This is a genomic window from Methylomonas montana, from assembly GCF_030490285.1.
Lineage (GTDB): Bacteria > Pseudomonadota > Gammaproteobacteria > Methylococcales > Methylomonadaceae > Methylomonas > Methylomonas montana.
The window spans coordinates 57672-113258 of sequence record NZ_CP129884.1 but is presented as its reverse complement, the minus strand read 5'-3'; the positions used below and the strand labels follow the sequence as shown (position 1 = coordinate 113258).

The window sequence follows — 55587 nt, the reverse complement described above, 5'->3', positions numbered from 1 at the left end:
GAGGATTTTGATGGCTCGTTTTCGAGCTGTTGCTTGCCGTTGTAATATTCACAATTAACAGTCAGGGTGAGCAAAGCTTGCCATCAAAGCCTTAAACCGCCAACAATAAAATAGCTATCTTGTATTACGACAGTTTGACAACATGCGATCTTTAATTAACACGGCTTAGTCTTCTGGCCAAACTTAGGACTTCAAAATTTGGTCCGGTTTGATAGGAATATGCAATAAGGCAAATTGCGGAATTTAGCGGATACCAGTGATGTCAAAGTTACTATTAAACCAGCTTTATTCTTTCAAAATATTTATGCAAATCAATCCTGATCGGCATGAAGTAGATATTTAAATTATTAGCCGCGGCAGAGGCAATCAAGTTGTTGGCAAACTCGACATTCCAGTCATAATCCGGACGAAAACTCACCGGAAACTTGACCTTATTTTTGACTTCCCAATAATTTTTAGACGCCATCGTCGTGATGGGGCTGATGCCGATATAGGTATCCAAGCCTTGCATATGCTCGGCATAAATATCGACCAAACGATGATCGTAAAAAGGCTGCGAGAAAAAACCAGTCGCGCCGGCCTCGGCTTTGCGTTGAGTGTAGTCACATTCATCCTGTAAGCCCTGCCGATGTGGATCGAAACCCGCGTAGATGTTCAAACCGGGAAAACGCTGACGCACGGCTCGGATCAGATCCACCACGTCAGTGTTGTAAAAAGCCCGCTTCAAGCCTTCCGGCGGATCCCCCGTCACCAGTAACACGCTATCGAGTTCATAGTTTTCGATGATTCGGTATAGCTCTCCGCTTTCGATTTTGAAATCGATGGCTCGAAAGTGCGGAATAAAACGGTACTTACTACGATCGATACGAATCGCCAATTCCCAACTGCGCGTATCGAAGCGCTGGATGTCCGGTACATTGATGATATTGATGCCGTCATCCAGCTTTTGTACAAAGGCATATTGCTCGTCGAAAGCTTCCAGGCTACGCGGCACTATTTCAAACGAAATATTCATATCGATCGACTTACTCCACCGTCACCGATTTGGCTAAATTGCGCGGTTGATCGACATCGGTACCTTTCAACACCGCGACGTAATACGACAATAGCTGCAGCGGGATGGTGTAGACGATGGGCGAAATGATATTGGCGACGCTAGGCATTTTGACGATCTGCACGTTTTCATCGCCGCTTTCCGCCAGCTCCTCGTCCATGAACACGATCAATTGGCCGCCACGGGCGCTAACTTCCTGAATATTGGATTTCAGTTTTTCCAGCAAGTTGTTGTTGGGCGCCACGGTGATCACCGGCATTTCCGCATCGATCAATGCCAGAGGGCCATGTTTCAGTTCTCCGGCGGGGTAGGCTTCGGCGTGGATGTAGGAAATTTCCTTGAGTTTCAATGCACCTTCCATCGCGATCGGGTAATGGGTGCCGCGACCTAAGAACAGCGCGTTGTGTTTGTCGGCAAAACGCTGCGACAGCAACTCGATGGTGTTATCCAGCTTCAATACTTTTTCGATGTTGCCGGGCAAGCTGAACAACTCGGAAACGATAGTTTCTTCGAGTTCCTTGGTCAATGCAAAGCGGCGGCCGACGGCAATGATCAACATCAACAAGGCTACCAACTGAGTCGTGAAGGCCTTGGTCGAGGCGACACCGATTTCCGGGCCGGCACGGGTCATCAACACCAGTTCGGATTCGCGCACCAGCGAACTTTCCGGCGCGTTACAAATCACCAAAGAATGCTTGACGCCGAGGCGTTTGGCTTCCTGCAGCGCCGCCAGCGTGTCGGCGGTTTCTCCGGATTGGGAAATAGTGACGACCAGGGTGTCGGCCGAAATGACCGGATTGCGGTATCTGAATTCGCTGGCCACTTCGATCGCGCACGGCACTCTGGCCAGTTTTTCGAACCAGTAGCGCGCAACCAAACCGGCGTGATAGCTGGTACCGCAAGCCAAAATCTGTACCGATTTAATTTGATCGAAGACTTCGGCGGCATTGTGACCGAACGCGGAATCCAGCAAACGGTTATTGATAAAACGGCCTTCCAGGGTTTCCGACGTCGCCCAGGCTTGCTCGTAGATTTCCTTGAGCATGTAGTGGCGGTATTTACCTTTGTCTACCGAATCCGCCTTGAGCTGGCTTTCGACAACCGGCCGTTCGACACGGTGGTCGTTCTCATCGTAAATCACCAGGCTATCGATTTTTAGTTCGGCTATATCGCCATCTTCCAGGAAGATAAATCGCTGGGTCACGGGCAGCAAAGCGGCGATATCCGATGCTATAAAATATTCGCCGATACCGATGCCAATCACCAATGGACTGCCCTTGCGGCAAGCGATCAAAGTATCCGGCCTGTCGATATACACCACACCCAGCGCATAGGCACCTTGCAAGGTAGCGACGGTGGCTTTTACCGCGTCCAACAGGCTGTCAGTGGCTTGCAAGTCTTCGACAATTTTATGAACGATGACTTCGGTGTCGGTTTCCGAAGTGAATTCAAAACCGTTCTGTTTCAATGCAGCCCGTAGGTGATCGTGGTTCTCGATGATACCGTTATGCACCACCGCCACCTTGTCGCGGCTCACGTGCGGGTGAGCGTTGCGAGTACTGGGTTTGCCGTGGGTAGCCCAACGGGTATGAGCAATGCCGATATTACCGTCGATGGGATCGGCCGCAATCAAGGCCTCCAGGCCCTTGACCTTACCCAATTCGCGCTTTCTGAAGATCTCACCGTTCTTGATAACCGCCAATCCGGCCGAATCATAACCACGATATTCCAGACGCTTCAGCCCTTCGATCAAGATCGGCACCACGTTGCGTTGGGCCACGCCTGCGACTATGCCACACATATCATTTCTCCGACTTACAGGGATGTTGGGTGTGCAGAAGATTGTCTGGAACAATCTCTGCCTTTTTAACCGGTCTTTGCCAAGTCGGCACGCTAAGCTGTTTGGTTCGGCTAAGGGTCAACTGATCCGCAGGCGTATCCTTAGTGATCGTCGATCCTGCGCCTATCGTAGCATTTTTGCCGACCGTAACCGGCGCCACCAACTGGGTATCGGAGCCAATAAACGCACCGTCCTCGATAACGGTCTTGAATTTATTGACGCCATCGTAATTGCAGGTAATGGTACCGGCGCCGATATTAACCTTGCTACCCACTTCGCTGTCGCCGATATAACTTAAATGGTTAATCTTGCTACCGGTCGCGACGCTGGATTTTTTAATTTCGACGAAATTGCCGATGTGAACATGATCCGCCAGTTCGGTCTGTGGCCGCAGTCGGGCGAATGGCCCTATCCTACTAGCTGCGCCGACTACGGCATCCTCGATCACGCTATTGGCTAGAATTTCGACGCCATTTGCGATGCTGGCGTTCTTAATCAGGCAGTTGGGACCGATTTTGACGTTGGAACCGATGCGATTCACGCCTTCGAATATCACGTTGACGTCCACGTCGATATCCTGGCCTAATTCGGCGAAACTGCCTCGGACATCAACCCTACTAGGATCCCGTAAAGTCACGCCTTTTTCCATTAGCGATTGAGCTTGTTCGAGTTGATACACGCGCTCCAGATGTGCCAGCTGGCTACGATTATTGACCCCCAGCACTTCGTCCTGACTTCCGGCTTGAGTGGTTTCAATGCTCAAACCATCTTCCACCGCCATTTCAATAATGTCGGTCAAATAATATTCGTTTTGCGCATTATTGTTACTCAGCCTGGACAACCATTGTTTCAATTGACTGCCTTTGCACGCCAAGATGCCGGTGTTGCCTTCCCTAATTTGCGCCTCGACTTCGTTTGCGTCTTTCTGCTCGACAATTTTGAGCACCGCATGGTCTTTGTCGCGAACGATACGCCCATAACCGGTCGGGTCGTCGAGGTTGACGGTCAGCAAGGCCAAAGACGACAGACTGACTTTATGCAGCAGCGTTTGTATGGTCCGAGCCTTCAATAAAGGCACGTCGCCGTACAGAATCAATACCGTATCCGGATCGTCTACGTGATGAATAGCTTGCTGCACCGCATGTCCGGTACCGAGTTGCTGCTTTTGTTCGATCCAGGTCGCGTCGAACTCATTCAAGGCTTGCTTGACCGTCTCGCCACCGTGACCGTAGATGATGAATATCTGATTGTTTTCCAGCGAAAAACTAGTTTCGTAGACATGTTGCAACAAAGCCTTATTGGCAATTTCATGCAGCACTTTCGGCCGGGACGAACGCATCCGAGTGCCTTGTCCCGCTGCCAGGATTATGGTTTTAATCGACATCGCTATTCCTTAAACAAAAAAAGCCCGATGACGCAGGCGTTCATCGGGCTTATATTTTTACGCAATTAGTGGATTATGCGCCACGCTTTCTTAATTTTTCCAGGGTTCTCAATTGATTCACGGCTTGTGCCAATTCGGCTTGAGCCATTGCATAGTCGTATTTGCCGGATTTATCGCTCAACATTTCTTCCGCTCTGGCTTTGGCTTGCAATGCCGCCGCTTCGTCTATGTCTTTCGCTCTAATCGCGGTATCCGCCAAAACGGTGACCAAGTGCGGCTGAACTTCCAAAAAACCACCGGAGACGTAAAACGCCTGCGATTCCTTATCGCTCAATTTGACTCGTACTTCGCCCGGTTTAAGCTTGGTAATCAAAGGCGCATGTCGCGGCGCGATACCGACATCGCCCATTTCGGCCGGTGCGAATACCATTTCAGCCAAGCCGGAAAAAATTTCCTGCTCCGCGCTGACGATGTCCACATGAATTGTCATTGCCATGATAAAACTCTCCTATGAGGTGGTTTACATGCCTTTGGCTTTTTCAATGGCTTCGTCGATTGTACCAACCATGTAGAAAGCTTGCTCGGGAAGACTGTCGTATTCGCCGCTGATGATGCCTTTAAAGCCGGCAATAGTGTCTTTCAAAGATACATATTTGCCTGGCGAACCGGTAAATACTTCTGCCACGAAGAACGGTTGCGACAAGAAGCGTTGGATTTTACGCGCTCTGGATACGGTCAGCTTGTCTTCTTCCGACAACTCGTCCATACCCAAGATAGCGATAATATCGCGCAGTTCTTTATAACGCTGCAAAATACCTTGCACGGAACGAGCCGTTTCGTAATGTTCCTGACCGATCACCAAGGGATCGAGCTGACGGCTACTGGAATCCAGCGGATCGATGGCCGGATAAATACCCAGCTCGGCGATCTGACGAGACAATACTACGGTCGCATCCAAGTGAGCGAAGGTGGTGGCAGGCGAAGGGTCGGTCAAGTCGTCAGCAGGTACGTATACCGCTTGGATAGAAGTAATAGAACCGGTTTTAGTCGAGGTAATCCGTTCCTGCAACACGCCCATCTCTTCAGCCAGTGTAGGCTGATAACCTACCGCGGAAGGCATACGACCCAGCAGCGCCGATACTTCGGTACCAGCCAAGGTATAACGATAAATGTTGTCGACGAAAAACAGTACGTCGCGGCCTTCGTCGCGGAAAAACTCCGCCATGGTCAGACCGGTCAATGCCACGCGCAAACGGTTTCCTGGCGGCTCGTTCATCTGACCGTACACCAACGATACTTTGTCGATAACGTTGGAATCTGTCATCTCGTGATAGAAGTCGTTACCTTCGCGGGTACGTTCGCCCACACCGGCGAATACCGAGAAACCGCTGTGTTCGATCGCGATGTTACGGATCAGCTCCATCATGTTGACGGTTTTGCCGACACCGGCACCGCCGAACAGACCGACTTTACCGCCTTTCGCGAACGGGCAAACCAGGTCGATAACCTTGATGCCGGTTTCCAGCAATTCGTTGGCAGGTGCTTGCTCATCATAAGATGGCGCATCGCGGTGGATGGTCCACTTTTCTTTCTCGCCGATGGGGCCTTTTTCGTCGATGGCTTCGCCAAGGACGTTCATGATGCGTCCCAATGTCGCTTGTCCGACGGGTACTTTGATCGCTTCGCCGGTATTGCTGACTTCAATGCCACGGCTCAAGCCGTCAGTGGAGCCCATCGCAATGGTACGGACTACGCCGTCGCCCAATTGCTGCTGAACTTCCAACACCAGACCGCCCTTAACATTCAACGCATCATATACTTTCGGCAAGTTATCGCGTGGAAACTCCACGTCAACGACCGCTCCAATTATTTGAACGATTTTACCCAAACTCATTATGTCGTCCTCTTTTAAAATCTATCTAAACTTGTCTTGAATGCGCTATACAGCCGCAGCACCGGCAACGATCTCGGAAATTTCCTGGGTAATTGCCGCCTGTCTGGCTTTGTTATAAATCAACTGCAATTCCTTGATGATGTTTCCGGCATTGTCGGATGCACTCTTCATAGCTACCATGCGGGCAGCCTGTTCGCAGGCATTGTTTTCCACCAAACCTTGGAAAACCACGGATTCCACGTAACGGATCAACAAACTATCCAGCACGTCCTTGGCGTTCGGCTCGTACAGATAATCCCAACGGCTGGACATACCTTGCTCCAGCTCACCGACAGCTACCGGCAACAATTTTTCCACGACCGGTTTTTGGGTCATGGTATTGACAAACTCGTTGCTGATCAAAAACAGCTGATCGATCCGGCCGCTGGTAAATGCATCCAGCATAATCTTGATAGTGCCGATAATATCGCTCTGATGCGGCGTATCGCCCAATTTGGAGACTTGGCCGACCAGATTGGCATTGATCATACTGAAAAAGCTGGCGGCTTTACTGCCGATGGCGCAAATATCCGCTTCGATATTGTCGCCGTGCCATTGCTGTAATTCGGCCAAGGTCTTTCTGAACAAGTTGGCATTCAACCCGCCGCACAAGCCTCTATCGGAGCTGACCACGATAATACCCACCCGTTTGACGGGCCGCTCATTCAAGAACGGATGCTTATACTCAGGATTAGCTTGGGCCAGATGTTTGATGATCTGGCTTATCTTTTTAGAATACGGACGGGTCGCCTGCATTCTGTCCTTGGTTTTACGCATCTTGCTCGCCGCCACCATTTCCATGGCCCGAGTAATCTTCTGAGTATTTTTAATACTCGCGATCTTGGTACGTATTTCTTTGCCAACAGCCATGTGCGGACCCTTTACCAGCTACCGTTCTTAACGAAACGTTCGATGGCACTGTGAATGCCTTTTTGAATGTCGTCGTTGTAGTCGCCTTTCTCGTTGATTTTGGCAATCAGCTCGGCTTCTTCGGAATTCATATAATCAAGTAGTGCAGCCTCGAAAGCGCGGACTTGTTTGACTTCCAGGCTATCCAGGAATCCGGCATTAGCGGCATACAAGGAAACACTCATTTCCGCGACCGACATCGGCGCATATTGATTTTGCTTCATCAGTTCGGTCACGCGTTGACCGCGTTCGATTTGCTTACGGGTGCTTTCGTCCAAATCGGACGCAAACTGAGCAAACGCAGCCAGTTCGCGGAACTGAGCCAAATCAAGACGAATACCGCCGCCCAGTTTTTTGATGATCTTGGTTTGCGCCGCACCACCGACCCGCGATACCGACAGACCGGCGTTAACCGCAGGACGAATACCGGAGTTGAACAGACCGGTTTCCAGGAAGATCTGGCCATCGGTGATCGAAATCACGTTGGTCGGAACGAACGCGGAAACGTCGCCGCCTTGGGTTTCGATAATCGGCAACGCGGTCAATGAACCGGTTTTGCCTTTTACCTTGCCATTGGTCAACTTCTCGACTTCGGCCGCATTGATGCGAGCCGCGCGCTCCAGCAAGCGCGAGTGGATGTAGAACACGTCGCCTGGGTAGGCTTCACGACCTGGCGGACGACGCAGCAACAAGGATATTTGGCGATACGCCCAAGCTTGCTTGGTCAAATCGTCATAAATGATCAGAGCATCTTCGCCGATGTCGCGGAAATATTCGCCCATTGAGCAACCGGTGTACGGTGCAATAAATTGCAACGCCGCTGATTCGGATGCCGAAGCTACCACGATGATAGTGTGCTCCATCGCGCCGTGCTCTTCCAATTTGCGAACCACGTTGGCAATTGAAGAACGTTTTTGGCCGATAGCAACATAAATACATTTGATGCCGGTGCCTTTTTGATTGATGATCGCATCGACAGCAATGGCCGTTTTACCGGTCTGTCTGTCGCCGATGATCAACTCACGTTGGCCACGACCAACAGGGATCATCGAATCGATCGCTTTCAAACCGATTTGCACGGGCTGATCGACCGATTGTCTGGCGATAACACCAGGAGCAATTTTTTCGATAGGCGAGCTCAGATTGGTTTCGATGGCACCTTTACCGTCGATGGGGTTACCCAATGCATCGACCACGCGGCCCAGCAGTGCTTCACCTACCGGCACTTCCAGAATGCGACCGGTACATTTAACGGTATCGCCTTCGGTAATGTGCTGATAAGCACCCAGCATTACCACACCAACCGAGTCTCTTTCCAGGTTCAAAGCCATGCCGTAAGAGCCGCCAGGAAATTCCAGCATTTCGCCCTGCATGGCTTCCGACAGACCGTGAACCCGAACGATACCGTCGGTGACGCTGACTACGGTGCCCTCGGTATGTGCCTCGATATGGGCGTCGAAATTCTCGATCTTCTTTTTAATCAGATCACTTATTTCTGATGGATTTAATTGCATTTTATTTTCCCGCTCTAACTCTTAAAGTCTTTTAGCTAATTGATGAAGCTGGCCTTTGATAGAACCGTCAATGACTTTGTCGCCGGCTTTGGCGAGGATGCCCCCAATTAACGATTTGTCGACAGAAACGGTTGCATTGACCTTTTTATGCAAAAGCTTTTCCAGCATGGCAACGTATTTGCCTTGCTCGGCTTTTGTTAGCGAGTATGCACTGTACAAATCAACATTGACGTAACCTTCGTCGTCCGCCTTTAACTGCTCGAACATCACCGAAATTTCCGGCAACAACGGCAGCTTGTCATTTTCTATCAACACTTTGAGAAGATTCTTGGCTTCGTCGTGTATCTGATCCTGGCAAATATCAAGGACCAGTTGTGCTGTATTCTGTTTGCCAACCCTGGGATTTTTGACAATGGTCGCCAATGCCTCATCCTGGATTACCAAAGACAAAAACGCTAATGAATCGGACCATTGTTTAGATGCACCTGTTTCCTTGGCCCGTTTAAAAGCTGCTTCCGCGTAAGGTCTTGCTAATGTCGATAATTCAGCCATCGCTTAACCCAATTGATCCGCTGCTCTGCTGAGAATATCCTGGTGCTTGGCTTTATCGATTTCTTCTTTCAAAATCTGTTCGGCGGCACGCAAGGCCAGTGAAGACACCTCTTTGCGCAAGCTTTCTCTAGCTTGCAGCATTTCCTGTTCTATCTGGGCTTTTGCTGCTTCGAGCAAACGCTCGCCTTCTTTCTTAGCCTGATCTTTCGATTCTTCAACCACCTGATTGGCGCGTTTTTGCGCGGCGCTAACGATCTCGACCGACTGCTCTTTCGCTTCCTTCAATAGGGTCTTGGCTTTCTTCTCAGCCAGCTTAATCTCTTCCTGGCCTTTCTCGGCCGCCGCCAAACCTTGGGCGATTTTGGTTTTGCGCTCTTCCAGAGCGGCAATGATCGGCGGCCAGACATACTTCATGGTAAACCAAACCAGAAGTGTGAAAGTTATCATCTGCCCGATCAGAGTAGCATTGATGCTCATTGATGCTTTCCTCGTAATGCCGTTGTTATTCTAATCTGCCCGCTGGCGCAAGATTGCGGCACGCGGCGAAGGCGTTAACCTTCCGCGACAGATCGATGTGGGTAATTAACCTGCAACAGATTGAACGGCTGAAAGGAATGGGTTTGCGAAAGTCAGCATCAGAGCCAAACCAACACCGATCATGGTGACCGCGTCAAGCAAACCGGCGATGATGAACATTTTGACCTGCAACATAGGAACCAACTCAGGTTGGCGAGCTGCGCCTTCCAGGAATTTGCCACCCAGCAAACCGAAGCCGATAGCAGTACCGATAGCACCCAAGCCCAAAATGATGCCAACTGCGATGACGGTGAAGCCTTGTACGTTGGCAATTAATGATGCGAGTTCCATAGTGTCTCCTAAGTATTGATATGAAAGTTAAAAATAAAACTGTTAATGATCTTCGTGCGCCAAGCTCAAATAAACGATGGTCAACACCATGAATATGAAAGCCTGCAAGGTAATGACCAGAATGTGAAATACTGCCCAGGGAAAGCCCAGCAAGGGCTGAACAATAGGCGGCAGCAAAGCGATCAGGATGAATACCAGCTCGCCGGCATACAGGTTACCGAATAACCGCAGACCCAGCGAGATGGGCTTTGCTAGCTCTTCAACCGTTTTCAGCAACAGATTGAAGGGCATCATCTTAGGCCCAAAAGGCGTGCAAGTCATTTCGTGGGCAAAACCCGCCAGACCTTTTACTTTAATGCTGTAAAAGAAAATCAGGAAAAACACACTGATAGACAATGCAAACGTGCCGTTCAGATCGGTACTCGGCACCACGCGCATGTATTCCATGCCCATTAAGCTGCCTATCATCGGCAACAAATCTACCGGCAGCAAGTCCATTGCATTCCACAGAAACACCCAGCAGAAGATCGTCAAAGACAACGGCGCTATCAAGGGACTGCGGCCGTGAAAACTATCCTTGACCTGGGTATCGACAAACTCCACCAGCGTTTCCGCAATGTTTTGCGCCAGCCCCGGCACGCCGGACGTCGCTCTTTCCGCCACGGTTTTGAAAAACAAGATGAACAATCCGCCCAACAACACGGAAAAAAACAAGGTATCCAGATGCAATGTCCAAAAGCCTTCACCCACCGACAGCGGTGTCAAGTGATGGACTATATAACCTGTTGCGCCACCTTCAGTACTCATTTGTCCTCGCAAAAAACTAATCGCGCCACCAAAACAGCGCGAACCAAAAAACCGACAACACTGCGATATAACCTACCAACAGCGTTAAGAAATCAACAGAAGGAATCTGTAAAACGATGACAAACAGCGCCACCGTCAAAATCAACTTTACCGTTTCGCCCGCATAAAATGCATTAACGATACCCTGCGCGCCCGAATCCTTGGCCAGATAGACCTTATAGGCAAAATACAGATTAGGCAGCAATGCCACCACCCCCCCCAACATGGGAGATACCGCATTTTTCCAACCGCCTATCAATAAAAATCCCGACGCCACCAATGCAGCCATCAGGACTTGTCCAAAAACTACTTTTCTGACAGTAGAAAAATCATTTCTAGCTGCCATTCACTTCCCCTTTCGTCTTGAGCTGGGCGATTATATCCAGCCAGCACATCTAAAGCAAGGTAACCGCCCCCACCGGCTCGAGGGCAATCACATCGCCCATCATTAAATGAATGACTGAACTTGACTCTCGACACCCGCCAGAACCGGGGCGAACATAAACCATAGACTTTACCCGTGATTTACGACTCCAGCAGATATAGCAAACCTCATGCCAACAGATAAGCCTTTGATTTATTGTATTGCGGCATTTTTGCAGCTGTAGCAAAGTCAACAAATTGCAACCTTTCTGACGGCAACGCGACATTGACACTGCCAACGGCCGACAATCCAGCATTCAGCAGCCTCGGCGTTAATTGATTTTTTTAATAATGCCTTCCAACTCTTCCAAGCTGGTGTAACTAAAAACCAATTTGCCTTTGCCGCTGCTTTGATGATTGATTTCCACTTTTGCACCGGTTCTTTCGCTAAGCTCTTGCTGCAAGCGCAAAGTATCGGGATCGACTTTTCTGACGGCAGCCGGCTTTTCTTCATGCTGTTCGCGAACCAGCTTTTCCACCGCCCTGACAGTCAGGCCTTGCTTGACCGCCTTATTGGCGATCTCTATCTGCTTGACCTCGTCCAAACCCAGTAGCGCACGCGCATGCCCCATCTCCAGCAAGCCCTTGCCCAGCATGGTTTTGACTTCGCCAGCTAGTTCCAGCAGGCGTAATAGATTGGTGACCGTGGTGCGCGACTTGCCTACCGCCGTGGCAATTTGCTGATGCGTCAGCTCGAATTCGTCCTGTAAACGATGCAAGGCTTCCGCCTCTTCCAGCGCATTCAAATCCTCGCGCTGAATGTTTTCGATCAAGGCGATTGCCATCACCGAACGGTCGTCGATATCCTTGATCAATACCGGCACATCCTGCAATTCCGCCAGCTGCGCGGCGCGCCAGCGGCGCTCGCCGGCGATGATTTCGTATTTTTCGCCGTCGATCTTACGGACGATGATTGGCTGAATAATGCCTTGCGCGGCGATCGAATCGGATAACTCCTTCAGTTTGTCCGGATCCATGTCCTTACGCGGCTGATATTTGCCACGCTGCAAAAATTCGATCGGCAGGCTTTGAGTGTCTTGGGGCTTTTCCGTCACCGGCGCACTGACGTCACCCAGCAATTCGCTTAAACCTCGCCCTAATCCGCGTTTTTTATGCATCATTTTTTAGCCGCTTTTTCTTTTCTGATCATCTCGCCGGCCAGCGCGATATAGGCTACCGCGCCGCGCGAAGCCTTATCGTAAGCCAGCACCGGCACGCCATGACTAGGCGCCTCGGCTAGGCGGATGTTTCTGGGAATGGTGGTTCGAAAGACTTTGTCGCCAAAATACTCGATCAATTGATCGGAAACATCCTTGCCTAAACGGCTGCGGCTATCGACCATGGTCCGCAAAATACCTTCCAGATACAAACCCGGATTAACGCTATCGCGGATACTGCGCAAGGTCGACATCAACGAGGACAAGCCTTCCAGCGAATAATATTCGCATTGCATCGGAATCAACACACTGTTGGCAGCCACCATCGCGTTCAAGGTCAGCATATTCAAGGACGGCGGGCAGTCGATCAAGATGTAATCGTATTGATCTTTTATCGTTATCAACGCATCGGCCAGGCGCCGCTCGCGATGCTGGGCGCTCATCAACTGCACTTCGGCGGCGGTCAGGTCGGCATTGCCGGGAATCAGGTCAAAACCCAGCTGTTTGTTTTTGACGATAATTTCCGAGACCGGCACTTCCTCCAGCAACAATTCGCAGCTGGAATACTGAATCTCGTCCTTGTTCACGCCACAGCCCATTGCCGCGTTGCCCTGCGGGTCCAGATCGATCAGCAATATCTTGCGCTTGGTCGCCGCCAGCGCCGCCGCCAGATTGACACTGGTCGTGGTCTTGCCGACACCGCCCTTTTGATTGGTAATCGCGATAATCTTAGCCATGCTTGGGTTTCTCCAGTCGAATCAGGCAGCGTTCGGCCGCTATGCCGGGTACCGTCAGCGGAATCACGCTGTATGTTTCGGCCAAGTCTATCAGCTCCTGCTCAGGCTGCTGGCCTTTCATCGCCAACAACACACCGTCCTCGGCCAGCAAATGGCCGGTCAATTGCAGAATGTCGTTCATGCTGGCAAAGGCCCGGCAGATCACCGTAGAAAACAATTCCTCCGGCTGCAACAGCTCAACGCGACTATGCACCACTTCGACATTTTTCAGCTTTAACTCCAGCACCGCCTGCTGCACGAAACGGGTTTTTTTGGAATTGGAATCGACCAAGGTGAAATGCCAATCCGGAAGACAGACCGCCAACGGAATACCGGGCAAGCCGGCGCCGGTACCGATGTCGGCAACGCGCGGCGCTTGCAGATAGGGCAAAATCGCCAGACTATCCAGAATGTGCAGACTCACCATTTCCAATGGATCGCGCACGGCGGTCAGGTTATAGGCCTTGTTCCATTTCGCTATTAAATTGATGAAGCGCATCAATGCATCGGTACGCTCGCCACCAATATCCAGGGACAAGGCATTTAAACCCTGCTCAAGCTTATCGCGACAAACGTCCATCAAGCGCTTTTCTTTTTCAGGTGCACCAACAGCAGCGATATGGCCGCCGGGGTAATGCCGGGAATTCGCGAGGCTTGCCCCAAGGTTTCCGGACGCTGCTTTTTCAGTTTTTCGCTAACTTCGTTGGACAAACCGGAAACCAAACTGTAATCGACATTTTCCGGCAACTTCAAATGCTCATAGCGTTGAGTACGGTTGATCTCGGTTTGCTGCCTGTCGATATAACCGGCGTATTTGGCCTGGATCGCCACCTGCTCGGCAACTTGCTCATCGACTTCGGTTTCATCACTAAAACGCAGCAGATTCTCGACATCCACTTCCGGCCGGCGCAGCATTTCCATCAGACTGGCTTCTTTCAACAGTTTTTTGCCCCATAATTGCTCGGCCAGCGCGGCTTCGTCGCTTTCCGTTCGTATCCATTTTTTGGCCAGCTTGCCTTGCAGATTGGCGATGGCTTCGCGCTTTTCTTCAAAACGTTGCCAGCGGGCGTCGTCAACCAAACCCAGTTCGCGGCCTTGTTCGGTCAAGCGCAGATCGGCATTGTCCTCGCGCAGCTGTAAACGGTATTCGGCGCGACTGGTAAACATCCGGTAGGGTTCGGACGTGCCGCGAGTGATCAGGTCGTCTATCATCACGCCAATATAGGCTTCCTCCCGACCGGGGCACCAGCTTTCCAAACCTTTGGCCAGACGCGCGGCGTTGAGGCCGGCGATCAAGCCTTGTGCGGCGGCTTCTTCATAGCCGGTAGTACCGTTGATCTGGCCGGCGAAGAACAAAGCGTTCATGTGCTTGGTTTCCAACGAGTTTTTCAAATCGCGCGGATCGAAGAAATCGTATTCGATCGCATAACCGGGACGGACGATTTCCGCATTCTCGAAACCCAGCATGGTGCGGATGAAGCGGTATTGAATGTCGAATGGCAAACTGGTGGAAATGCCGTTTGGGTAGACTTCGTTGGTGGTCAAACCTTCCGGCTCAACGAAAATCTGATGGGAATCGCGATCGGCGAAGCGCACCACTTTGTCTTCGATGGACGGGCAGTAACGCGGGCCCACGCCCTCGATGATGCCGGAATACATCGGCGACCGATCCAGACCGGAGCGGATGATGTCGTGGGTTTCTTGATTGGTGCGGGTGATATGACAGCAGACTTGGCGCGGATGCTGTTCGCGACTACCCATAAACGAAAACACCGGCAGCGGCGTGTCGCCGTGCTGTTCCTGCAATTTGCTGTAGTCGATAGTTCTACCGTCGATGCGCGCCGGCGTGCCGGTTTTCAAGCGGCCGATACGGAAAGGTAATTCGCGCAAACGCTCGGCCAGCGCAATCGACGCCGCATCGCCGGCGCGTCCACCGCTATAATTCTCCAGACCGATATGAATCCGTCCAGCCAAAAAAGTCCCGGCGGTCAACACTACTGCCTTGGCATTAAATTCCAGACCCATCTGGGTTTTTACACCCACCACGCGATCGCCTTCGACCAACAAATCGGAGACAGTTTGCTGAAACAAAGCCAAATTCGCCTGATTTTCCAATGCGCTACGCACGGCTTGCTTGTAAAGCATCCGGTCGGCTTGAGCCCGCGTCGCCCGCACCGCCGGACCTTTGCTGGCATTGAGGATGCGGAACTGAATACCGCCTTTATCAATCGCTTGCGCCATGATGCCGCCCAGCGCATCGACTTCCTTGACCAGATGGCCTTTGCCGATCCCGCCGATCGCCGGGTTGCAGCTCATCTGCCCCAAGGTTTCGATGTTTTGCGACAATAACAGGGTTTGCGCACCAGAGCGGGCGGCAGCCAGCGCCGCCTCGGTGCCGGCATGGCCGCCGCCCACTACGATCACATCAAAGTCTTTCTGGAATTTCACAGGCAATCTATGTTCAAATAAAACGTTATTTTAATAGCTTACGGAGAAAAAAGCATGAGAAAACAAAACCCAAGCAAGGGTTTGGACGACAAACCCATTAAAAATCCGGTGGCGAAATTCGCCCATCGCTTCAACAAAGCGCAAACCTACGCCGACAAAACCCAATACCGCCGCAAAGCCAAACATCAAGGCCTGGAGCCTTTCTCAATCGTTTTGGAACAAGCGATTCAGAAAGGCTCTCGGCAACCGCTCCCGGCGTTGCCCTACCTCCTGCATCCATGCAGTCGTCGGCTTTTGCCAATTTAAGCCGCGCATTAAGGATTTCAATATCAGTGAAAGCAAGCATAGAAGATAAAGTTCAAACCCGGATTCCCACCAAGCACGGCGAATTCATTCTGCACTACTACAGCAACAGCCTCGATAAAAAAGAACACGTCGCCTTCGTCAAGGGAGACGTGGCCGGCAAGGAAGACGTGCCGGTACGCATCCATTCCGAGTGCTTCACCGGCGACGTGTTGGGCTCGCGGCGTTGCGATTGTGGCGAACAACTGGATATGGCGCTGGACATGATCAATACCGCCGGTTGCGGCGTGCTGATCTATCTGCGCCAGGAAGGCCGCGGCATCGGTTTGCTGAAAAAATTGCAGGCTTACAATTTGCAGGACCAAGGCCTGGATACCGTCGATGCCAATATCAAGCTCGGCCATTTGGCCGACGAGCGCCAGTACGACATCGCCGCGCTCATCCTGAACAACTTGCAGGTGCGCTCCATCGAGTTGATAACTAACAATCCGCAGAAAATCGACGAACTGACCAAGCTTGGCATTCAGGTTCACGGCCGCATCGCCATCGAAACTCGCATTCATCAAGACAACCTTGAATATCTGAAAACCAAAGCCGAACGCATGAGCCACATGCTCTCGATGCCGGACAGCGAATAACAAACGCCATGCTCGAACATTTAAAACTGCCGGTATCGGCCCTCAAGCTGGCCATCGATCTACCCAACGTCGCCCCGCCCGCCCAGCATAACGGCATCCTCGGTCAAAACCGGGCGCAATCGGCCCTGGCTTTCGGCATCGCGATGAAAGCGCCAGGCTACAATATCTTCGTGATGGGCGATCCCGGCACCGGCCGCTTATCGATGGTCAGCCATTACCTGAACGCTTATGCCGAGCAACAGGAATCGCCGCTGTCCTATGCCTATGTCGACAATTTTGAGAACCAGCGCGAGCCGGTGGCTGTCGAACTGCCGTCCGGCGAAGGCCACAGTTTTGCCAAGGACATCGAAAAACTGATCGACGATGTACTGGCCACCTTTCCGGCCGCTTTCGAAAGCCCCAGTTATCAGCAGAAAAAAACAGCGATAGAGCGACGTTTCAATCAGCGCTACAACAGCGCTATCGACCTGGTCGACACCAAGGCCCGCGAGATGAGCGTGGCGCTATACCGGGACAGCGACACCATCACCTTCCTGCCGATCCGCAACGACAAGGCTCTGGACGAAGAACAATTCACGCTGCTGCCGCAAGCCGAGCGCGACGCCTTCCATCAACATACCGAGGAACTGGAAGAATTTCTCGGCGACGTGTTGCTGGAATTGCCGCAATGGCGACGCACGCTGGTCGAGGAAATCCGCCAGCTCGACAACGACACCATCAAGCAGGCGCTGGAACCCTTGCTGGCCGAGCTGAACGACAAATACCAAAACGTCGACGACGTGATCACCTATCTGGCGGAAGTCGAAAAAAACCTGGGCAACACCATCGGCGACATGCTGATGCCCAGCCGCAGCCAGGACAGCCGTGAGATCATCGCCAAACGCCTGGCCCTGATCGAGCAATATCTACCCAATATCCTGGTGGATTGCAAACACGATGGCAACGGCGCGCCGGTGATCTACGAGCCGCATCCGATTTATCAAAACCTGTTCGGCCGCATCGAATACGTCAGCGATCAAGGTACGCTGGTCACCAATTACCGACGTATCTGCCCCGGCTCGCTGCATCGCGCCAACGGCGGCTATCTGATCCTGGATGCCGAGAAAATCCTGACTTACCCTTTCGTCTGGGAAGGCTTGAAGCGGGCGCTACAGGCTGGCCGCATCGAAATCGAGTCGCCTTATTCCGAGCTGGGCATCAACACCATCACCCTGAAACCCGGCGTGATCCCGCTCAACGTCAAGGTGATTCTGGTCGGCTCGCGCGACATTTATTATCTGCTGGAAGAACTGGATAGCGAATTCAACGAGATGTTCCGGGTGTTGGCCGACTTCGACGACCACATCAAACGCAGCCCGGACAATGTCGGCCAATTCGTGCAGTTGCTGAAACGCCATGCCGCCGATTCCGGCGCCAAAACCTTGACCGACGGCGCTTTACTGCGGCTAATCGAGCATAGTTGCCGGCTGGCGGAAAATCAGCAGCGCCTGTCCGCACACGTGAATAGCTGCCTGGAAATCATCGCCGAGGCCAATTTACTGGCCAGCCAAACCCATGCCGCCAACATTGACAAAGCCGAGGTCGAACTGGCGCTATCGGCCCGCGAACAACGTAACGGCCGCATCGCCGAAGCGATTCTGGAAGAAATGCTGGAAGGCACCATCCTGATCGATACCGACGGCGAAGCCATCGGCAAGGTCAACGGTCTGACGGTGATGGACATCGGCGGCAGCAGTTTCGGCGCGCCGGCGCGGATCACCGCCACCGTGCATCCCGGCTCCAGAGGCATCGTCGACATCGAGCGGGAAGTGGAATTGGGGCAGCCCATCCATTCCAAAGGCGTGATGATTTTGAGCGGCTATCTCGGCCACTGTTACGCCCAGCAATTTCCGCTGGCGATCTCGGCCAGTATCGCGATGGAACAATCCTACGGCCATATCGACGGCGACAGCGCCTCGTTGGCCGAATTGTGCTGCCTGATTTCCGCCTTGACCCGCACACCGATCCGGCAAGGTTTCGCGATGACCGGCTCGATCAATCAATACGGCGAAGTGCAAGCCATCGGCGGTGTCAACGAAAAAATCGAAGGCTTTTTCAGTTTGTGTGCAGCACGTGGCCTAACCGGCCAACAAGCGGTGATCATTCCCGAGTCCAACAAACGCAACCTGATGCTGAAACAGCAAGTGGTGGATGCCGTTGATCAAGGTCTGTTTGCGATTTACACCGTGTCGAATGTCGACGAAGCGTTAAGCCTACTAACCGGCCAGGAAGCCGGCACGATGAACGCCGAAGGCCAATATCCGGAAGGCAGTGTCAACTTCAAAGCGGTGGCAAGATTGAAAGAAATATCGGAGATGACATCCGACGACGATAAGGAGACCGAAACCGGATAAAAAATGTTTACTCGGCGGCGGAAAGGCCAAGCGGTTTTTCCAAAAGTTCCAAGGACAAGCCCGTCACTTTGGGTAGCCACAGCGCCGGATTCGCCGGAAAATCCTTTATAATTCCGGTACGCCGGTAACCGCGCCGTTCATAAAAGGCGATCAATTCTTCGCGGCAGGGAATCACCGCCATCAGCAAACGCTCAACCGTCCACGACTGCCGGGCTTGCGCTTCGGCGGCTGCCAACAACCGTTTACCTATCCCCTGGCCTTGCAGCGCCGGATCGACCGCCAGCATGCCTATTTGTACTTGTCTATCCTGATACTGCAAATGTACCGAACCCCGCAACTCACCACCCTGTCGACACAACAGGATCAGCGAATCGGCGGCGGCGATTAGATTCAGAACATCCTCGACATCGGTTCTACGGCCATCCAGCAAATCGGCTTCGGTCGTCCAGCCCTGCCGGCTGGATTCGCCGCGATACGCCGAATTGATCAGCCGAACCAGCGACTCCGCGTCGGCCGGCTCGGCTTTGGTAAATGTCAGCTCCAACATCGTTAACCTCAAAATCCGTCTAGTTCGACAAATTGCCGAACGCTCAAATAAAAATCTCGCCGAAAAATAATAAATCCCGGCCTTGCTGCTAAGGTATATCGGCAAAACCGAACGCCGATTCGTCACCCATCAAACCCGGAGGCCTTTAGTGAAACAATGCCCAAAGTGTAACCGGGACGTGCAGCCTACCGAGGAAACCTGTCCTCACTGCGGCATCGTCTTTGCCAAATACTATAAATACCACGGCAACTCAAGCACGCCGGCGGCGGAACGCCCGCAAGTCGTGATTCAGATAGACCCAGCCGCGGACACGCTTTTTGGCAATGACACCTACCGGGATAACGAAGCCGTCTTTCTAGGCCGTTGCCTATTATTACCTGGATTTTTACTCTGGAGCTGGCTGCTGATCACACCGGGCCTAGCCAGCAACTCGGCCGGCGAATCGTTTCTGCACCTGGTCAACCTGCCGTTTCACGAAGCCGGCCATCTGATTTTCCGGCCATTCGGGCAATTTATCACCTCGCTGGGCGGCACGTTGGGACAAATCATGATGCCGATGATTTGCATGCTGACCTTGTTATTAAAAACTCGCGATCCCTACGGCGCCGGCTTATGTTTATGGTGGGTAGGCGAGAATTTCCTGGACATCGCGCCGTATATCAACGACGCCCGCGCCGGACAATTGCCGTTGCTGGGCGGCAATTTCGGCCATTCCGCGCCTTACGGATTTCATGATTGGGAATATTTACTGACCGAATCCGACCTGTTGGCGCAGGATCATCTGCTGGCCAAATTGGCACAGCTGATCGGTGCGATGTTGATGATTGCTTCGCTGATTGGCTGCGGCTATGTGTTGTTAAAGCAGCGGCAAGCGCTGACCAACTCGAAACCGGAGTAAGTGCTATTTAAATTGCCCCGAAATTATCCCAACCACTCTTTAACTTTCGCCTTCACCTGCGCTTTTACCTGCCGCGACCAGCAGTAAATCTCGGTGTCGACTATCTTGGCGTGCGCCCATTGCAGCCAGCCCATTACGGTGTGATAAACAAAGGCAATAACAGCAAACGTCAACAATTGCGGCTTGGTCAATTTAAACACCCGCGCCACCAGCAAGGTGCCGAGCAACTTGGCGAACACTTCCAGCAAAATGCCCTGCAGCAGCAAGCCGTGCAATATCAGCGACAAGGCCGCCAGATTGATAGGCGTCACGATCAACACCGGGATGGTAAAGGCCAGCAAAGCCATCGCCGGTGTGGTTTGACTGAGCCAACGCTCGACACTTTCCAGCCTGAGCAGCAAGGCCAGATAATGAGCGCAGGCCGATAGAAAATCCCACAACCATTCTTCAATGATAAGCAGGATAGCCAGCAGGGTAAGTAGGAGTTTTTTCATGTCGGCCAATCGGCAGTGAGAGAAGGACACTATACCGAACCGCAATCGCCATTGTCGCGAACTAAAATTGCGCGACTCGGGCCTATTAGCCTGGGCGGATATTTTCGAAGAACGCTCGGCCCGGCTTAAGCAAATCTTCGACCAGGAGAAGGCGATACCTCACGCCCCGCCGATTATTTCATTCCGCATGGGACACAAAAGCAGTAGCCACTACTTGGCTACGTGGCAGCTAGGCGACTTGCTTCATGAACTTGAACCCTAGCGTGCGCCGGCCCGTTAGCAAAAGACCGCATAGCCCGGACCCAAACAACCACAGCGCCGCCGGAATAGGTACCGCCACCACCTCCAGAGAGGCTAGCGTGGCATTGATCGCAAACTTCCCTTGGTCGGGATTATTCACATCCTTTACAAACATTAGAGATATGTGCCGCTCGGGATACAGGGTGATATCCGGTGGCAGAAGAGGCAAATTACCATTTGAAAACAGTAGCTCAGTGTCGTCAACGATACTTAGGCCCGCAGAATACAACGGCGCAATCGTGCCGGAACTGCTTATGTCGTTATCAATATCCGCCCACACGACATATTGATCGAAGTTTCCATAGAAGCCATCGATAATTGACAGCTCCCCGCCATTCGCATGTCCGGTAAATCCATTGCTGGATAGATCGACGGAGGTAATGGGATACACGTTTTCCGTGTCGCCGCCCTCGACATCGCTGCTGACAGGCAACGCTTCGGAGTCATAATAGAAATTGCCGGAAACCGCCGTACCGATTTGGAACTTGGACTGCAACTCCAACAGCCATGCCGCACTGGGATCTTTATAAACAGCGAGGGTCGAATCCTCTGCCTGATTGATGACGCCCGCAAAATGAATTCCGACCAATGCCGCAAAAGTCTGCCGACAAGAAAGCAATAAGAGCGCCGCTAATAGAAACCTGAGTTTCATCGTATTCTCCATGTGAGCATTGAGGGTTGCGCACATCATCCATGATCGCCAGACTCTAGGCAATAGACTCAGGCATTTACGCTGAATCCTCTCGATAACCCTTGCGGTACATTTAGCGAAGCTTCTCGGAAATCCGTCGCAGAATGGGCTCTGCCAACTATATTCAATCAAATCGAATATTGCTTTTTTCGCGCCAACGGCGGCAATACCATTACCGAACTGGCGATTTCAGCCCTCACCCGAATTGACGATAGGACAAGGATCACCGAAGATCATGGCTTTTTCGGGAGCCGATATGAACGCCAACGACTTTATCATCTCCGCCGCCGGCGTGCGTATGCCGGGCATCATATATGGCACGGCTTGGAAGCAGGAACGTACCGCCGCGTTAGTGGAACAAGCCATCTCCACTGGCTTTCGCGGCATCGACACCGCCTGCCAGCCCAAGCATTATCACGAAGCCGGGGTTGGCGAGGGCATTGCAGCGGCTTGCCGGAAACTGGGTCTGGCTCGATCCGAACTTTATTTGCAAACCAAATTTACGCCCTTAAACGGTCAGGATCCGCTACGCATCCCCTACGACGCCGAGGCCAGCCTAGCCAAGCAAGTCGCGCAATCGTTTCAAACCTCGTTGAAAAATCTGCAAACCGATTACCTGGATGGCTTGGTGTTACATTCACCGCTGGCCAATCGCCCACAATTGCTGGAAGCTTGGCAGGCCATGGAAAATATCGTTGACGACGGCGGTGCCAAGCAGTTGGGCATCAGTAATTGCTACGATCCTGAGCTGTTCGAATTTTTGTATCACAGCGCTACGCTCAAACCGGCGCTGATCCAGAACCGGTTTTACGCCGACAGCGGATACGACGTAACCATCCGCGAATTTTGCCGGCAACACCATATCGTTTATCAAAGTTTCTGGACGCTGACCGCCAATCCTAAGCTGTTGGCTGATACCGTCCTGAAAAATCTGGCGGAAAAATACCAGCGCAGCCCGGCCCAAATCTTTTTCCGCTATTTGAACCGGATCGGTATCGTGCCGCTGACCGGCACCACCTCGGCACAGCATATGCGGGACGACTTGGCCATTTTCGATTTCGACCTGAACGACAAGGAATTGGATTCGATAACGGCTTTGTTCTGATACCCGCAACGGCGGGTTGGCCTTTATCCAGGCAATAGCCTAATTGCCTGAACACGCCGCTCACTTATAATAGCCGTTACCTTCGCTTTCGACGTCTCGATTGTCATGCCTTTGAATCGTTATTCGCGCCCATTCGCCAGCCTGTGTTTTTCGATCTGCCTCGCGTATGGCGATGCCGTTGCTCAGGAAAATGCCTCTGCCGTCGAATCCACCAGCGAGCTGCTGCGCTTAAGCTGGGAGGAACTGACCGAACAGGATGTCTCCGAGCTGGCCCGCCAATCGCAAACCGTCAAGGACAGTCCGGCCGCGGCGTTTGTGATCACTTCGGAGGACATTCGCCGCTCCGGCGCCACCAGCCTGCCCGAGGTGTTGCGGATGGTGCCCGGCATGAATGTCGCCAAGCTCAATGCCTGGAACTGGGCGGCCAGCGCGCGCGGTTTTAATGATTTGTACGCCAACAAACTGCAAGTGATGGTGGACGGCCGCAGCATCTACGACCCGTTGATCAGCGGCGTGTATTGGGGACAGCAAAACCCCTTGCTGCAAGACATCGAACGGATTGAAGTATTGCGCGGCCCCAGCGGCAGTCTGTGGGGGGCCAATGCGGTCAACGGCACCATCAACATCATCACCCGTTCGGCCCGCGATACGCAAGGCGGCCTGATCAGCGCCGGCGGCGGCACCGAGGAACGCGGCTTTGGTGGAATTCGTTACGGCCAGAAATTATCGGATTCCACCTACCTGCGCGGCACGCTCAATGCCGTGGTACGCGACGCCAGCATCGACATGAACGGCCAGCAGGGTACTCATGACGCCGGCAATGCCGAAAACGCCAACTTCCGTTTGGACAGTCAGCTGAGCGCGCAGGATAAACTGATGCTGGAAGCCAATGTATCGCGCTATCGGCTGAACAGTTACTTTATCGGCAAAACCTCGCCGCAGCCGCCGCTTTGGCAGCTCGACGACTTCGGTAAGGACGGGGTCGCCGGCAGCTTGCAGAGTACTTGGTCGCATCAGACCGATGCCGGCCACAATTGGCGGCTGAACATGGCCTTTACCCAAACCGAATGGCAACTGGCGGTGAATCGGATGAGCCGTTCGCAGTATGTGCTGGATTTTCAGCACAGTATCCCGGCATTTGCCGGCCATAAGTTGATGTGGGGCCTTAATTATCAGACCATCAACGACAGCTTCGAGAATAGTCTGACCTTAGCTTTCAACCCGGACCAATTTACCCAACACAATGTCGGGCTGTTTGCGCAGGATCAGATCGATTTAACCGACCATCTGCAGCTGACCATCGGCAACCGGGTGGAGCATTTCACCTATACCGGTTGGGAAACCGAGCCGAATGCCCGGCTGTTATGGACGCCGCACAAGCGCCACCAACTTTGGGCCGGCGTCTCCCGCGCGGTCACGCTGCCTAACCGCGCCCAGCAAAGCATCCGGCTATTTCTGCCGATTCCCGATGCGCAACAAACATTTTTCCTGGCCGAAGCGGACCGAAGCATGCGCACCGAAAACTTGCTGGCCTTCGAACTCGGCTGGCGCTGGCAGATTTCCAATAGTCTCGATTTGGATACCGCCTTGTTTTACAACATTTACGATCGGCTGCAAGGCGTCAGAATTGCCGGCTCGCCTGTTATCGATCCACGCTTTAACCAGACAACGCCCGTCGTTCCCACCAGCATAGGCAATTACCGGCAAGTCAAAAGTTACGGTCTGGAGCTGTCGCTTAACTATCGAATAAATCACGATTGGCGTATACAAGCCTCTTATAGCGGCATCCAGCTCGACGCCAACGTCGACCAGAGCCAAACCTGGTTTCTCGATCCCTTGGCCGAACAAAAAGTCAATCCGCAGCATAACTTGTCGCTACGCTCGATGTTCAATCTCACCGACGAGATCGAACTCGATGCCTGGGGCCGTTACGTCGATGCTATCGAAGTCAATCGCCGCCAGATACCGAACTATGTTGCACTGGATTTACGCCTGGGCTGGCACCCGCATAAAAACCTGGAACTATCGTTAGTCGGGCAAAACCTGCTGGACAATCAGCATCCGGAATTTAACGATGTGTTGTATATTCCGGTCGCCAGCCAGATACAGCGCGGTTATTTGGCGCAAGTCACCTGGCGCTTTTAATCGGTTATCAGTGTCCATGCGCCTGCCCACACTTTTGCTACTCAGCATCTGCGTTTGGCTAACCGGTTTGGCCAAGGCGGCGGATGGCAGCGGCATAAACCGGGAGTTTCAGCTAAAAACCGCTTATCTTTTTCATTTTGCCGAACTGGCACAATGGCCGAGCTCCACACCAATCACCATCTGTTTGCAAGGCGCCAGCCCGATAAGCGCTTACCTGCCGGCCTTGGAAGGACAGCAAATCGACGGCAAATCCATTCATGTCGATCTTACCGGCAGGCCCAATCTAGAACAATGCAGCATTTTATTTTTGAGCGAGCTCGCCGCTCTGGATTCGGTATTATCTACACAAGCCCGGACCTTACATATTTTATTGGTCAGCGATGTGGAGGATTTTGCCTATCGTGGCGGCATGGTGCAATTTACGTTGCGCGACAATAGACTGAAACTGGTGGTAAATTTAGCGGTGGTAAGATCAGCCGATCTTAAGCTAAGCTCGAAATTACTCCGGATGGCCGAGATCATAGAATGACAGTGTCGACACCCCCTCGTATTTCCATCAGCCGCAAATTGAGCAATATTCTGCGGCTCATGGTGATATTGAGTCTGCTAGTGGCGACGATTTCGTTGTCGATCCGCGAATATACCGCCTTGCAGCAAGCCATCGGCCAAAAGTTGACTTTGACTGCCAACATGATCGGACAGAACAGCAGTTTTGCACTGCTGTTCGACGATAGCCAAACCGCTCAGGAAGTGCTGGATGCGCTGGCGCACGATCCGGACATTATCAGCGGCCAAATTCAAACGCCAAACGGCAAGACGCTAGTTCGCTATGAAAAATCCGCATCCAATTGGCATGCCTGGTGGCCGGACTGGCTACCCAAAACTCGGCAGGTCACGCAACCTATCCTGCATAAAAATCAACAGATTGTTGGCCACATCACGCTGATTGCCAGCCTGAAACAGGATTATCACACCCTGATAATCAACACGGCGGCCGACACCGGCATTATCCTGATCGCGCTGAGCATCGTGGCGCTGTATGTGCAGCGCTTGCAACGCTCCTTTTTGGGGCCGCTGCTCCGGCTGGCCAATACCGCGCGGCAAATTGAAAAAGACCACGATTACAGCCGACGCGCGCAGTATACCGGCAACGACGAAATCAGCGACCTGGCCGAAGCGTTTAACAATATGCTGGCGCAGATACAGGCCCACGAAACCGATCTGGAAAGCCAGGTTCGCAACCGAACCAGCGAGTTGGAATCCGCCAAACGCGACGCCGAATCGGCCAACCAAGCCAAGAGCCAGTTCCTGGCCAATATGAGCCACGAGATCCGCACACCAATGAATGCGATTGTCGGCTTGGTCGAGCTATGTCTGAACAGCCAACTCAGCTTCAAGCAACGCGAGTATTTGAAGCGGGTGGAATCGTCGGCGCATTCGCTGATGACGCTGATCAACGACATTCTGGACTTTTCCAAAATGGAAGCCGGCAAGATGCCATTGGAAACCATCCCCTTCCTGCTGGAGGAAATGCTGGAACATGTGTTTTCGACGATGACTCAGTTGAGCTCGAATAAGGGTATTCGGCTGATTCGGCCGATATCGGAGCAAAGCTATCACGCGGTGGTCGGCGATCCGCAACGGCTCCAACAAATCCTGATCAACCTGATCGGCAACGCCATCAAGTTTACCGAGCATGGCGAGGTAAAAGTCAGCTTTAATGAACTGAGCCGCAACGCCCAATCCGTCCGCCTGCAATTCGCCATCAGCGACACCGGCATCGGCATCACTACCGAACAGCAAACCAAGCTGTTTCAAGCCTTTAGTCAGGGCGACAGCAGCGTAACCCGCAACTATGGCGGCACCGGCCTGGGCTTGATTATCTCCAAGCAACTGATAGAACAAATGGGCGGCATGATAGACGTCAGCAGCCGAGCCAACATCGGCTCCACCTTTACCTTTAACGTGCTGCTCGGCGTCTCCGACCTGACCACGATCCGTAATTTTCAGATTCGCCGCCACCGCGCCAGCATCGACGTCGGCAAATTACGCCAGCTTTTTGGCGCGCGGGTATTGCTGGTGGAGGACAACGAGATCAATCGGATCGTCGCCATCGAGTTATTGGAACAAGCCCAGCTGCAAGTGGATATTGCCGAAAACGGCGAACTCGCCTTGAATAAGCTGCGCCAAAACGAATACGACTGCGTGCTGATGGATGTGCAAATGCCGGTAATGGACGGCTACCAAGCCACCCGGCTGCTCAGGCAAATCCCGTCTTGCCGCGATATGCCGGTAATCGCGATGACCGCCAACGTGATGAATAGCGATTACCAACACTGCCTCGCGGCCGGCATGAACGATTTCATCGGTAAACCGATACTGCCGGCGACGCTTTACGAGGCCTTGTTGAAATGGATCAAACCCAACGCGGATGAGCCGATAAACACAGCTTTATAGGCTATCGGCGCGGGCGACATAAGCCGCGCCGGCCGCCGTCTTATTTCCCCCAAGGCATCACCGGCACCGTGGATACGCTATTGGCCGGCGCGCCTTCGATGACTTTCCGGCTAATCGCTAGATAAACCAGGGTATTGTGCTTGGCATCCCACAAACGGGTAATGTTGGTGGACTTGAACAATAGCGAGGTGCTTTCCGAAAACACGGTTTCCTCGTTTGGCAATTTGGCCGGCAAGTTGATCGGACCGATTTGCTGGCAAGCCAAGGAAAACTGCGACGGGTCTTCGGCCAGGCCCAAGCCGCCGGAAATACCGCCGGTTCTGGCCTGGCTGATATGGCAAATCACATTCGGAATTTTCGGGTCTTCGAACACATCCACGCAAACTTTGTGATTGGCGCCGATCAGTTTCCAGGCCGTGGTTATGCAACCCACTTCATCGGCCTGCGCCGCGCCAGCCAGCATTAGCAACAATCCGCAGCATACGCGGCCGCCACGTTTTAAGGATGTTTTCAGCATAAATTTCTCGCAGACTGTGAGTTGAACGGAAGGATTAATTTCAGGGTAACAAGCGCCAGTCGCTAAAACAAGCGGCCTGGCCGTAATAGTTCCGCTGGTTATCGTAGACGTTCCACACCACCGCCCGCTCGATCAAAAAACGTTTGCCTGATTTGGCGATACGCACTCCGGCGTAATTGTCGATATAACCCTGGCTGGCAACCTGATTCAGCAAGCGTTCGCGTTCCTCACGGTTGACCGGCTCCGCGGAAAAGCGCGACGGCAGGCCGACAAACTCCGACCAAGACAGCTCGAATAAATCCAGAGCGGTTTGGTTGGCGTAATTGAATAACGGGTCGGCGTCGGTGTTATGCGACAGCAACGCGAAATCCGCTTCAAATACTTGCTGACCTAGCGGCAATCCGGCGGATGGTTCCAGCAAAGGCCTGCCCAGCAGACGCCGATAGCTGTTCAACAGCAATTCGATATGGTTCTCGTAAAAATCGTTTTCCTGACTGGGTACTGGCAAATCAAGCATGGCTATCGATTAAACACCGGGATGGTAAAGTTCTTTTTTATAAACCGCACCGATTTGGCGGCCGTCCCAGACATAGCAATAATGCGCGCCTTGTTTGACCGGCGACAACAAGCGCGGCTTAAATACTGCCACACATTCGCCGCCCGCGGCTCGCACGCTGGAATAAACGATGCCGTTCGATCCGTCCGCGCGCAATTGCCTGGCCATGGTTTGCGCGGCAGCGTAATTGCCTGTGTCGGCATCATAAATATCGGGGATTTCGGTTTGCTTGCCGCGAATGTCGTGCAGATCGGCAGCCAAATCGGAAGCGTAACTACGCATGTCGATCTCGATTGGCGCTTGTTGGGTCGCCGCTAAAAAGCGGCCGCGATGAAAGCGAGTCTCGCTGATCGCGGTATCGATGTCGTTGGCCGCGTAATACACGCCATAACTGCCGTCGCTAAACCGGCTGCCTTCCGGATTAAGATGGGTAAATGCGGCCATGATCGGCGTGGTACCCGGCCCGGCAACCCTGTCTTCTGCTGCGACCAACCGGATATCGCCGGCTTCGTCGCGCAAGCGGTCGTTGGTCAGCGCCTCAATGGCAAACACCACCTCCAGATCGGCCGGGTCTGCCACCCTGTCGAACAAACCGGTTGGCGGAAACCGGCTGGGCACCAGCCGCCAGCAAGGCCGCCAGTCTATCCGGCTGATCTTGGGTGCGGGCATCAGGCCCAACCGCATTGGGCGTCCAGATACTGGCGCACCACATATAAATCCGCCACCCGCCCCGACAGCATGCGTTGCAGCGCGGTTTGTCCGGCAAACGGCATCGCCTGATTGGGTTGATGCAGCCAGCCATCGGCCGCTTCCGGCTTGGGCAGCAAAATCTGCAAGGCCTTATAAATGCCGAAGATATACGACAGCCTTTCCAATTTATCCGCGTTCAGGCTGGCCGTTTCCGGATTTTTCTTCCATTTAAAATAGGTGCTGCGCGAATCCAGCCCCAACAACGCCATGGCCTGTTCGACATTCAGTCGCCAGGCGTCGGCAATATTGAAAAACGTCCGCAAAGCGGCGCCAGCCACCATCGCGTTATCGGCCGGTAATTGTGCTTTAGCCGTTGCCAACATAAGCCCTCCAGAAACTTATTTAAGACTTTGACTAAAAATAAGTCTATTTATGAACTTTGTCAAACTGGCTTTAAGTCGTCTCCCCAGCGCTAACGATAGGTTTGCACCAAGGATGCTACGATCTCGACTTCCAGGCAGCCCTGGCCACCAGAATCGTCGCCGCCAGAAATCCGACCGTCGTCAGTGTAAAACTGATGCCGGCTTGAATCGGGAAATGCGGTTCGACCGGCAGAGCCGAGGCGTCCGGCTTGGCCGACAAGCCTCTGAGCAAAAATGCCAAGGGGTTGAAAAACGCCCCAAAGCAACAGGCTGCCACCACCCAGACCGGCGGAGCGATGGCGTATTGCCGGAACAATAAAAAGAAAATGAACAGAAATTGGGCCATCATCAGGTAATCGATGTGGGCGCGGATAATGTCGGCCCGTTCGACCAGGTGGCCGGCCAACACGCCGTCGGGAAAAAATAGCGTGATGCCCAGCAGCCAGGCGATGCTCAACGCTATCGTCAGACAGAATATCGCAAACGCCAGCAAAAAGACATTTGCCATCGGTTCGCGTGGAAATTTTTGATTGGTCATGTTTATCCTCATTTTGATGGACTTTGGTCCCGGTTATCGAATGCCCCAAGGGCAAACGCCCGAACCCCGTTGCCAAGCGCAAGCGCTTTGACTAGACTGCCTGGCAAAATGTCGGCTGGCTGGACGCAACAGGGAGCATAAACAATGACCGATACACCTCGCTTGTATGAACGTGCTGCGGTTACCGCCAGCCCATTTGACGCACTTTGGGACATCAGCGACGGCCGTACCTTTTTTTGCGGCCCGTTGTACTACAACGCCAACCATCAACACGGCGCCCCGGTGTTTCTGGCCGGACTCTACGGGAAGTTTCGCTTAAAAATAGCAGGCAGCGATTGGCTGTCCTGCCGCACGGCGGTGATTCCGGCCGGCGTGTTGCACGAGCTGGATGCGGGTGGCGATCCGCTGGCGGTGTTTTACATCGAACCAACCATTGCCGGCGTCGAGGCACTATTACCCTTAACCCGTAACACCCGCTCGGTCAACGGCGCCTTGGTGGGCAATGGTGGTGAAATCGCCTTCATGCGCGATCTTTACGAAGACCGCTACGATCCTCATTGGAGCGCGCAGCCCTTGGCAGATCTGCTGGAATACGCCAAACGGCGGGCAAACGCCGACGCGATTGACCTGCGCATCGGCCAAATCGTCGAGTTTTTATTCGAGCAAGGCGACGACCTGACCTCGGTCATCGCGCTGGCCGCCAACGTAGGACTGTCCCCTTCCCGGTTTCAGCACCTGTTCAGCCAGCAGATCGGCGTGCCGTTTCGCCGTTATCGTGGCTGGAACCGGATGCGGCAGGCGATACGCGAAGTCATCAAGGGCCACAACTTCACGACCGCCGCGCACGCCACCGGTTTTTCCGATTCCGCCCATTTCAGCCACGAATTTCGCAAGACCTTCGGTGCCGCGCCGACGGTGGGTTTGCATAAATTAGCGAGGCTGCAACGCTAGGCTTCCGATCAATCACGATACGAGCATGACAAATTACAAAGGACTTATCTGCGTCATTTTTGATCTGGACGGCACACTGGTTGACAGCGAAGGACTTTGCAATCAAGCGTTTCTCGATCTGCTTCCACAGTTGGATGACAGCTTGACGTCGCTGATAACCCGGTATCGCGGCCAAAAATTAGCCCCCATTCTGGCCGATCTCGAAAGCCGTCTTGGCCTGAAACTGCCCGACACCTTTGAACGGCATTATCGCCAGCATGTTGCGGAACTGTTCGCGCGCGAATTAAAACCAATGCCCGGCGTTCTGGAGATGCTCGAGGCTACGCACTTTCCCAAATGCGTCGCCTCGAGCGGACCTGTTATGAAAATCCGCCAAGGGTTACAGGTTAGCGGCCTGGCGCCGCACTTTGGCGATTACATCTTTAGTTCGTACCAGGTCGGCTCCTGGAAACCGGAGCCCGACCTATTCCAATATGCCGCCCGCACCATGGGCTTTTCGCCCGGCCGATGTGCGGTGGTAGAAGATAGTGAGGTGGGTGTTACGGCTGCCGGCACAGCGGGGATGCAAGCATTTCAGTATCTGCAAAATACCGAAGTGGGCTTGCCTCCAGCCGAAAATAACGTGCTGTTTGACGATATGTTGCAACTACCCCAACTGCTCGCCGACTTTGCTAGCCAAGCCCGCTAATGCGCCAAGCGATCAATCGAGCTTTTTCCATAGGAATCGCTGGCCCGAGCAGTTCGACCGGGTCAGACGAAGTTCCTAACCAACTCCGCCAATTTACCCAGCCCCAACTCGGCCTGCGCCTCATCGGCGTGACTGAAGTTCAGGCGTAACTGGCCGCAAGCGTCCACCGCCATCGGCAAGAAGGGTTCGCCGGGCATAAAAGCCACGCCCGCTTCGATAGCCTTGGGCAACAGCTTGCGGGTATCGATGCGGCGATTCAGCGTCAGCCAGAAAAACAATCCGCCGGGCGGGGTTTGCCAACTGGCCAGATCGGAAAAATGGCGGCGTAGCGCGGCTTCGAACGCGTCGCGGCGCTGCCGATAATGTTCGGCCAAATCCACCAGCTGCTGGGCGCGGACCGGATCGTTGAGTTGCTGCAACACCAGCCACTGACTGACACGATTGCTGTGTAAGTCGGCCGCCTGCTTCAAACGGGTCAAAAACGGCAGCAATTCCGGCGAAGCCACCAGATAGCCTAAACGTAAGCCCGGTGCCAGACTCTTCGAAAACGAGCCTTGATAAATCCACGGCGCCCGCTGCAAACTGGCGCAAACCGGCGTGCGTTCGCATGCGTCATAGACCAAATCGCGGTAGGGATCGTCTTCAAACAAAGGAATATTGGCGGCATCGCAGGCGGCGGCCAATGCGGCGCGTTCCGCTGTATCCAGGCAGCGGCCGCTGGGGTTCTGAAACGTGGGTATTGCATAGGCAAACGCCGGCTTTTCCCGCCGCAACTGGTCCAGATCGGGTGCCCCGGCATCGTAAGCCACGTAGCGCGCGCCGAAAAAGCGAAATACCTGCAAAGCCGCCAGATAAGTCGGCGCTTCCACCGCGACCGGCGTACCGGGATCGATGAACAGCTTGGCGACCAGATCGATGCCTTGCTGCGAGCCGGACAAGATCAACACCTGTTCGGCGGAGCATTGCAAGCCCAGGCTTTGCATGTCTTCGGCGATCCGCTCGCGCAACTCCTGTTCGCCTTCGCTGGCGCCGTATTGCAGCATGTGCTGCGGCATGGCTGCTAAATTGAATTGCGGAAAACTATCCAGCGAAGGCAATCCGCCGGCGAAGGAAATCATGCCGGGTTGATCGACAACCGCCAGGATTTCGCGAATCGGCGACGGATGCAGGTCTTGGGTACGAGCGGAAAAACGGATAGGCTGTTGCGGCGACAATTGGTTCATGGCGGGCATTATAAATGTCAATAAAGTTGACCTATAGCCATGCTAACGGCTACCTGCCTATAATGTCAATATGGTTGACCAAATATCCGCTATCGACAATATCCCACTTGACGACACATTGGCTTCGCGGCCGCGCGAAGCTGCATTGTGCCTGGCTATCGAGCAGTTTTATTTCGGCTACCGCGCCTTTACCGTACAGCCCGACCGTATCCTGGCCGAACGCGGCCTGGGGCGGGTGCACCACCGCATCCTCTATTTCGTCGGCCGCAATCCGCGAATGTCGGTCAACGCGCTGCTGAGCATGCTAGGCGTCAGCAAACAAGCTCTGAACGCGCCTTTGCGACAATTAGTGGAAATGCAGCTGGTCGCTATCGATACGGCCGAGCATGACAAGCGGGTAAGAGAACTGTCCTTGACGTCAAGCGGTGCGGAATTGGAAACGCAACTGACCGGCACGCAGATGCAACAGTTGCAAACAGTATTCGAACAGGTCGGCTCCGACGCGGAAGCTGGCTGGCATCAGGTCATGCGCAGCCTGAGCAGCCAAGGCTGACACCCAACACTTGCCGCGTATTCCATCGTAAATCCGCCACCGGTTCCGCAGTATTGCCGACCACTGATTCTGAAGGAACCAGGTCTTTCAATCACTCAAAATATGCAAGAATCTGTTGCGGTTTTCAATACGGAAATAAGTTTGCGCCAATAACCCTATAATTCCGACTGTTTTTGTCGGGAATTCGATAAATTGTCGGATTCTTGTTAAGCATTCCGGCGAATAGGCTTATTTTTGCGGGTTTTAGGTTTGCCAGCGAAGCGACATCTTTCTATTTTAATTTTTAAAAAACAAACGGTTATTGCCGGTTTATTATTTCCGTATTTTGAAGCCAGCGGTAATTGGTCATGATTTTGCTTGGCTATTGATGTCTTTCCAAATCAAATAGACTAAGGGGAATGAAATGTTTGAACACAAAAATCTTGACGGCGCTTGGAACCGCGTCGTTTCTTCAACGGATGCATTTCTGAATGGCGATATTCTTGAATGTCGGGATATGGTGGGCTCCGAACCCGAGAAAATCAGCCGTCTGCAATATGCTGTGGTCGGCCAACGGCTGGTAGAGCGCTGCCTGCCGCCGGAAGCCCTGAGCGAAACCTGGGCGCACGACGCCGGCAAACTGCCTTGGTGGGATTCAGTTAAAAACCCGCCACACATGGGAATTATCGCCGACTTCAACAGCCACAACGGCGGCCTGCATCGTATTCCTTTCGACGCCAATCATAATGTCGTTGGCTTTGCTAACGAAGGCGAGGAAATCGTTTTCGTCAAAGGCGTGTACACGGTTAGCCGCAAAAGCGATGGCAAAGAGTTAAGCGCCACCACGATGCGTCAATTGCGCGAGCTATATTTTACGTAACCGGCGGTGTGATTGGCATAGGACGGGGTTGAGCAAGGCGAAACCCCGCAGCAAGCGTAATCCGGCCTGAAGTTGCCGGCAAAACTGATTCTCATATTTCGTTGCGCATACGCATCGCTTAACAAGGCCATGCACGCAGGTGATGGCCAACTTTAAGCGACTGCTTCCTGGTTTGTGATTGCACACTCCGAAATCTTTGTAGGTCGCAAAATAGCCGAAACTATGAATTCGCCGCCCTTGACAACTGGCGTTAAAATTTTTGGCGAGGCCAAGGCCGCTGCCCGCCCCCAAAGAGTCAGACACCAGTTTCCAATGAACGACTGGTTTAGTCTATACAGCAGCCTGTTTATCCCAGTAGTTTGTTTAAAAATTCAATCTGACAACAGGGCGGATAAGCGTAGCGTCACTTTTGGGAGCATACCATTATCGATATTGTAAGTTTGGTTCAAGACATAGGCTTTAACTCTGGCATTCGTCAAACCGTCTAACGACTAGCGAGGAACTTCCCGCATCAATGTGGCGAGTTGGACGATCGCCTCGTCTATGCATGTGCTGTTTATCATGCCTAAGCCAAAGGCAAAGCCGTTCAAACTACTTTTCGCGATGGGATAGCGTGTCAACGCATAGAGTCCCATGCCTTTATCCGCCGCGCGCTCGGCGATGTCTTCCGCTTGCAAGCGCTGATCTTTTAGCAACGCCGTCATATGCAGTCCACATGGGGCTGAAATCGGTTCCAATAAGTCCGGGCAGTGACGACTTATCGAGGAAACTAGCGTGGTATGCCGGTCACCATAGATCTTGCGCATTCTGCGGATATGCCGCGCCAGATGGCCTTCGGCGATGTATGAGGCCAGGGTTTCCTGTTCCAGCACCGGACTATGCCAATCGCTAAATCGTTTTGCGGATATAAGAGCCGTTCTGGCCCATCCCGGTACGACCACGAACCCCAGACGCAAGGCCGGAAACAGGCTTTTCGAAAACGTACCCAGATAAAACACCTGTCCACTCCGGTCAAGCGTCTGTAAGGCATCGAGCGGATTGCGGCTGTAGCGAAATTCACTGTCGTAATCGTCTTCGACGATGACCGCCCGATGGCGTTGGGCGAATTCAATCAGAGCGGTACGGCGGCGCATCGACAGTGTGTGGCCCAAAGGGAATTGATGAGTTGGCGTTACGTAAATCACGCGAGTCTGTGGCGGAATGTCCCCCACCCTTATGCCTTCTGCATCCACCGGAATTCTGATGATCTGGGCGCCTGCCGCGGTAAAAGCGACGCTTGCCGGCTGATAACCGGGATCTTCAATCGCCACCAAAGTCTGACCGGGTGTGACTAATATTCTAGCCAGCAAATCCAGCCCCTGCTGAACGCCGGTGGTAATCAAAATATCGTCCGTTTGACAGGCCACGGCGCGGGCGAATGATATATGGCCGGCAATGGCCGCCCGCAAACGGGACTGACCCTGCGGGTCGGCATAATGGCTCAGCATTTTCGCAAGGTTACGTTGAGAGCGCAGTAGTAAGCGCTGCCATATCGGATACGGGAAGTTTGAATTGTCGGATAGGCCAATCCTGAAATCAAAGCGATAAGGCGGCTGAAACGATAGCGACGGCAAAGGCGGATTGCGCCAAAATGGGTTCAATCGAGCGTCGGCTTGGGAATCGACGGTCTGCGGCGAATGTCGGCAAATGTGCTGGGCGACGAATGCCCCGGCCCCAGGGCGAATATCGATATAACCCTGGCTTTGCAGCATATCGTAAACCGCCACCGCAGTATTACGCGATACCCCAACAATCGCGGCGAAGCGTCGGGTCGCCGGCAGGCGCGTGCCGGGTTGCAATCGGCCGTTGATGATGGCGGAGCGTAACTGCCGATGCAGTTCCCTAAGCAAATTTCCTGAACCTGGTGCCGGAAGAGCAATGGCTAATTCAAAAATTGGTTCCATAACATTCGATCTAAGTGGCTCTGTTTTCAAGATCGCGGGGCGTGCATTATTTCATAAAATCGCAGTTTCAGCGTTAATGCTGGGACGTTGTTAACGAGATAACAATGGCCGAGTAGCGACGACAGGAATTCATGGCTGGCTAACGCTGCAAGCTTCCGGCTGTTCGTGGACCAACCTTGGTCTGGCCGCGCTGCTGACGGGCCGCGCGCTGGCTTTTTGCCGCACTTGGCGAAATCAGCAGGAAGTCTCGGTGAAGGGTATCCACTATATTCAGGAGGATTCGCCGACTGAAATCGGGGTGGCGCTACAAAACTTGGTTTGCAACTTGGCTGAGCTGTGCGACGCATCGCCGGCTTGAAGAAAAAATCAAAGAGTTCAAAACGGTAGCGAGTGGTGCGAATTTTTTTCGGGTTTCTATCCCGGCTATGTCGAAATGCTCGAACCCTATACGACTATTAGGTGTAAATCGTTTTTAACTCACAGGAGCCGAACATGAAATACCTATGCCTGATTTGTGGCGAAACCTTGATTGAGCAAATGACGGAAGGCGATGCAGCCAAGCACTTTGACGAATACATGGCATTCTCGCAAGCCATCAAAGACAGTGGCCATTACCTGGGCTGTAATCGTTTGTTGCCCGCCAATACGGCGATTACGCTGCGCGTGCGGAATGGCAAAGTGACGACGACCGACGGGCCGTTTGCGGAAACCAAGGAACAGCTAGGTGGTTACTTCCTGATCGAAGCCACGGATTTGAACGAGGCGATACAGGTGGCTTCAAGAATACCGGGAGCTAAATTGGGCTGCGTCGAAGTGAGGCCGGTTGCCGAAGACTCGCAGACACTGGGGCTTCCGGCCGCGCACTTAGCCTGTTAGATAATTTTAAATAAATTTAGGGCGAATTGTCGATTTCAGCAAACTCAATTCGACTATTGATTGTCAGGCCTCCAATTCCACTGCCAGATCGGCTGAAAAGAGGGAAATTTAATGAAATGCATGATTATTGTTAAGGCAAGTAAGGACAGCGAAAAACAGGGTTTTAATCCGAGCTCCGAAATACTTGCGGCAATGGGTAAGTACAATGATGAGCTAACAAAGGCCGGCATCATGCTGGATTGTGGTGGCTTAAAGCCCACTTCGCAGGGAAAGCGCGTCAGGTTCTCCGGTACGCAGCGCACGGTAATCGACGGCCCATTCCTCGAATCGGAAGATCAAATTGCCGGTTACTGGTTTTGGCAGGTTAACTCGTTAGATGAGGCCGTCGAATGGGTGAAGCGATGTCCAAATCCAATGCTGGATGACTCCGACATTGAAATTCGTCCGGAGTATGAGGAGGCGGATTTTGCATGCTAACCATTCAGTCAAGCCGAAGCCGCTTTTCGCGGATTGGCCTGATTTAGGCGTTATCCCACCGATGGAGGAGGGTCATGATGAAACCTGCAAAAAACACGATTTGCCTTTGGTACAACGGCGATGCCGAAGACGCAGCGCGGTTTTACGCCAAGACCTTCCCCGATTCATCCGTCGGCGCGGTACACCGTGCCCCAGGAGACTTTCCGTCCGGGAAGAAAGGGGATGTGTTGACGGTCGAGTTTACCGTGATGGGCATTCCGTGCCTCGGGCTTAACGGCGGACCCGAGGTCAATCACAACTGGGCATTCTCGTTTCAGGTCGCAACCGCTGACCAGGCTGAAACGGATCGCTACTGGAACGCCATCGTCGGCAACGGCGGAGAAGAGAGCGCGTGCGGCTGGTGCAAGGACAAATGGGGCCTGTCCTGGCAGATTACTCCGTTGGCTTTGACGAGCTCGATCACCGGTTCGGATCCTGCCGCTGCCAAGCGCGCTTTCGATGCGATGATGCAGATGAAAAAGATCGATATCGCTGCAATCGAGGCGGCGGTCCGCGGTTGAGGTGACAACGTGGAAGCCTACACGCGGAGTCGCAATGGGTAGATGACGAACGACCTTCTGGTCCTGAGCCTGCCGATTTCGACGCAAGGGGAGTATGTTCCTGCTTGAACGACAGGCGGGATAACAGTTTTCTTCAGCCGACTCGGTTCTCTCGCGACTGAGAAGTGCGTTAAGCACACAAAACATTTTTCACAAACAAGAGGAATTTATGACCACACAAATCAAACCTATTCCAGACGGTTGCCATACCGTCACTCCCTACCTGACGGTCCATGACGCAGACGCGGCGCTGGCGTTTTATAAAAAGGCCTTCGGTGCCAGCGAAGTACTACGCCTGCATATGCCGGACGGCAAAGTGGGTCATGCCGAATTCAAGATCGGTGAATCGAATTTCATGCTCTCGGACGAATATCCGAATCCGAATTCTACGTCGCCGCAAACCCTGGGCGGCAGCACCGTCAAATTGCATTTGTATGTGACCGATGCCGATGCGGTGTTTTCTCGGGCGATTGCGGCTGGCGCCAAGGAAACCATGCCGGTCGAAAATCAGTTCTGGGGCGACCGTATGGGCTCGCTGGTCGATCCCTTCGGCCATCATTGGTTGGTCGCGACCCATGTCGAAGACATCGACCCGAGCGAATTGCAAGAGCGGATGGAGACTTTCTTCGCCGCGAATCAAAGTCGCGACAACTGACAAGCTGCAAACCTATTCAATCAACGGAGAAAAATCATGAATCAACCCTGCAATACGCACGGCGCCTTTAGCTGGTGCGAACTACTGACCACCGATACCGATGCCGCCAAACAGTTTTACGGCAAGCTGTTCAATTGGACGCTGGAACCGGCGCCTATATCCACCCCGGAAATGGAATACACCCTGGTGAAATACGGTAGCGAACCGGCCGGCGGCATGATGAAGTTACCAGCCACCGCCGAAGGCGTGCCACCGCATTGGGGTGTTTATGTCACGGTCGACGATGTCGATGCCACCGCAGAGCTGGCCGTGGAACTGGGCGGAAAAATTTGTTTGCCGCCGCAGGATATTCCTCAGGTCGGACGCTTCTGCGTGCTGCAAGACCCGCAAGGCGCCATGATCAGCGCCATAACCTATTTTCAGCATTGCGGCTGATGAGGCTGGTTTGTAGAACGCCCTTGGTCTTAGGGAGACGCCGCAAATGGCGTATCCCTGATCTTTGAACTTACCATGACAATAAGAGGTAATCCAAATGCCAAATTTAGAAAAAGCACTTAAATTCGCCGTCGATATCGCTAACGACGACTCACACGGCTATAACTGGGGCTCGGAAGGACGAAAAGGCAAACCCGATTATGACTGTTCCAGCCTGGTGTGTACAGCCCTGAAACATGGGGGATTTGATATCGGAGGCGCGTCATACACGGGCGATATGCGTGACAATCTGGTGGCAAGGGGCTGGAAAACCATCTCCGAATCCAGTAAGAAGCGTGGTGATATCCTACTCTATGACTACTATGATAAAAAAACAAAGAAACACAAAGGACACGTCGCTTTTTACCTAGATATTTACGACGGCCCCGGTAAATACCATGGCAAGAAATGTCTCGTACAAGCTTCATGGAACGAGAAAGGCGACAATTCAGATGGAACAGACGGCAAACCCGGCGACCAAAACGGCCATGAGATCGAGGTACTTAAATATTATAACTACCCATGGAACTATATACTTCGATGGACTGGCGCAAGCGGCAGCGGTAGCACAACCCCAACTGAGCCCAAAGGCAACGCGACCACAATTCAGGTTCATATCAAGGGCGGCGGGTGGTTGCCGCCTGTTAACCAAGTCGATGATACCGATGACGGCTATGCGGGAAGCTTTGGTAAGCCGATAGACGGTTTAGCGGTTGCGGGCACCGAATACAGGGTGCACACCGCAAAACATGGCTGGCTAGCACCGGTTAAAAAGATGGATATCAGCGATGAAGATAACGGCATGGCCGGAATCTATGGTGATCCGATTGACGGAGTAGCCATCAAGAACAAGACCTACCGAATACACACCAAAGAGCACGGCTGGCTGCCGTGGGTGTCGAAGTATGACATCAAGGATTCAGATAATGGAATGGCGGGTGTCTACGGGCATGCCATAGACGGATTGCAAGTCCGATAGCCGTTCTGGAAAGAATGGAGTCGGGGTGCGCAATCTAAGATGAGCCTGGCGGGGTGGATAAATTATTACTGGCAATGACGATTGGTCAGGAGAGGCATTGAAATCAAAGACGAGGATTAAGGTATAGACCATGGTGGTAAATGATCTTTTACGCTTTCTGCTTTCTCCAGTAAAACCCCGCCAAACCGATACCTAATAAAAGCCATGTGGCAGGTTCCGGTACTGTTCGATCCGCTTGTGGAATTGCGTAGATAAAATTATCCATAACCACCACGTCAGTACCTGACCCGTCATTCTGTCCCAGGACAGTAGTGCCTGTGGTAATCCTCACCCTAGAAACCAGCTCACCGCCGTCAAACAACACACCAAGAAAGGAAAGGCCATCCCCAAGTGGCGAGGCGAAGAATGTGCCAAGTTGATTCCCATTCGGGTCGAAATATTGCAGCGAGGTGGTTGCAACCAGATCAACATCGCTGAAAATCGCGCCGAATCCGGAAATCGTGACAGCATTGGCACCATTGGAACCAGGCGTATAAAATAAGACATCGGTGATGTTACTGGCGACCGGTGTAAAAAGCCGAAACGGGCTAAAAGTCTCGAATCCCCCATAGGTCGGATTGATAGACACCAATCCATCCGGGGTGGCCTGTATGAAACCTGACCCTGGTGTCATAAATAGCACCCCTTCCGAGTTCAAGAAACCATTGAATGGCGTGCCAGCGTTAGTCGTCGTTTGCAGCCCTCCGCCATCCCAATCGATCTCGCGACGATTTGACCCTAGGGCTGCGCGGTAAGAATCGACGACGCCTTGGATGCTCGCAGCATTCGTTCCGGCACCTGAAAAAACAATAGGCGCGGCGTTCGCCGGCACGGGCGCTGCCAGTAAACCACCGAGGATGACAAGTGAACGAGACAATAAGTTATACATGATGTATGTCCTCATGCCAGGCAACACAAAAAAGTTTTTAGCAAAAATGCAAAAACTAACCAGGCTCTATCTATTTCCGTTCGATTGATTCAGTCAAGCCACGTATCCTTCGGATAGCTCAAAAAGTTGGCTAGAAAATACAAGCTTCCAGCGTTTTCAACATAACCCAAATGGGGCAAAATAAAAAGCGGCAAGTAATCGCGCATGCACTACAACTTTTGAATCGCTGGGTATCGCGGAATAAGCTCGCTTGGTAGGTAAAAAATTGGTTTCCAATGTTCGTTTGATTTAAAGAATTTAGCTTAACATTGAATGGCAACGCTCAAGCCTTCACCTGCCGTTACTTGAAAAATTTTACTGCCGGGTTATGGCCTAACTCCCGCGTTCAAAATCTAGCCGGGTTTGCAGCTGAATTGGTGTCGGCTACCCCCGAAGAGACGTGCAACGCGGCTTTACCGGCCGAAATTGGCGAACTGCGAGTAAGATCTTATCGATGGCGAAAACATGATGCCGAGTGCTTACCGAGTCAGAAATGCCGACAAAAACGCCCCAGTCGAGATTGAAAACACGCTACAACTAACATGAATGACTATTGTGAAGACCTCTTAGCAGTGACCGCAAACTTGCCGCCGCCCAACGAGGATGCCGTGCGCGAAACAGTGAACGCTCTATACCGTAGCGAATCCCGCCATATTTTTGCCACGCTGGTCCGCCTGCTTGGCGATTTTGATGTTGCCGAGGAAGCGCTGCACGACGCCTTCCGAACCGCCTTGGAACAATGGTCGCGCGACGGCGTGCCGGCCAATCCGCGCGCCTGGCTGGTATCGGCCGGCCGTTTCAAGGCTATCGACGGCCTACGCCGGCAAGCCCGCTTCGACGTGCTGGAGGATGCCGATGCTTTGGCCGATCCAGCCAGCGAAACCGACAACGCCTGGGACGACGAGAGCTTGGAGGACGACCGGCTGCGACTGATCTTTACCTGCTGTCATCCGGCATTATCGGCGGACGCCCAAGTAGCGCTAACACTGCGCGAGGTATGCGGCCTGGCGACTGAGGAAATCGCCCGCGCCTTCCTGACGCCGGCGCCAACCCTCGCCCAACGCATCGTTCGCGCCAAGGCCAAGATCCGCGACGCCCGCATTCCCTATCAAGTACCGGCGCAGGCCGAACTGACCGATCGCCTGGATTCCGTGCTGCGGGTGGTTTATCTGGTGTTCAACGAAGGCTATTCCGCCTCGTCAGGCGACTCACTGACCCGACACGATTTGTCGGAGGAAGCGATACGCTTGGGGCGGCTGCTGGTCGAGCTATTGCCGGAACCGGAAGCACAGGGTTTGTTGGCATTAATGCTATTGCACGAATCGCGCCGCGCCGCGCGTAGTTCGCCAAACGGCGAACTGATCCTGCTGAACGATCAGAACCGTTCATTGTGGAATCGAGCACAGATCGCGGAAGGATCGGCGCTCGTGAACCGAGCTTTGCTTTCGCGCCGCTTCGGCTCCTACACCCTGCAAGCCGCCATCGCCGCGGTACACGCCAACGCCCCTGATGCCGCCGCCACGGACTGGCCGCAAATCGTCGTCATTTACGAGGCATTGATGCTAGCCGATTCGTCGCCTGTCATCGAACTGAATAGGGCCGTAGCGGTGGCGATGCGCGACGGACCAGCCGCCGGACTAGTTCTGATCGACGCCATCCTCGAGCGCGGCGACCTAGCCGCTTATCACCTGGTGTACGCCGCGCAGGCCGATCTGTACCGCCGACTAGGCAGAACCGCTGAAGCCGTGGCGGCATACCAACAAGCGCTACTGCTGACTCGCCAAGAACCGGAGCGACGTTTTCTGGAGCGCAGATTGAGCGAACTACGCGGATAAGAAAGTACTTGGAATACGACGCCGACCATAGCCTATGCTTTTTACCCGATACCACAAACCGGTATTGCGAATTGTCCCGCTCCTATCGAATTTGTCCGGGAGCGCGGAGCAGCGGGTTGAAGCGATTAGCAGGAAATCCTGCAAGCCATTGATGACTTCAACAGTGGCCGTTTTGGTCAAATGTGAAGCGAGGTTCGCTCCGCCGCCAAGCGACGGCGGATTTTCAACCGGTGCCCAGGCACCTTTTAACCAGCTAGGAGAAATACCATGACAACACCTTACCTCCGTCTCGACAAAAACAATGCTGCCGTGCTGCTGGTCGACCATCAGGCCGGATTATTGTCTCTGGTTCGAGACATCGAACCCGACAAATTCAAAAACAATGTGTTGGCCCTGGCTGATTTGGCAAAGTACTTCAATCTACCCACCATCCTCACCACCAGTTTCGAGGATGGCCCCAACGGCCCTCTCGTCCCCGAATTGAAAGAAATCTTCCCGGATGCGCCGTATATCGCCCGCCCCGGCCAAATCAATGCCTGGGACAACGAGGATTTCGTCAAGGCCGTCAAAGCCACCGGCAAGAAACAGCTGATCATCGCTGGCGTGGTCACGGAAGTCTGCGTCGCTTTTCCGGCTTTATCGGCGCTGGCTGAGGGTTACCAAGTGTTTGTAGTAACCGATGCCTCCGGCACTTTCAACGACATGACCCGAAACGCCGCCTGGGATCGGATGTCGGCGGCGGGCGCGCAATTGATGACCTGGTTTGGTACCGCCTGCGAACTGCATCGCGACTGGCGTAACGACGTCGAGGGCTTGGGTGCGCTATTCTCCAATCATATTCCCGATTACCGTAATTTGATCTCCAGCTACACCACATTCAAGGGTGCGAAATAATCTGCCTGCCTCAAGTGAATGGCGGATCAATTTTTCTTCGTAAAATGGAAAGGTAGGGATGCAAGCTGTTCTAAATCGCATCCCCACCTTTTCAACCGAACCGGCTTCTGCTACCCCTAATAACTTGACCAATACCTCTCACCGCTCAGCATAAGTTTTCCGAAATTAGATTAACTGGCCGGTTTTCCGCCCGATCCGGACAGTCGTCGTAAAATTTTTTCCATGGGCTGTCCAAACATGTCGAATTCGACTATCCCCAAACGACTATTCGGCGTGAACACTCTCAAACCGGAGGAATTGACGATGAAATACCTATGCCTGATTTGCGCCGAAACGGTGCTGGAACAAATGCCGGACGATATTGCCGAACAGCACATCCAAGAATACGCCGACTTTACCCAAACCATCCGCGACGGCGGCCATTACCTAAGCTGCAATCGGCTGCTGCCGGCCAATGCCGCGATCACGTTGCGAGTGCGGAACGGCAAGGTCAGCACCACCGACGGCCCTTTCGCCGAGACCAAGGAGCAACTCGGCGGTTATTACCTGATCGAGGCTCGGGATCTGAACGAGGCGATCCAGATCGCCGCGCACATTCCGGGCGCGAAGTTCGGCTGCGTCGAGGTGCGGCCGGTGGCGGAGGACGAACGGACGTTATACGCGCTCGGTCTCGCCAATCCGAATGCCTCGCTTTAGCAGGCAATATTATTTGTTAGACATCCAACGCCACTGCCAGATTGGCATCAAAAGGAGAAATTTAAATGAAATGCATGGTTATTGTTAAGGCAAGCAAGGGCAGCGAAAAAGAAGGCTTTAAACCGAGCTCCGAAATACTTGCGGCAATGGGTAAGTACAATGAGGAGCTAATAAATGCCGGCATTATGCTCGGTTGCGCTGGTTTAAAGCCCACTTCGCAGGGGAAGCGCGTCAGGTTCTCTGGTACACAGCGCACCGTAATCGACGGCCCATTCCTCGAATCGGAAGATCAAATTGCCGGTTACTGGATTTGGCAGGTTAAATCGCTGGATGAGGCCGTCGAATGGGTTAAGCGATGTCCAAATCCAATGCTAGAAGACTCTGACATTGAAATTCGTCCAGAGTATGAGGAAGCAGATTTTGCAGCCTAACATTACCCTCAAGCGGGACTCGCCTTTTCGGGGCGGTTTTGAAAGTTTGATTATTTTCCAGCTTCGGTGGCTTCGCTAATCTGCCGTGAAAGACGCGCCCCTTAGCTTTACGTTAGCGGCTACAAAAAGCCGAAAGGAGATGCAAGATGAAAGTATTTAAAAATCAGAGAAAGATTACGGCATCTTCAAAAGAAATATTTAAGGCATTTGCAGATCAGACACTTTTGGCAAAATGGTGGGGACCAGCCGGCTTCACTAATACATTCAATACTTTTGAATTCAAACCAAAAGGAAAATGGTCATTTGTGATGCATGGACCGGATGGCACAAACTACCCAAACGAAAACATATTTCAAGAAATTGAAGAACCGAATAAAGTCGCGATTCGTCATAATTCAAATCCATATTTCACGCTGACAGTGACCATTGAAGATATTGAGGGCGGCGCAGTCATACACTGGCATCAAGATTTTGATAACGAAGAAGCGGCTAGGAATATTGCCCATATCGTCGAACCGGCAAATGAGCAGGTTCTGGATAAACTTCAGGCGTTAGTTGCAAGCAGCTAACGGTTCACCCCCGGCGATGCCGAAAGGCGTAGCGCCTAGTGTTATTGAGAAACTAAATTCGGCGGGAATGTCGATTTTGACGATTACCGTTCGACTAACCAAGTAAGCAAAATTTATAACCACTCAACCAGGAAACTCTGACTGAGTTGATTTCGCCCGTGGGTCGACGAGCTCGCCACGAACGGATCAAGCACTTACCGTTCGACCTGAGCCTGTCGAAGGACTTGTTCAGGGTTTCCCTTAACCAGGAGAATCATCATGCCCACCAATATCAAACCAATTCCAGACGGCTATCACACGCTAACTCCGTACCTAGTCGTCCGCAGCGCCGCCGAGGCATTGGCGTTTTATCAGAAAGCCTTCGGCGCTAGCGAAACCTTTCGTCTGAATGCCCCCGACGGAAAAATAGTCCATGCCGAATTCAAAATCGGCGATTCGATGTTCATGCTCTCGGACGAAAATCCGCAATGCACCGATGTTTCGCCGGAAACACTAGGCGGCAGCCCGGTTAAACAGTTTCTGTATGTCGCCGATACCGACGCGGTGTTTGCCGATGCGATTCAGGCCGGCGCCCAGGAAATCATGCCGCCCACCAACCAATTCTGGGGCGACCGGATGGGTTCTGTAACCGACCCCTTCGGCCATCACTGGCTAATTGCCACGCATATCGAAGACGTCGACCCGAACGAACTGCAAAGCCGAATGGAGGCTTTCTTTTCATCCCAAACAGCCTGCGCCTGATCTAAAAAGGAGAACATCATGGATCAATGCAATCGGCATGGCGCGTTCAGCTGGTGCGAACTACTGACCAGCGACGCCGACGCCGCCAAACGTTTTTACGCCAAACTGTTTAACTGGACACTGGAACCTGCTCCGGCATCCTTACCCGGCGTCGATTACACCCTGGTGAAATGCGCCGACGAGGACATGGGCGGCACGATTTGCATGCCGCCGCGCGACATTCCCCAGGTCGGACGCTTCTGCGTGTTGCAAGACCCACAGGGCGCCACATTCAACGTCATCAGCTATCTGCAAGCAAACAATTAGGAGCAAAACATGGCCACGCAAATTTTCGTCAATCTACCGGTCAAAAACCTGGGTCGTTCCATCGCTTTTTTTACCCAGCTCGGTTACGCCTTCGATCCGCAATTCACCAACGAGAAGGCTGCCTGCATGATCGTCAGCGATGACATCTACGTGATGCTGGTGACCGAGAATTTTTTCCAGACCTTCACGCCCAAAGTCATTACCGATGCGACGACCAGCACCGAAATACTGGTGGGCCTGTCCGCCGAGAGCCGGGAGCAAGTCGATGAGATGGTACGCAAGGCCGTTGCCGCCGGCGGCACCCGCGTCAAGGAAGCGCAAGACCATGGCTTCATGTACGAGCATGGCTATCAGGATTTGGATGGTCATCTCTGGGATCTGTTTTATATGGAGCCTGGCGCAAGCTGCCAAGGCTAATCATGTTCGCGTGGAGACCGTCATGAAATATATGCTGCTGATTTATTTTGAAGAAAACAACCTGGACGAAACCGAGCGGGAAGCCTGTTATGTCGAGTCCATTCAACTGGCGCACCAACTCAAAGCCAACGGCCAGTATCTGGCCGCCAGTCCTTTACAGCCCACGGCCTTGGCCACCAGCGTCCGGGTCCGCGACGGCAAACGTTTCGTCACCGACGGCCCGTTTGCAGAGACGCGCGAGCAATTGGGCGGTTATTACCTGATAGAAGCCCAAAATCTCGACGATGCCATCGCTATCGCCGAACAGATTCCGATGGCGCGCAAGGGCATTATCGAGGTGCGACCGCTGATCGAAATTCCGGGCCTGCCTAGCGATGAACCATCAAGATAGAGGAAGAACGATGAAAACCGAACCCCATATAGAACATGCATGGCTACAACAACTGGTAGGCGAATGGGCTTATGAGTCCGAATGCGTGGTGGAACCCGGCAAGCCACCGGAAAAATTCAATGGCTCGGAGAGTGTGCGCCCGCTGGGCGAGTGTTGGGTGCTATGCGAGGGCCACGGCGAAATGCCCGGCGGCGACCCGGCGACGATGTTGATGACGCTAGGCTATGACGCTGTACAGCAACGCGTTGTAGGCACTTGGGTCGGTTCGATGATGAGCCATCTCTGGATGTACGACGGCGCTCTGGATGCCCAGGAAAATGTGCTGACGCTCAATACCGAGGGGCCCTGTTGCGCGAGCGACGGCAAGTTCGTTAAGCAGAGGGATGTCATCGAGTTAAACAGCGCCGATCAACGTGTGCAGACCTCTTACCTGCTGAACGGAAATGGGGAATGGCTGCCATTCATGACGACACATTACCAACGGATAAAGTAGCAGCTCAATCTAATGACTAGCGATTTAAACCCTAGAGGACAACCCCATGATCAAGACTATTCTAATCGTAGTAGCCCTAATACTCGTCGCTGTGCTGATCTATGCCGCGACCAAACCCGACACCTTTCGCGTCCAGCGCTCTATCCTGATCAAGGCGCCGCCGGAAACGATTTTCCCGCTGATCAACGATCTACATAGCATGCAAACCTGGTCGGCCTGGGAAAAAGTCGATCCCGGCATGAAGCGTACATACAGCGGCGCGGCCAGCGGGCCGGGTGCCATTTACGAATGGGAGGGCAACCAGGAAATCGGTCAGGGACGCATGGAGATTTTAGAATCGGCGCCGCCGGCCAAGATCACGATCCGCATGGATTTCATCAAACCCTTCCCGGCCCAAAATATCTTGGAATTCATCCTGCAAACCGAGGGCGGCTCGACCCGCGTCACTCAAGCCATTTTCGGCCCCAGCCCGTACATCTCCAAACTGATGAGCTTGGTGTTCAGCATGGACAAGATGATAGGCGGGAAATTCGAGGACGGTCTAACCGCGTTGAAGTCCCTTGCCGAAAAATAGTTCAGTGTCTTAATGAGGAGAAAATCATGAATCCAACAGAAGAAGCCGCCGAATCGCGGGAACTGATATTGACGCGTCTGATCGATGCGCCGCCGGAGAAAGTTTATAGCGCCTGGACCGAACCGGCATTGCTCAAGCAGTGGTTTTGCCCGAAGCCCTGGAGCGTGGCTTCCGCCGAACTCGATGTCCGGCCGGGCGGGGTTAGCGCCATCGTGATGCGCAGCCCGGAAGGCCAGGAATTTCCGAGTACCGGGGTTTATCTGGAGGTGGTCGAAAACCAGCGTCTGGTGTTTACCGATGCCTACACCTGCGCCTGGGAACCTTCCGCCAAGCCGTTCATGACCGGCATCATCACCTTTGAGAACGAAGGCGGACAAACCCGCTACACCGCTCGCGTGTTGCATTGGAGCGCGGCAGACCGGAAAACCCACGAAGAGAGGGGCTTTCACGAAGGCTGGGGCAAGGCCACGGACCAGCTTGCGGCGTTGCTAGCCGAGTTGTGAACCGGCGAATCGTCGATGCCGTACGACACACCCGCCATGAATTTGGCACCACTCTTAACACCGTCCAGGAGCTTGTCCCATGCAAAAAATCACCCCGTTTTTATGGTTCGACCATCAAGCCGAAGAGGCTATGAATTTTTACGTCTCTGTTTTCAAGAACTCGAAGGTGTTGAGCATCAACCGTTACGGCGATGCCGGGCCGGGACCGAAAGGTAGTGTGATGACCGCCAGTTTCGAGCTGGACGGCCAAGTATTTACCGCGCTCAACGGCGGCCCGATGTACAACTTCTCGCCCGCTATTTCGTTTGTCGTACACTGCGAAACTCAAGCGGAAGTCGACCACTATTGGGAAAAGCTTTCGGAAGGCGGGAAGACCAATCAATGCGCCTGGCTGGACGATCAGTTCGGCGTCACCTGGCAGATCGTGCCCAATGTGCTGCTGGAATTGATCGGCGATCCCGACCCGGTGAAAGCCGGACGGGTGATGCAGGCCATGATGCAAATGACCAAAATCGACATAGCAACGTTAATACGAGCCTACGAGCAATCCTAAATGAAACATCTTATAGCGGCCGTGATGCTATTGCTTGCCGGCCACGTTCACGCCATCGACTGGCAGGACAATCCGGCGCTCGGCAAACTGTTCAGCGAGGCCGGCGTACAAGGCACTTTCGTGTTCTACGACGTCGATGCGCAGCGCTTGATCGGACATGATCGGGGCCGCGCCGAGATGCGCTTTATCCCGGCTTCTACGTTCAAAATTGCCAATAGCCTGATCGGCTTATCGGTAGGCGCGGTCGACAGCGTCGACGACATCCTGCCTTACGGCGGCCAGCCGCAATTTCTCAAGACCTGGGAGCGGGACATGGGCTTGCGCGAGGCCATCAAAATATCCAATGTGCCGATTTATCAGGAACTGGCCCGGCGCATTGGTCTGGCGCGGATGCACGACGGTGTTACTGCGATGGGATACGGCAACGCCGAACTAGGCGATGCGGTCGACAGGTTTTGGCTGGAGGGCCCGTTGCAAATTAGCGCGGTGGAACAAACCGCTTTTCTGGCCCGCCTGGCGCGGGACGAGTTACCGTTTCCTCCCGATGTTCAGGCCAAAGTCCGCGAGATCGTTCAGCTGGAACAAGTCGGCGACCGGACCCTGTACGGCAAAACCGGCTGGTTAAACGCCCCCAACCCCGGTGTGGGCTGGTGGGTGGGATGGGTGACGAATGGCAGCCGTCTATACAGTTTTGCGTTGAATATCGACATCGTCCAGGCGGCCGATGCGGCCAAGCGCATCGATCTAGGTAAGTCCTGTCTTAGAGCGCTGGGCGTGTTTGAACCCTGATTTAGCAGAAATCCCTGTCTAAAACCGACCGCGCAACGCCAGCGCAGCCTTAGCCAAGCGCTCGCCCAATAACCAACACAAGCGTTTTTCGTGGTCGGTCAGTTCCGCATCGCCTTCCGAACGATGGCTGGGCCCGTACGGCGTGCCGCCGCTGACCGTCTCGCGCAAGGCAATCTCGTTGCACGGCAAGCTCATCAGCAGCATGCCGTGATGCATCAGCGGCAGCATCATCGACAATAACGTGGTTTCCTGACCGCCGTGCATGCTGCCGGTGGACGTGAACACCCCGGCCGGTTTGCCGGATAAAGCCCCGGAGAACCACAAGTTGGTGGTGCCATCCAGGAAATGCTTCAAGGGCGCGGCCATATTGCCGAAATGGGTCGGGCTGCCCAAGGCCAGTCCGTCGCAAGTTTCCAGGTCTTGCAGACTGACATAGGGCGCGCCTGTATCGGGAATGCTGTCGGCGACTTTTTCGCAGACCGCCGACACCTCCGGCACCGTGCGCAATATAGCTTCCGCTCCGGCCACCGCTTCGACTCCCCGGCCGATCTGTTGCGCCATCGACGTGGTACTGCCGCCTCGGCTGTAATACAAGATCAGGATTTTAGCCATTAGAGGATCGCCAACACCGTTTCCGGCGGCCGGCCGATGGCGGCTTTGCCGTCTTTCAAGACGATGGGCCGTTCGATTAATTTCGGAATCCTGACCATCGCTTCGATCAGTTCGATGTCGCTGAGCGAGGCGTCGTCCAGGCCGTTTTCCTTATATTCCGGCTCCTTGGTGCGCATCAGCTGGCGCGGCTTAAGCTGGAGTTTGTTCAGGATGTCCTGCAATTCGGCGGTGGTAGGCGGGGTCTTCAGATATTCGACGACTTCCGGCTCGATACCTTGCGCTTCCAGCAGTTTCAAAGTGTCGCGGGATTTGCCGCAACGCGGATTATGGTAAATTTTCACGCTCATGGTTTACACCTTAATCACAACGGGTTGCGTCTATAATAGCATCCTTCGAATCACGGACACCTGACATAGCCATGCAATTACCCAACTATTCGACAGCCCGCGTGCTAGTGGTCGGCGACCTGATGCTGGACCGCTATTGGCACGGCCCCACCTCGCGTATTTCGCCGGAAGCGCCGGTGCCGGTGGTCCACGTCAAGCAGGACGAACAACGCGCCGGCGGCGCCGGTAACGTGGCCTTGAATATCGCCGCGCTGGGCGCCAAAGTGTCTTTGCTGGGTTTCACCGGCGAGGACCAGGCGGCGGTGGCGCTGGAAGACATTCTGAAAAAGGCCGGCGTGCTGTGCCTGTTTCAACCGGTGCCCAATTTCCCGACCATCACCAAGCTGCGGGTAATGAGCCGGCATCAGCAGTTGATCCGGCTGGATTTCGAAGACGGTTTTCAGCAAATCGACAGTGCCCCGCTGTTGCATCTGTATCATGCCGAGATGATGCAATCGCAAGTCGTCGTGCTGTCCGATTACGGCAAAGGCACCCTGAACCAGGTGCAACAATTCATCGCGCTGGCGAAACAACTGAAGAAACCGGTGCTGGTCGATCCCAAGGGCAGCGATTTTACAGTCTACAAGCAGGCGACTCTGATCACCCCCAATCTCAGCGAATTTGAGGCAGTGGTCGGCCGTTGCGCCGATCAACAGCAAATCGTCGAACGGGGCACCAAGCTGCTCGCCGAGCTGGAGTTGGAGGCCTTATTGGTGACCCGCGGCGAACAAGGCATGACGCTGCTCAGCAAGAACCAAGAACCTTTGCATCTGCCGACCCACGCCCGCGAAGTATTCGACGTCACCGGCGCCGGCGACACGGTAATCTCGGTACTGGCGGCCAGCCTGGCGGCGAAAAAACCGCTGGCCGAAGCCACGGAACTGGCCAATATCGGCGCCGGCATCGTGGTCGGCAAGATGGGCACCGCCACCGTCAACACCGACGAGTTGGCCGCTGCATTGCAAGGCCCACGCGCGCATCACAAAGGCGTCTGCACCTTGCCGGAATTACTGATAGAGCGCGCCGCCGCCAAACAAAACGGCGAAAAAATCGTCGCCACCAACGGCTGCTTTGACATCCTGCATCCCGGCCACGTCCGCTACCTGCAACAAGCCAAAACTCTGGGCGACCGCTTGGTGGTGTTGGTCAACAGCGATGCCTCCGTGCAACGCTTGAAAGGCCCGGAGCGCCCGGTCAACAAGCTGGATCATCGCATGGAGATGCTGGCGGCGCTGGAATGCGTGGATTGGGTGGTGCCGTTCGAGGAAGACACGCCTAAAGAAGTCATCGACCAATTATTGCCGGACATCCTGGTCAAGGGCGGCGACTACACCGACATCACCAGCATCGCCGGCCACGACAGCGTGCTGGCGAATGGCGGCGAGGTGAAGATTTTGTCGTTTATCGAAGGGCATTCGACGACAGGGATTATTCGGGCGATTAAAGACAAGACACAAGCGTAGGTTATACCCTCTTTTAATAGATTCATTTAATCGCAAATTTGTAACCGTTTAACTCAACCTATGGCGACCTCCCCATCTGAACTTTTCATTGTCGATAACAGCGATTCCGACTGGAAAGTTTGCTCCTACCTTTCAGAATGGTGTCAATTGTCCATGTCGGTGGACATTGCAACCGGCTATTTCGAAATTGGCGCGTTACTTAGCTTGAACGACGCATGGCAATCGGTTGATAAGATTCGTATCTTAATGGGTGACGAAGTTTCGTACCGGACAAAACGTGCATTCACAGAGGGCTTAAAAAAAATCCATGAACGCCTTGATTTAAGCGTTGAAACTGAAAAGATCAAAAATGACTTTCTACAAGGCGTCCCAGCAATTGTTGATGCTATTCACAGTGGCAAAATTCAATGTCGCGTCTATCGAAAAGACAAATTTCACGCCAAAGCTTACATCACACATGGTCGCGCTGCTGTTGTCGGTTCGTTTGCGTTGGTCGGATCATCAAACTTTACTTACCCCGGACTGACAGACAATGTTGAGCTAAATATTCAGGTCACTGGCTCCCCAGTTGGAATACTACAAGACTGGTATGAAAGACATTGGGAAGAAGCCGAAGACATTACTCCAGATATTTTACAAACCTTACAAAGGCATACCCGAGATTACACGCCATTTGAGATTTGGTTCAAGGCTCTCGACGAGTTTTTGAAAGGACGTGAATTAACGCCTGATTTATGGGATACCCAGGAATCCAAAATATTTAAATTACTAGATAAATATCAACAAGATGCCTATCGAAATCTAGTCCAAATCGCTAATACCAACAACGGTGCATTTCTATGTGATGGTGTAGGTTTAGGTAAAACCTACGTCGGATTAATGTTGCTAGAACGCATGATAGCTAGAGAGGGAAAGCGCGTGGTGTTATTCGCGCCTAAAGCGGCTCGTGAAGATGTATGGGAACGAGTAATTCATCGTCATCTCCCCAATCTAAACAGCGGTTTCGTCAACTTTTTGTTGTTCAATCACACAGACTTACAACGTAAGGGCAAATGGCCCAGAGATTTAGCCATGACCCTGAAAGATGCCGACGTTGTTATCATTGATGAAGCCCATCACTTCCGAAACGCTGGTATCAAGGGCGAAGGTGACAAAGAGCCATCCCGCTATCGAAAACTGCAAGAGTATCTACATTCGGGTGATCGTCCCAAGCAAGTTTTTTTCCTTACTGCAACCCCGGTCAATAACTCAATCCACGATTTTCGAAGAATGATTGAATTATTTACTAACGGTAATGAACAGTACTTTGCTCCAACATTGGGCATTCACAGTTTACGCTCTCACTTCATACAGCTAGAAAAGCGTATCCTTGGGGGCAAATCGACAAATGCACCTTTAGAACTAGAGTTCGGTCCTGAAATCCTAGACGCGGAAAACACGCTAAGAAGCGATATTGTTTTTGACTCACTAGTTGTCCAGCGTAGCCGCGCTTATGTTAAAGCAAGCCAAAAGCAACACGGGGCAAGTGAAGCCTTATTTCCGGAACGACAAGCCCCAAAGTTGGCTGCCTACAACCTCAAAGTCACCTACGGAAAGTTGCTGGATAGCGTGGCCAAAGCATTTAGTAAAGATAAACCACTGTTTGTTCTCAGCATTTATTATCCATTGGCTTATTGGAAGGGTGATAAAGACGATCCTGCATTTAAGTCATTCGATGAAGGTCGGCAAAAACAAGTTGTAACACTGATTAGAACTCTTTTTCTTAAGCGGTTTGAGAGTTCGTCCAAAGCATTTGAAGGCTCCTGCTGGCGTTTACTACAAAAACTCTTTGCTTGGGTTTCCGTCCACGCGGAATCATCCCATAACAAACGTAGGTTAGAACGCTGGCAAATTAAACATGCCGATATCATCGGTTATGTCCAAGCCCACCAGCTTGAATTGTGGCCGGATGAACCTGACGATGATCAAGTTGAGGATTTTCTGACAGAAGACATTTTGAATTCAGTTGAAAAGCTCAGCGCCGAAGAGTTCGACATCAGTTCTATCATGGACGATACCTTGGACGATATGAACCAGCTTGCGGAATTTCTCAGCTTGGTGTCAGAAGTCAAGCCAGCCCGAGACGATAAACTCAAGGCACTTATTAAACTGCTCAAAACCGATAAAGCATTAAAGAATCAAAAAGTCATTCTATTTACCGAGTTTTCTGATACTGCACGCTATCTCGAACAAGAGCTAATCAATGCGAAACTCAACGGCATTCACCGCATAGACGGCAGTAGTTCGCAAAAAC

63 protein-coding genes (1 of these 63 cut by a window edge) are annotated in these 55587 nt (G+C 53.0%); 34 read left to right on the top strand and 29 right to left on the bottom strand.

Going from position 1 to position 55587, the window contains the following annotated elements:
* Positions 1 to 274: 274 nt before the first annotated feature.
* From QZJ86_RS00555 to mnmG, 16 genes are all read right to left on the bottom strand, one after another.
* Positions 275 to 1015 carry a methylenetetrahydrofolate reductase gene (locus QZJ86_RS00555; protein ID WP_301935733.1) on the bottom strand — a complete coding sequence of 247 codons (741 nt, stop codon included), beginning with the start codon at positions 1013 to 1015 and terminating at the stop codon, positions 275 to 277.
* 10 nt (positions 1016 to 1025) lie between these two features.
* Positions 1026 to 2855 (bottom strand): glutamine--fructose-6-phosphate transaminase (isomerizing), encoded by a 1830-nt coding sequence (gene glmS, locus QZJ86_RS00550; protein ID WP_301935732.1) that lies wholly within the window; start codon positions 2853 to 2855, stop codon positions 1026 to 1028.
* Between the two features lies 1 nt (position 2856).
* On the bottom strand, positions 2857 to 4278 hold the full coding sequence (gene glmU / locus QZJ86_RS00545; protein WP_301935731.1) for a bifunctional UDP-N-acetylglucosamine diphosphorylase/glucosamine-1-phosphate N-acetyltransferase GlmU: 1422 nt from the start codon (positions 4276 to 4278) through the stop codon (positions 2857 to 2859).
* A gap of 73 nt (positions 4279 to 4351) precedes the next feature.
* Positions 4352 to 4774, bottom strand: coding sequence for a F0F1 ATP synthase subunit epsilon (locus QZJ86_RS00540; RefSeq protein ID WP_301935730.1), 423 nt, complete (start codon positions 4772 to 4774; stop codon positions 4352 to 4354).
* Positions 4775 to 4798: 24 nt separating this feature from the next.
* Positions 4799 to 6172: a F0F1 ATP synthase subunit beta gene (gene atpD, locus QZJ86_RS00535; protein ID WP_301935729.1), complete on the bottom strand. Its 1374-nt coding sequence runs from the start codon at positions 6170 to 6172 to the stop codon at positions 4799 to 4801.
* A gap of 45 nt (positions 6173 to 6217) precedes the next feature.
* Positions 6218 to 7081 carry a F0F1 ATP synthase subunit gamma gene (gene atpG / locus QZJ86_RS00530; RefSeq protein ID WP_301935728.1) on the bottom strand — a complete coding sequence of 288 codons (864 nt, stop codon included), beginning with the start codon at positions 7079 to 7081 and terminating at the stop codon, positions 6218 to 6220.
* 11 nt (positions 7082 to 7092) lie between these two features.
* Positions 7093 to 8634 carry a F0F1 ATP synthase subunit alpha gene (gene atpA, locus QZJ86_RS00525; RefSeq protein ID WP_301935727.1) on the bottom strand — a complete coding sequence of 514 codons (1542 nt, stop codon included), beginning with the start codon at positions 8632 to 8634 and terminating at the stop codon, positions 7093 to 7095.
* A gap of 21 nt (positions 8635 to 8655) precedes the next feature.
* The gene (locus tag QZJ86_RS00520; protein ID WP_301935726.1) at positions 8656 to 9186 is read right to left on the bottom strand and encodes a F0F1 ATP synthase subunit delta; all 531 of its coding nucleotides are present in this window, start codon (positions 9184 to 9186) and stop codon (positions 8656 to 8658) included.
* Between the two features lie 3 nt (positions 9187 to 9189).
* Positions 9190 to 9663, bottom strand: a complete 474-nt coding sequence (locus QZJ86_RS00515) for a F0F1 ATP synthase subunit B (protein ID WP_301935725.1) — start codon at positions 9661 to 9663, stop codon at positions 9190 to 9192.
* Between the two features lie 105 nt (positions 9664 to 9768).
* A complete protein-coding gene (atpE, locus tag QZJ86_RS00510) occupies positions 9769 to 10053 on the bottom strand; it encodes a F0F1 ATP synthase subunit C (protein WP_020484117.1) in 285 nt (94 codons plus the stop codon).
* A 42-nt stretch (positions 10054 to 10095) separates the two neighbouring features.
* On the bottom strand, positions 10096 to 10860 hold the full coding sequence (atpB, locus tag QZJ86_RS00505) for a F0F1 ATP synthase subunit A (protein ID WP_301935724.1): 765 nt from the start codon (positions 10858 to 10860) through the stop codon (positions 10096 to 10098).
* 16 nt (positions 10861 to 10876) lie between these two features.
* Entirely contained in the window at positions 10877 to 11245 is a 369-nt protein-coding gene (locus tag QZJ86_RS00500; protein WP_301935723.1) for an ATP synthase subunit I, read from the bottom strand.
* A 349-nt stretch (positions 11246 to 11594) separates the two neighbouring features.
* Positions 11595 to 12443 (bottom strand): ParB/RepB/Spo0J family partition protein, encoded by an 849-nt coding sequence (locus QZJ86_RS00495; protein ID WP_301935722.1) that lies wholly within the window; start codon positions 12441 to 12443, stop codon positions 11595 to 11597.
* Positions 12440 to 13216, bottom strand: a complete 777-nt coding sequence (locus tag QZJ86_RS00490) for a ParA family protein (RefSeq protein ID WP_301935721.1) — start codon at positions 13214 to 13216, stop codon at positions 12440 to 12442. Before QZJ86_RS00490 ends, QZJ86_RS00495 begins: the two co-directional genes overlap by 4 nt.
* Positions 13209 to 13835 carry a 16S rRNA (guanine(527)-N(7))-methyltransferase RsmG gene (rsmG, locus tag QZJ86_RS00485; protein WP_301939060.1) on the bottom strand — a complete coding sequence of 209 codons (627 nt, stop codon included), beginning with the start codon at positions 13833 to 13835 and terminating at the stop codon, positions 13209 to 13211. Before rsmG ends, QZJ86_RS00490 begins: the two co-directional genes overlap by 8 nt.
* Entirely contained in the window at positions 13835 to 15703 is a 1869-nt protein-coding gene (mnmG, locus tag QZJ86_RS00480; protein ID WP_301935720.1) for a tRNA uridine-5-carboxymethylaminomethyl(34) synthesis enzyme MnmG, read from the bottom strand. Before mnmG ends, rsmG begins: the two co-directional genes overlap by 1 nt.
* Positions 15704 to 15757: 54 nt before the next feature.
* On the opposite strand from mnmG, the gene QZJ86_RS00475 reads away from it, so the two are divergent.
* From QZJ86_RS00475 to QZJ86_RS00465, 3 genes are read left to right on the top strand one after another with little or no spacing between them, the layout of a single operon-like run.
* Positions 15758 to 16009 (top strand): DUF7230 family protein, encoded by a 252-nt coding sequence (locus tag QZJ86_RS00475; protein WP_301935719.1) that lies wholly within the window; start codon positions 15758 to 15760, stop codon positions 16007 to 16009.
* A 26-nt stretch (positions 16010 to 16035) separates the two neighbouring features.
* Positions 16036 to 16644, top strand: a complete 609-nt coding sequence (gene ribA, locus QZJ86_RS00470) for a GTP cyclohydrolase II (protein WP_301935718.1) — start codon at positions 16036 to 16038, stop codon at positions 16642 to 16644.
* 8 nt (positions 16645 to 16652) lie between these two features.
* Complete coding sequence (locus tag QZJ86_RS00465) at positions 16653 to 19037, top strand: Lon protease family protein (protein WP_301935717.1); 2385 nt, start codon at positions 16653 to 16655, stop codon at positions 19035 to 19037.
* Positions 19038 to 19044: 7 nt separating this feature from the next.
* Here QZJ86_RS00465 and QZJ86_RS00460 read toward each other — a convergent pair whose 3' ends face one another.
* The gene (locus QZJ86_RS00460) at positions 19045 to 19584 is read right to left on the bottom strand and encodes a GNAT family N-acetyltransferase (RefSeq protein WP_301935716.1); all 540 of its coding nucleotides are present in this window, start codon (positions 19582 to 19584) and stop codon (positions 19045 to 19047) included.
* A gap of 148 nt (positions 19585 to 19732) precedes the next feature.
* Here QZJ86_RS00460 and QZJ86_RS00455 point away from each other — a divergent pair, with 148 nt between their 5' ends.
* Positions 19733 to 20482 carry a zinc ribbon domain-containing protein gene (locus tag QZJ86_RS00455; protein WP_301935715.1) on the top strand — a complete coding sequence of 250 codons (750 nt, stop codon included), beginning with the start codon at positions 19733 to 19735 and terminating at the stop codon, positions 20480 to 20482.
* A 23-nt stretch (positions 20483 to 20505) separates the two neighbouring features.
* Here QZJ86_RS00455 and QZJ86_RS00450 read toward each other — a convergent pair whose 3' ends face one another.
* Both QZJ86_RS00450 and QZJ86_RS00445 read right to left on the bottom strand, forming a co-directional pair.
* Positions 20506 to 20976, bottom strand: a complete 471-nt coding sequence (locus QZJ86_RS00450; protein WP_301935714.1) for a hypothetical protein — start codon at positions 20974 to 20976, stop codon at positions 20506 to 20508.
* A 229-nt stretch (positions 20977 to 21205) separates the two neighbouring features.
* Positions 21206 to 21928, bottom strand: coding sequence for a hypothetical protein (locus QZJ86_RS00445; protein ID WP_301935713.1), 723 nt, complete (start codon positions 21926 to 21928; stop codon positions 21206 to 21208).
* Positions 21929 to 22223: 295 nt separating this feature from the next.
* Here QZJ86_RS00445 and QZJ86_RS00440 point away from each other — a divergent pair, with 295 nt between their 5' ends.
* From QZJ86_RS00440 to QZJ86_RS00425, 4 genes are all read left to right on the top strand, one after another.
* Entirely contained in the window at positions 22224 to 23072 is an 849-nt protein-coding gene (locus QZJ86_RS00440) for an aldo/keto reductase family protein (RefSeq protein ID WP_301939059.1), read from the top strand.
* A 105-nt stretch (positions 23073 to 23177) separates the two neighbouring features.
* The gene (locus QZJ86_RS00435; RefSeq protein WP_301935712.1) at positions 23178 to 25217 is read left to right on the top strand and encodes a TonB-dependent receptor plug domain-containing protein; all 2040 of its coding nucleotides are present in this window, start codon (positions 23178 to 23180) and stop codon (positions 25215 to 25217) included.
* 16 nt (positions 25218 to 25233) lie between these two features.
* The gene (locus QZJ86_RS00430; protein WP_301935711.1) at positions 25234 to 25746 is read left to right on the top strand and encodes a YfiR family protein; all 513 of its coding nucleotides are present in this window, start codon (positions 25234 to 25236) and stop codon (positions 25744 to 25746) included.
* Entirely contained in the window at positions 25743 to 27674 is a 1932-nt protein-coding gene (locus tag QZJ86_RS00425) for a response regulator (RefSeq protein WP_301935710.1), read from the top strand. The genes QZJ86_RS00430 and QZJ86_RS00425 overlap by 4 nt, the downstream gene beginning before the upstream one ends.
* A gap of 40 nt (positions 27675 to 27714) precedes the next feature.
* Here QZJ86_RS00425 and QZJ86_RS00420 read toward each other — a convergent pair whose 3' ends face one another.
* From QZJ86_RS00420 to QZJ86_RS00400, 5 genes are all read right to left on the bottom strand, one after another.
* Positions 27715 to 28191, bottom strand: a complete 477-nt coding sequence (locus QZJ86_RS00420; RefSeq protein ID WP_301935709.1) for a CreA family protein — start codon at positions 28189 to 28191, stop codon at positions 27715 to 27717.
* A 40-nt stretch (positions 28192 to 28231) separates the two neighbouring features.
* Positions 28232 to 28708, bottom strand: coding sequence for an MEKHLA domain-containing protein (locus QZJ86_RS00415; RefSeq protein ID WP_301935708.1), 477 nt, complete (start codon positions 28706 to 28708; stop codon positions 28232 to 28234).
* 9 nt (positions 28709 to 28717) lie between these two features.
* Entirely contained in the window at positions 28718 to 29416 is a 699-nt protein-coding gene (locus tag QZJ86_RS00410) for an RES family NAD+ phosphorylase (protein ID WP_301935707.1), read from the bottom strand.
* Entirely contained in the window at positions 29416 to 29820 is a 405-nt protein-coding gene (locus tag QZJ86_RS00405; RefSeq protein ID WP_301935706.1) for an MbcA/ParS/Xre antitoxin family protein, read from the bottom strand. Before QZJ86_RS00405 ends, QZJ86_RS00410 begins: the two co-directional genes overlap by 1 nt.
* Positions 29821 to 29935: 115 nt before the next feature.
* Entirely contained in the window at positions 29936 to 30397 is a 462-nt protein-coding gene (locus QZJ86_RS00400) for a hypothetical protein (RefSeq protein ID WP_301935705.1), read from the bottom strand.
* Positions 30398 to 30541: 144 nt separating this feature from the next.
* On the opposite strand from QZJ86_RS00400, the gene QZJ86_RS00395 reads away from it, so the two are divergent.
* Both QZJ86_RS00395 and QZJ86_RS00390 read left to right on the top strand, forming a co-directional pair.
* Positions 30542 to 31348 (top strand): helix-turn-helix domain-containing protein, encoded by an 807-nt coding sequence (locus QZJ86_RS00395; RefSeq protein ID WP_301935704.1) that lies wholly within the window; start codon positions 30542 to 30544, stop codon positions 31346 to 31348.
* Between the two features lie 25 nt (positions 31349 to 31373).
* Positions 31374 to 32036 carry an HAD-IA family hydrolase gene (locus QZJ86_RS00390; protein ID WP_301935703.1) on the top strand — a complete coding sequence of 221 codons (663 nt, stop codon included), beginning with the start codon at positions 31374 to 31376 and terminating at the stop codon, positions 32034 to 32036.
* A gap of 62 nt (positions 32037 to 32098) precedes the next feature.
* Here QZJ86_RS00390 and QZJ86_RS00385 read toward each other — a convergent pair whose 3' ends face one another.
* Complete coding sequence (locus QZJ86_RS00385; RefSeq protein WP_301935702.1) at positions 32099 to 33268, bottom strand: aminotransferase-like domain-containing protein; 1170 nt, start codon at positions 33266 to 33268, stop codon at positions 32099 to 32101.
* Positions 33269 to 33329: 61 nt separating this feature from the next.
* On the opposite strand from QZJ86_RS00385, the gene QZJ86_RS00380 reads away from it, so the two are divergent.
* Complete coding sequence (locus tag QZJ86_RS00380; protein ID WP_301935701.1) at positions 33330 to 33812, top strand: MarR family winged helix-turn-helix transcriptional regulator; 483 nt, start codon at positions 33330 to 33332, stop codon at positions 33810 to 33812.
* Positions 33813 to 34215: 403 nt separating this feature from the next.
* Positions 34216 to 34671: a hypothetical protein gene (locus QZJ86_RS00375; RefSeq protein WP_301935700.1), complete on the top strand. Its 456-nt coding sequence runs from the start codon at positions 34216 to 34218 to the stop codon at positions 34669 to 34671.
* A 491-nt stretch (positions 34672 to 35162) separates the two neighbouring features.
* Here the strand turns inward: QZJ86_RS00375 and pdxR are convergent, their stop codons facing one another.
* A complete protein-coding gene (pdxR, locus tag QZJ86_RS00370; RefSeq protein ID WP_301935699.1) occupies positions 35163 to 36614 on the bottom strand; it encodes a MocR-like pyridoxine biosynthesis transcription factor PdxR in 1452 nt (483 codons plus the stop codon).
* A gap of 492 nt (positions 36615 to 37106) precedes the next feature.
* Between pdxR and QZJ86_RS00365 the strand changes: the two genes are divergently transcribed.
* The 6 genes from QZJ86_RS00365 to QZJ86_RS00340 all read left to right on the top strand — a co-directional run bounded on the left by QZJ86_RS00365 (position 37107) and on the right by QZJ86_RS00340 (position 40674).
* The gene (locus QZJ86_RS00365) at positions 37107 to 37490 is read left to right on the top strand and encodes a YciI family protein (RefSeq protein WP_301935698.1); all 384 of its coding nucleotides are present in this window, start codon (positions 37107 to 37109) and stop codon (positions 37488 to 37490) included.
* A 111-nt stretch (positions 37491 to 37601) separates the two neighbouring features.
* Complete coding sequence (locus QZJ86_RS00360; RefSeq protein WP_301935697.1) at positions 37602 to 37967, top strand: YciI family protein; 366 nt, start codon at positions 37602 to 37604, stop codon at positions 37965 to 37967.
* Positions 37968 to 38041: 74 nt separating this feature from the next.
* On the top strand, positions 38042 to 38527 hold the full coding sequence (locus QZJ86_RS00355; protein ID WP_301935696.1) for a VOC family protein: 486 nt from the start codon (positions 38042 to 38044) through the stop codon (positions 38525 to 38527).
* Positions 38528 to 38735: 208 nt separating this feature from the next.
* The gene (locus tag QZJ86_RS00350; protein WP_301935695.1) at positions 38736 to 39221 is read left to right on the top strand and encodes a VOC family protein; all 486 of its coding nucleotides are present in this window, start codon (positions 38736 to 38738) and stop codon (positions 39219 to 39221) included.
* Between the two features lie 36 nt (positions 39222 to 39257).
* On the top strand, positions 39258 to 39656 hold the full coding sequence (locus QZJ86_RS00345; protein WP_301935694.1) for a VOC family protein: 399 nt from the start codon (positions 39258 to 39260) through the stop codon (positions 39654 to 39656).
* Between the two features lie 97 nt (positions 39657 to 39753).
* Positions 39754 to 40674: an endolysin-like domain-containing protein gene (locus QZJ86_RS00340; protein ID WP_301935693.1), complete on the top strand. Its 921-nt coding sequence runs from the start codon at positions 39754 to 39756 to the stop codon at positions 40672 to 40674.
* 148 nt (positions 40675 to 40822) lie between these two features.
* On the opposite strand, the gene QZJ86_RS00335 is transcribed toward QZJ86_RS00340, so the two are convergent.
* Positions 40823 to 41602: a PEP-CTERM sorting domain-containing protein gene (locus tag QZJ86_RS00335; protein WP_301935692.1), complete on the bottom strand. Its 780-nt coding sequence runs from the start codon at positions 41600 to 41602 to the stop codon at positions 40823 to 40825.
* A gap of 581 nt (positions 41603 to 42183) precedes the next feature.
* Here QZJ86_RS00335 and QZJ86_RS00330 point away from each other — a divergent pair.
* From QZJ86_RS00330 to blaOXA, 14 genes are all read left to right on the top strand, one after another.
* Positions 42184 to 43476 carry an RNA polymerase sigma factor gene (locus QZJ86_RS00330; RefSeq protein WP_301935691.1) on the top strand — a complete coding sequence of 431 codons (1293 nt, stop codon included), beginning with the start codon at positions 42184 to 42186 and terminating at the stop codon, positions 43474 to 43476.
* A gap of 267 nt (positions 43477 to 43743) precedes the next feature.
* Positions 43744 to 44370, top strand: coding sequence for an isochorismate family cysteine hydrolase YcaC (gene ycaC, locus QZJ86_RS00325; RefSeq protein WP_301935690.1), 627 nt, complete (start codon positions 43744 to 43746; stop codon positions 44368 to 44370).
* A gap of 237 nt (positions 44371 to 44607) precedes the next feature.
* The gene (locus tag QZJ86_RS00320) at positions 44608 to 45066 is read left to right on the top strand and encodes a YciI family protein (protein WP_301935689.1); all 459 of its coding nucleotides are present in this window, start codon (positions 44608 to 44610) and stop codon (positions 45064 to 45066) included.
* Positions 45067 to 45131: 65 nt separating this feature from the next.
* Entirely contained in the window at positions 45132 to 45497 is a 366-nt protein-coding gene (locus QZJ86_RS00315) for a YciI family protein (protein ID WP_301935688.1), read from the top strand.
* Positions 45498 to 45643: 146 nt separating this feature from the next.
* A complete protein-coding gene (locus QZJ86_RS00310; RefSeq protein WP_301935687.1) occupies positions 45644 to 46066 on the top strand; it encodes an SRPBCC domain-containing protein in 423 nt (140 codons plus the stop codon).
* A gap of 258 nt (positions 46067 to 46324) precedes the next feature.
* Positions 46325 to 46807: a VOC family protein gene (locus QZJ86_RS00305; RefSeq protein ID WP_301935686.1), complete on the top strand. Its 483-nt coding sequence runs from the start codon at positions 46325 to 46327 to the stop codon at positions 46805 to 46807.
* Between the two features lie 18 nt (positions 46808 to 46825).
* Positions 46826 to 47113, top strand: a complete 288-nt coding sequence (locus QZJ86_RS00300) for a VOC family protein (RefSeq protein WP_301935685.1) — start codon at positions 46826 to 46828, stop codon at positions 47111 to 47113.
* A 9-nt stretch (positions 47114 to 47122) separates the two neighbouring features.
* Positions 47123 to 47530, top strand: a complete 408-nt coding sequence (locus QZJ86_RS00295; RefSeq protein WP_301935684.1) for a VOC family protein — start codon at positions 47123 to 47125, stop codon at positions 47528 to 47530.
* Positions 47531 to 47552: 22 nt separating this feature from the next.
* Positions 47553 to 47921: a YciI family protein gene (locus tag QZJ86_RS00290; protein WP_301935683.1), complete on the top strand. Its 369-nt coding sequence runs from the start codon at positions 47553 to 47555 to the stop codon at positions 47919 to 47921.
* Positions 47922 to 47931: 10 nt separating this feature from the next.
* On the top strand, positions 47932 to 48414 hold the full coding sequence (locus tag QZJ86_RS00285; protein WP_301935682.1) for a DUF1579 domain-containing protein: 483 nt from the start codon (positions 47932 to 47934) through the stop codon (positions 48412 to 48414).
* Positions 48415 to 48460: 46 nt separating this feature from the next.
* Entirely contained in the window at positions 48461 to 48988 is a 528-nt protein-coding gene (locus QZJ86_RS00280) for an SRPBCC family protein (protein ID WP_301935681.1), read from the top strand.
* A 26-nt stretch (positions 48989 to 49014) separates the two neighbouring features.
* Positions 49015 to 49491, top strand: a complete 477-nt coding sequence (locus QZJ86_RS00275; RefSeq protein ID WP_301935680.1) for an SRPBCC family protein — start codon at positions 49015 to 49017, stop codon at positions 49489 to 49491.
* Between the two features lie 79 nt (positions 49492 to 49570).
* On the top strand, positions 49571 to 50044 hold the full coding sequence (locus tag QZJ86_RS00270) for a VOC family protein (protein WP_301935679.1): 474 nt from the start codon (positions 49571 to 49573) through the stop codon (positions 50042 to 50044).
* Positions 50045 to 50833, top strand: a complete 789-nt coding sequence (blaOXA, locus tag QZJ86_RS00265) for a class D beta-lactamase (protein ID WP_301935678.1) — start codon at positions 50045 to 50047, stop codon at positions 50831 to 50833.
* An 18-nt stretch (positions 50834 to 50851) separates the two neighbouring features.
* On the opposite strand, the gene wrbA is transcribed toward blaOXA, so the two are convergent.
* Positions 50852 to 51445, bottom strand: coding sequence for an NAD(P)H:quinone oxidoreductase (wrbA, locus tag QZJ86_RS00260; protein ID WP_301935677.1), 594 nt, complete (start codon positions 51443 to 51445; stop codon positions 50852 to 50854).
* Positions 51445 to 51792: an arsenate reductase (glutaredoxin) gene (arsC, locus tag QZJ86_RS00255; RefSeq protein WP_301935676.1), complete on the bottom strand. Its 348-nt coding sequence runs from the start codon at positions 51790 to 51792 to the stop codon at positions 51445 to 51447. Before arsC ends, wrbA begins: the two co-directional genes overlap by 1 nt.
* A gap of 71 nt (positions 51793 to 51863) precedes the next feature.
* Between arsC and hldE the strand changes: the two genes are divergently transcribed.
* Both hldE and QZJ86_RS00245 read left to right on the top strand, forming a co-directional pair.
* Complete coding sequence (gene hldE, locus QZJ86_RS00250) at positions 51864 to 53294, top strand: bifunctional D-glycero-beta-D-manno-heptose-7-phosphate kinase/D-glycero-beta-D-manno-heptose 1-phosphate adenylyltransferase HldE (RefSeq protein WP_301935675.1); 1431 nt, start codon at positions 51864 to 51866, stop codon at positions 53292 to 53294.
* A gap of 153 nt (positions 53295 to 53447) precedes the next feature.
* Positions 53448 to 55587, top strand: partial view of a helicase-related protein gene (locus QZJ86_RS00245; RefSeq protein ID WP_301935674.1) — the 5' portion only. 920 nt of this gene lie beyond the right edge of the window; only the first 2140 of its 3060 coding nucleotides appear in the window; the start codon lies at positions 53448 to 53450; its stop codon lies beyond the right edge, outside the window.

Bases quoted from the DNA above. Each gene is read 5' to 3' on its own strand.
- QZJ86_RS00555 (WP_301935733.1), bottom strand. From the start codon at position 1,015: ATGAATATTTCGTTTGAAATAGTGCCGCGTAGCCTGGAAGCTTTCGAC.
- glmS (WP_301935732.1), bottom strand. From the start codon at position 2,855: ATGTGTGGCATAGTCGCAGGCGTGGCCCAACGCAACGTGGTGCCGATC.
- glmU (WP_301935731.1), bottom strand. From the start codon at position 4,278: ATGTCGATTAAAACCATAATCCTGGCAGCGGGACAAGGCACTCGGATG.
- QZJ86_RS00540 (WP_301935730.1), bottom strand. From the start codon at position 4,774: ATGGCAATGACAATTCATGTGGACATCGTCAGCGCGGAGCAGGAAATT.
- atpD (WP_301935729.1), bottom strand. From the start codon at position 6,172: ATGAGTTTGGGTAAAATCGTTCAAATAATTGGAGCGGTCGTTGACGTG.
- atpG (WP_301935728.1), bottom strand. From the start codon at position 7,081: ATGGCTGTTGGCAAAGAAATACGTACCAAGATCGCGAGTATTAAAAAT.
- atpA (WP_301935727.1), bottom strand. From the start codon at position 8,634: ATGCAATTAAATCCATCAGAAATAAGTGATCTGATTAAAAAGAAGATC.
- QZJ86_RS00520 (WP_301935726.1), bottom strand. From the start codon at position 9,186: ATGGCTGAATTATCGACATTAGCAAGACCTTACGCGGAAGCAGCTTTT.
- QZJ86_RS00515 (WP_301935725.1), bottom strand. From the start codon at position 9,663: ATGAGCATCAATGCTACTCTGATCGGGCAGATGATAACTTTCACACTT.
- atpE (WP_020484117.1), bottom strand. From the start codon at position 10,053: ATGGAACTCGCATCATTAATTGCCAACGTACAAGGCTTCACCGTCATC.
- atpB (WP_301935724.1), bottom strand. From the start codon at position 10,860: ATGAGTACTGAAGGTGGCGCAACAGGTTATATAGTCCATCACTTGACA.
- QZJ86_RS00500 (WP_301935723.1), bottom strand. From the start codon at position 11,245: ATGGCAGCTAGAAATGATTTTTCTACTGTCAGAAAAGTAGTTTTTGGA.
- QZJ86_RS00495 (WP_301935722.1), bottom strand. From the start codon at position 12,443: ATGATGCATAAAAAACGCGGATTAGGGCGAGGTTTAAGCGAATTGCTG.
- QZJ86_RS00490 (WP_301935721.1), bottom strand. From the start codon at position 13,216: ATGGCTAAGATTATCGCGATTACCAATCAAAAGGGCGGTGTCGGCAAG.
- rsmG (WP_301939060.1), bottom strand. From the start codon at position 13,835: ATGGACGTTTGTCGCGATAAGCTTGAGCAGGGTTTAAATGCCTTGTCC.
- QZJ86_RS00475 (WP_301935719.1), top strand. From the start codon at position 15,758: ATGAGAAAACAAAACCCAAGCAAGGGTTTGGACGACAAACCCATTAAA.
- QZJ86_RS00465 (WP_301935717.1), top strand. From the start codon at position 16,653: ATGCTCGAACATTTAAAACTGCCGGTATCGGCCCTCAAGCTGGCCATC.
- QZJ86_RS00460 (WP_301935716.1), bottom strand. From the start codon at position 19,584: ATGTTGGAGCTGACATTTACCAAAGCCGAGCCGGCCGACGCGGAGTCG.
- QZJ86_RS00450 (WP_301935714.1), bottom strand. From the start codon at position 20,976: ATGAAAAAACTCCTACTTACCCTGCTGGCTATCCTGCTTATCATTGAA.
- QZJ86_RS00445 (WP_301935713.1), bottom strand. From the start codon at position 21,928: ATGAAACTCAGGTTTCTATTAGCGGCGCTCTTATTGCTTTCTTGTCGG.
- QZJ86_RS00440 (WP_301939059.1), top strand. From the start codon at position 22,224: ATGAACGCCAACGACTTTATCATCTCCGCCGCCGGCGTGCGTATGCCG.
- QZJ86_RS00435 (WP_301935712.1), top strand. From the start codon at position 23,178: ATGCCTTTGAATCGTTATTCGCGCCCATTCGCCAGCCTGTGTTTTTCG.
- QZJ86_RS00430 (WP_301935711.1), top strand. From the start codon at position 25,234: ATGCGCCTGCCCACACTTTTGCTACTCAGCATCTGCGTTTGGCTAACC.
- QZJ86_RS00425 (WP_301935710.1), top strand. From the start codon at position 25,743: ATGACAGTGTCGACACCCCCTCGTATTTCCATCAGCCGCAAATTGAGC.
- QZJ86_RS00420 (WP_301935709.1), bottom strand. From the start codon at position 28,191: ATGCTGAAAACATCCTTAAAACGTGGCGGCCGCGTATGCTGCGGATTG.
- QZJ86_RS00415 (WP_301935708.1), bottom strand. From the start codon at position 28,708: ATGCTTGATTTGCCAGTACCCAGTCAGGAAAACGATTTTTACGAGAAC.
- QZJ86_RS00410 (WP_301935707.1), bottom strand. From the start codon at position 29,416: ATGCCCGCACCCAAGATCAGCCGGATAGACTGGCGGCCTTGCTGGCGG.
- QZJ86_RS00405 (WP_301935706.1), bottom strand. From the start codon at position 29,820: ATGTTGGCAACGGCTAAAGCACAATTACCGGCCGATAACGCGATGGTG.
- QZJ86_RS00400 (WP_301935705.1), bottom strand. From the start codon at position 30,397: ATGACCAATCAAAAATTTCCACGCGAACCGATGGCAAATGTCTTTTTG.
- QZJ86_RS00395 (WP_301935704.1), top strand. From the start codon at position 30,542: ATGACCGATACACCTCGCTTGTATGAACGTGCTGCGGTTACCGCCAGC.
- QZJ86_RS00390 (WP_301935703.1), top strand. From the start codon at position 31,374: ATGACAAATTACAAAGGACTTATCTGCGTCATTTTTGATCTGGACGGC.
- QZJ86_RS00385 (WP_301935702.1), bottom strand. From the start codon at position 33,268: ATGCCCGCCATGAACCAATTGTCGCCGCAACAGCCTATCCGTTTTTCC.
- QZJ86_RS00380 (WP_301935701.1), top strand. From the start codon at position 33,330: ATGGTTGACCAAATATCCGCTATCGACAATATCCCACTTGACGACACA.
- QZJ86_RS00375 (WP_301935700.1), top strand. From the start codon at position 34,216: ATGTTTGAACACAAAAATCTTGACGGCGCTTGGAACCGCGTCGTTTCT.
- pdxR (WP_301935699.1), bottom strand. From the start codon at position 36,614: ATGGAACCAATTTTTGAATTAGCCATTGCTCTTCCGGCACCAGGTTCA.
- QZJ86_RS00365 (WP_301935698.1), top strand. From the start codon at position 37,107: ATGAAATACCTATGCCTGATTTGTGGCGAAACCTTGATTGAGCAAATG.
- QZJ86_RS00360 (WP_301935697.1), top strand. From the start codon at position 37,602: ATGAAATGCATGATTATTGTTAAGGCAAGTAAGGACAGCGAAAAACAG.
- QZJ86_RS00355 (WP_301935696.1), top strand. From the start codon at position 38,042: ATGATGAAACCTGCAAAAAACACGATTTGCCTTTGGTACAACGGCGAT.
- QZJ86_RS00350 (WP_301935695.1), top strand. From the start codon at position 38,736: ATGACCACACAAATCAAACCTATTCCAGACGGTTGCCATACCGTCACT.
- QZJ86_RS00345 (WP_301935694.1), top strand. From the start codon at position 39,258: ATGAATCAACCCTGCAATACGCACGGCGCCTTTAGCTGGTGCGAACTA.
- QZJ86_RS00340 (WP_301935693.1), top strand. From the start codon at position 39,754: ATGCCAAATTTAGAAAAAGCACTTAAATTCGCCGTCGATATCGCTAAC.
- QZJ86_RS00335 (WP_301935692.1), bottom strand. From the start codon at position 41,602: ATGTATAACTTATTGTCTCGTTCACTTGTCATCCTCGGTGGTTTACTG.
- QZJ86_RS00330 (WP_301935691.1), top strand. From the start codon at position 42,184: ATGAATGACTATTGTGAAGACCTCTTAGCAGTGACCGCAAACTTGCCG.
- ycaC (WP_301935690.1), top strand. From the start codon at position 43,744: ATGACAACACCTTACCTCCGTCTCGACAAAAACAATGCTGCCGTGCTG.
- QZJ86_RS00320 (WP_301935689.1), top strand. From the start codon at position 44,608: ATGTCGAATTCGACTATCCCCAAACGACTATTCGGCGTGAACACTCTC.
- QZJ86_RS00315 (WP_301935688.1), top strand. From the start codon at position 45,132: ATGAAATGCATGGTTATTGTTAAGGCAAGCAAGGGCAGCGAAAAAGAA.
- QZJ86_RS00310 (WP_301935687.1), top strand. From the start codon at position 45,644: ATGAAAGTATTTAAAAATCAGAGAAAGATTACGGCATCTTCAAAAGAA.
- QZJ86_RS00305 (WP_301935686.1), top strand. From the start codon at position 46,325: ATGCCCACCAATATCAAACCAATTCCAGACGGCTATCACACGCTAACT.
- QZJ86_RS00300 (WP_301935685.1), top strand. From the start codon at position 46,826: ATGGATCAATGCAATCGGCATGGCGCGTTCAGCTGGTGCGAACTACTG.
- QZJ86_RS00295 (WP_301935684.1), top strand. From the start codon at position 47,123: ATGGCCACGCAAATTTTCGTCAATCTACCGGTCAAAAACCTGGGTCGT.
- QZJ86_RS00290 (WP_301935683.1), top strand. From the start codon at position 47,553: ATGAAATATATGCTGCTGATTTATTTTGAAGAAAACAACCTGGACGAA.
- QZJ86_RS00285 (WP_301935682.1), top strand. From the start codon at position 47,932: ATGAAAACCGAACCCCATATAGAACATGCATGGCTACAACAACTGGTA.
- QZJ86_RS00280 (WP_301935681.1), top strand. From the start codon at position 48,461: ATGATCAAGACTATTCTAATCGTAGTAGCCCTAATACTCGTCGCTGTG.
- QZJ86_RS00275 (WP_301935680.1), top strand. From the start codon at position 49,015: ATGAATCCAACAGAAGAAGCCGCCGAATCGCGGGAACTGATATTGACG.
- QZJ86_RS00270 (WP_301935679.1), top strand. From the start codon at position 49,571: ATGCAAAAAATCACCCCGTTTTTATGGTTCGACCATCAAGCCGAAGAG.
- blaOXA (WP_301935678.1), top strand. From the start codon at position 50,045: ATGAAACATCTTATAGCGGCCGTGATGCTATTGCTTGCCGGCCACGTT.
- wrbA (WP_301935677.1), bottom strand. From the start codon at position 51,445: ATGGCTAAAATCCTGATCTTGTATTACAGCCGAGGCGGCAGTACCACG.
- arsC (WP_301935676.1), bottom strand. From the start codon at position 51,792: ATGAGCGTGAAAATTTACCATAATCCGCGTTGCGGCAAATCCCGCGAC.
- hldE (WP_301935675.1), top strand. From the start codon at position 51,864: ATGCAATTACCCAACTATTCGACAGCCCGCGTGCTAGTGGTCGGCGAC.